Consider the following 42,132-nt stretch of genomic DNA (forward strand, 5'->3'; position numbering starts at 1 on the left):
CTCGTAGGCCCGGTAAGCGCAGCGCCACCGGGCGATGACAGCAGGCACAGAGCCGATTTTGTGCCGGGTGGCGGCTGCGCCTTACCCGGCCTACGGGGTCCTCTCACAGGCTCATACCTCGTCGCCCCGGTAAGCGCAGCGCCGCCGGGGAGATCTGATTTACTGCTCAGTGATAACCTGCAGCGCGGTTTTACGCACCCGCGCGTACCACACCACCGTCAGCAGCCCGAGCCAGACCAGGCCGGCGATCAGCGCCATCCGCGTCTCGGCAAACATCCCCAGCACAGCGATGACCAGCCCCATAAACAGCAGCGTTAACAGCGGTGCCACCGGCCAGAACGGAACGGGGAAAGCAATCTGGCTGCGCTCTTCGGCAGACAAACTACGGCGCATGGCGAAATGGGACAGCAGGATCATCAGCCATACCCACACCGTGGCGAATGCCGCCAGCGAAGCAATCAGCACAAATACCTGCTCGGGGATCAGATAGTTCAGCACCACCGCCGCCAGCAGCGCGCCGCCCATGACCACCACCGTCATCCAGGGTACGCCGTTGCTGGCGATGCGCTGGAAGCTTTTCGGCGCCAGCCCCTCCTTCGACATGCCATACATCATGCGTCCGGCGCCGAAGATATCGCTGTTAATCGCCGAGATGCTGGCACTGATCACGATGATGTTAAGGATTGTCGCCGCCGCCGGGATCCCCAGACCGTCGAAAATCAGCACAAACGGACTCCCCTGCTCGCCAAAGCTGTTCCACGGGAAAATCGCCATCAGCACCGCCAGGGTGCAGACGTAGAACAGGATAATGCGCAGCGGAATGGTATTGATGGCCTGCGGGATGACCTTCTTCGGATCCTTAGCTTCCGCGGCGGTGACGCCGATAATCTCCACCCCGCCGAAGGCGAACATCACGATGCCAAGCGAAGCGATAACGCCCTGCCAGCCGTTAGGGGCAAAGCCGCCGTGGCTCCAGAGATTTTCCAGCCCGGTGGCCGGGAAGCTATGGCCGAAGCCAAAGAAGATGATCCCCGCCCCCGCCAGCATCATGGCGATAATCGCCACCACCTTCACCAGCGACAGCCAGAACTCCATCTCGCCGAACACCCGCACGTTGCACAGGTTCATGGCGCCGATAAAGAAGATGATGCTGAGGATCCAGATCCAGCGCGGGACATCGGGATACCACAATCCCATATAGATGCCGAAGGCGGTCACGTCGGCCAGGGCGACGATTACCATTTCAAAAGTGTAGGTCCAGCCGGTAATAAACCCGGCCAGCGGGCCGAGATACTGGCGGGCATAGCTGCCGAAGGAGCCGGAAACCGGGTTGCGCACCGCCATCTCGCCCAGCGCGCGCATGACGATAAACACCGCCGCGCCGCCAATCAAATAGGCCAGCAGCACCGCCGGGCCCGCCGCCTTGATGGCGGAAGCCGAGCCATAGAACAGCCCGGTGCCGATCGCGGAGCCGAGCGCAATAAATCGAATGTGTCGGGCATTGAGCCCGCGCAGCAGATGTGGCTTGTGTTGTTGTTGCATATACAGGTGTCCTGGTTTTTTTATTTGACGACAAATATGCGATGTAGGGCGGTCGGGGGAATGATTTCCCCCGACGCGGGTACAGAGAACAACGGTGATTAGTGCAGGCCTGGCAGTACCGCAGGCAGCAGACGCGTCAGGTGACGGGCCGCCAGAAGCGCAATGGCATTATCGATATCCGGGGCGAAGTAGCGATCCTGCGTATAGTGAGGGACGCGTTCGCGCAGCAGATGGCGCGCCTCTTCCAGCAGCGGGCTGGTGGTCAGCCCTTCGCGCATATCCAGCCCCTGCGCCGCCGCCAGCCACTCGACGGCCAGTACGCCGCGGGTGTTCTCGGCCATCGCCCACAGGCGGCGACCGGCCGCCGGCGCCATCGAGACGTGGTCTTCCTGGTTGGCGGAGGTCGGCAGACTGTCGACGCTGTGCGGGTGCGACAGCGCTTTGTTTTCACTGGCCAGCGCCGCCGCCGTGACCTGGGCAATCATAAACCCGGAGTTCACCCCGCCGTTTTTGACGAGGAACGGCGGCAGCTGCGACATATGGCTGTCCATCATCAACGCGATGCGACGCTCGGAGAGCGAGCCGATTTCGGCAATCGCCAGCGCGATATTATCCGCCGCCATCGCCACCGGCTCGGCGTGGAAGTTACCGCCGGAGATCACGTCATTCTCGGCGGCGAAGACCAGCGGGTTATCGGACACCGCGTTGGCTTCGGCCAGCAGCACCTCAGCCGCCTGGCGGATCTGGGTCAGGCAGGCGCCCATCACCTGCGGCTGACAGCGCAGGGAGTACGGGTCCTGCACCTTGCTGCAGTTATGGTGCGACAGCGAGATCGCGCTGTCGTCGGTCAGCAGATGGCGATACAGCGCCGCCGCGTCAATCTGCCCGCGCTGGCCGCGCACTTCATGGATGCGCGCATCAAACGGACGACGGGAGCCCAGCGCCGCTTCGGTGGTTAACGCCCCGCAGACGACCGCGGAGGCGAACAAATCTTCGGCTTCGAACAGACCGCGCAGGGCAAAAGCGGTCGACGCCTGGGTGCCGTTGAGCAGCGCCAGCCCCTCTTTCGCCGCCAGGGTAATCGGCTCCAGTCCCGCCTGACGCAGCGCTTCGGTGGCCGGCAGCCAGTCGCCGCCGCGTACCCGCGCTTTACCTTCGCCAAGCAGGGTCAGCGACATATGGGCCAGCGGCGCGAGGTCGCCGGAGGCGCCGACGGAGCCTTTCGCCGGGATCCACGGCGTCACGCCGGCATTCACCAGGCCAATCAGCGCCTGGATCACGCTCAGGCGGATCCCGGAGAATCCGCGGGACAGACTGTTAATCTTCAGCACCATAATCAGGCGCGCCAGGTCATCGTCCAGCGGCTCGCCAACGCCCGCCGCATGGGACAGCACCAGCGAACGCTGCAGGTTCTCCAGATCTTCCGTCGAGATACGGGTCTGCGCCAGCAGGCCAAAACCGGTGTTGATGCCGTAGGCGGTCCGCCCTTCGGCAAGGATAGCGTTGACGCAGGCCACGCTCTCGTCAATGGCGGCAAACGCGCCGCTGTCGAGGGTAATATTCACCGGGTGGCTGTAGATGTCGCGGAGCTGCGACAGGCTGAGTTGACCCGGGATCAGAGTTAAAGATTTCATTTCGCGTTCCCCTGCGTTGCCGCCACCATCGGAAGATTCAGACCCTGTTCTGCCGCGCATTCAATGGCAATCTCGTACCCCGCGTCAGCATGACGCATCACACCGGTGGCCGGGTCGTTGTGCAGGACGCGGGCGATACGCGCTGCCGCTTCATCGGTGCCATCGCAGACGATAACCATCCCGGAGTGTTGCGAGAAGCCCATGCCTACCCCGCCGCCGTGGTGCAGCGACACCCAGGTCGCGCCGCTGGCGGTGTTGAGCAGCGCATTCAGCAGCGGCCAGTCAGAGACCGCGTCAGAGCCGTCGCGCATCGCTTCGGTTTCGCGGTTCGGGCTGGCGACGGAGCCGGAGTCAAGATGATCGCGGCCAATCACGATCGGCGCGGAGACTTCGCCGCTGCGCACCATTTCGTTAAACGCCAGGCCCAGCTTCTGCCGCCATTCCAGACCGACCCAGCAGATACGCGCCGGCAGTCCCTGGAAGCTGATGCGCTCGCGCGCCATATCCAGCCAATGGTGCAGATGCTTATCATCCTTGATGATCTCTTTCACTTTCGCGTCAGTCTTGTAGATATCCTGCGGATCGCCGGAGAGCGCCACCCAGCGGAACGGACCGATACCGCGGCAGAACAGCGGGCGGATATAGGCCGGCACGAAGCCCGGGAAATCGAAGGCGTTGCTGACGCCCACTTCCTGAGCCATCTGGCGAATGTTGTTACCGTAGTCGAAAGTCGGCACCCCCATCTCATGGAAGGCCAGCATCGCCTGCACGTGGTCGGCCATCGAGCGTTTCGCCGCCAGAATGGTGCCCTGCGGATCGGATTCAGCTTTCTGCTGATACGCTTCCCAGCTCCAGCCTTTCGGCAGATAGCCGTGCAGCGGGTCGTGGGCGCTGGTCTGGTCGGTGACCATATCCGGGCGCACGCCGCGTTTCACCAGCTCCGGCACGATCTCCGCGGCGTTGCCGCACAGCGCGATGGAGATAGCCCGGCCTTCGGCGGTGTATTTCTTGATACGCGCCAGGGCGTCATCCAGAGAAGTGGCCTGTTCGTCCACGTAGCGGGTGCGCAGACGGAAATCGATGCGGCTCTGCTGGCATTCAATATTCAGCGAGCAGGCGCCGGCCAGCGTCGCGGCCAGCGGCTGCGCGCCGCCCATGCCGCCCAGCCCGGCGGTTAGCACCCAGCGGCCTTTCAGGCTGCCCTGATAGTGCTGGCGACCGGCTTCGACGAAGGTTTCGTAGGTGCCCTGGACGATGCCCTGGCTGCCAATGTAGATCCAGCTGCCGGCGGTCATCTGGCCGTACATCGCCAGCCCTTTGGCATCCAGCTCGTTAAAGTGTTCCCAGGTCGCCCAGTGCGGAACCAGGTTGGAGTTAGCGATCAGCACGCGCGGCGAGTGTTCATGGGTTTTGAAAACGCCCACTGGCTTGCCGGACTGGACCAGCAGGGTCTCGTCGCTTTCCAGGTTCTTCAGCGCCTTCACGATAGCGTCATAGCATTCCCAGTTGCGCGCTGCGCGACCAATACCGCCATAGACCACCAGTTCGTGCGGGTTTTCGGCGACATCGGGATCGAGGTTATTCATTAACATACGCAGCGGGGCTTCGGTCAACCAGCTCTTCGCGGTCAGCGTCGTGCCTCTTGGCGCACGGACGTCCTGCTGGCGATATTTGCTTTGCGACATCGGGGTTTCTCCTGACAATGAACGTTGTTTACGTAGATACATATACTTGTCTATACAAGCATGCGCAAGCCAGGATTTAACAGAAATGATACAATTTTGTTATATTGCGTCAGCAATCACGTTTTGCTGACGCCAGCGTGGATCAGGAGCCAAAGCGGCCCTGCAGACGATAGCGGCTACCGGGGAACAGCAGGCGCGCGTGGGAGACGATGTGGGTTGTCGACCAGGTGCGGCGGCGGATCAGCAGGCAGGGATCGTGGGCGTGAATATGCAGCAGCGCGCACTCTTCCGCCGTGGCCTGCATCGCTTCAACAATATGTTCACCTTCTGTTAACGGGGCGATCAGCGACAGATAATCATGGGGCGTGGTGGCGGTATAATCCTGCTGGAGATAGTCCGGCACCACCGCGGCATTGACGCAGCGATCTTCGATTTGCACCGGCACCTCGTTTTCGTAATGCACCATCAGCGAGTGAAAGATGCGGGTGCCTTCCGCTACGCTGAGCGCCGCCGCCTGAATATGATCCGCCCGGGTCTCCTCCAGCAGCAGCACCTCGCAGCGGTGCTGATGGCGACGGGCAATAATTTCTTCGGCAATGCTGCGCACCTCAAACAGCGCCGACTGCCCTTTCGGCTCGGCGACAAAGGTCCCCACCCCTTGCAACCTGACCAGCAGGCCTTCATCCGTCAGCTCGCGCAGCGCGCGGTTGATGGTCATCCGGCTGAAGCCGAACTGGGCCACCAGCTCCGCTTCGGAAGGGATACGGTCATGCGGTCGCCAGACGCCGCTGTGAATTTTTTCACCGATAGCCTGCTTCACCTTCTCATAAAAAGGCGCGGGCGCGGAACGGGGTTGCTGTGAAAACATAGCCTGGCTTTCCTTTTGCAAAATGGGCGGCGAAACACCCAGAATATACCGGAATGGCTACTGCCACCAATGGACGATTTGCCATGCCAGACGGGCGGCCGCGCGGGCGCCCTGACCGTCAATGTCAAACTGCGGGTTGAACTCCACCAGATCCACCGCCTGCAGCTTACCGCTGCGGCACAGCGGCTCAACAATGCGCAGCAGGGTCGCCAGCGGCACGCCCAGCGCCGCCGGGGCCGACACCGCCGGCATTTCCCGCGCCGGGAGCACGTCGAGATCGATGGTCAGATACAGACGATCGTACTGCGCGATGTTGCGCTCAAGCTCCGCCAGCACCTGGGTTTCGAAGGCCTCCAGCACCTGGAGATCCTCCACGATAACCACCTCGCGCCGCGCCGCTTCCTCCCAGAGCGCCTGGGTGTTGGCCGCCCGACTGACGCCGATGCAGGTATAGTGAAAAGCGCGCTGCTGCGCGTCACACTCCAGCGCCAGCTGGCGGAACGGCGTCCCGGAGCTGGCGCGCTCGGCAACGCGCAGATCAAGATGCGCATCGAGATTAATAATACCCACTTTTTCGCCCGGGAAGGCATCCAGTACCCCCGCGCCATGACCGAAGGCGGTCTCGTGGCCGCCGCCCAGAACCAGCGTGCGTTTCCCGGCGCGCTGGCAGGCGGTCACCGCCTCGCGCAGCGCCTGATGCGCGGCTTCCAGCTGTTCGCCATCGACGCTAATCGTGCCCATATCCACGCAGCGGTCGTGGCCCTGATGGCTGGCCATATTGGCCAGCGCCCGGCGTAGGGTCGCCGGGCCGTCAGCCGCTCCGGTACGCCCTTTGTTGCGCCGGACGCCTTCGTCACAGGCGAAGCCAAGCAGCGCGATATCGCCGGGCAGCGCCTGCGGCGCGAAGCGTTCCGCGCGGGGGATGGTCTGAAACAGGCGCAGCGCATTCGGCGCTTCCGCACTATCATCGCGCCCCTGCCAAAGGTTGGCGGGCGTAGCTTGCCACAGCATCATTGCCATTCTCCTTGTACCACGCGTCCCCAGAGCGGACTGCGCCCCGGCTCATACACCATCTCGACCGGATGCTCGGCATCCCAGATGGCAAAGTTCGCCACAAAGCCCGCCGCCAGCTGACCGTGGCTGTTCTGCCGCCCCAGCGCCCGCGCGGCATGGCGCGTCACGCCGGCCCACGCCTCTTCCGGCGTTAAACCAAACTTGACGCAGGCCATATTCATCGCCAGATGCAGGCTGGCGAAGGGGCTGGTGCCGGGGTTGAAATCGGTCGCCACCGCCATCGGCACCTGGTACTTGCGCAGCAGTTCCACCGGCGGTTTGCGGGTTTCATTGAGGAAGTAAAACGCGCCGGGCAGCAGGGCCGCCACGGTGCCGCTTTCGCGCATCGCCGCCACTCCCTCTTCCGTCAGATATTCAATATGGTCGGCGGACAGTCCGTGATAACGGCTCACCAGCTGGGCGCCGCCCAGCGAGGAGAGCTGTTCAACGTGACCTTTAACCGGAATGCCCAGCGCCTGCGCCGCCTGAAACACCCGCTCGGTTTGCTGCGGGCTGAAGCCGACGTTTTCGCAGAAGACGTCAACGCTTTCAAACAGTCCCTCCCGCCACAGCGTCGGCAGGATAGTGTCGCAGACCAGCGTAATATAGCCGTCGGCGTCGCCTTGATATTCCGGCGGCGTGGCGTGGGCGGAGAGCAGCGTCGCCGAGAGTTCCACCGCGTTATCGCGCGCCAGCTGGCGGGCGACCCGCAGCATTTTGCGTTCGTTTTGCAGATCGAGACCGTAGCCGGATTTGATCTCCAGGGTGGTCACCCCTTCACGCAGCAGACGGGCCAGACGCGGCTGCGCCAGCGCCAGTAATTCGGCTTCGCTGCTGTCGCGGGTGGCGCGCACGGTGGCATTAATCCCCCCGCCGCTGGCGCTGATGGTCTGATAGGAGACGCCGTTCAGCCGCTGCTCCCACTCCTGCGCCCGGCTGCCGCCGAAGATCAGGTGGGTATGGCAGTCGATTAATCCCGGCGTGACCAGCCGGCCTTCGAGATCGATCCTGCGCCCGCTGGGGAGGTCATCTTCGGGGACGATCGCCGCAATGCGACCGTCGCGAACCAGCAGCGCGTGGCGCTCCAGCAGACCGTACGGTTGTGAAGCATCAGGGTTCTGGGTGGCGAGACGGGCGTTTCGCCAGATAACGCGTTCGGAGGTGGCTTCAGTCATAGCGTTCAACTTGTCATGGGTTGTATAGACATTTATTTTCATAACGCCGGGAATGTCAACAAAAGCGCGAGTAAATGTTATTTATTTGTGACTGGAGACCGTCCGGCGACGCGGCGTATTGCGTAAAGAAGGTAAGTTTTTCAGCCCACGTCTTCCCGTTTCGTTCAAGTTAGTATAAAACAGCAGGTTTTAAAGGACTTATACCCTGGCGTCTCAGCCGGGGTATTTCACTACGCTTAATTTTGCCCGGAGCAACATGAACACATATTCCGTTTCCCGTCTGGCGCTGGCGCTGGCCTTCGGCGTGACGCTGTCCGCCTGTAGCTCGACGCCTGCCGATCAACAGCCCTCAACGCAGACTGCACCGGGCACCACCGCGCGTCCCATTCTGAACGCCGATGAAGCGAAAAACTTTACCCCGGCGGCCTATTTCCAGTCGCTGACCCCCAATGCCGCGGCCTGGACGCCGTCCGCCATCAGCCTGCCGGCGCAGCCTGACTTTATCGTCGGCCCGGCGGGAACCCAGGGCGTGACGCATACCACCGTCCAGGCGGCGGTGGATGCGGCGATTGCCCGCCACTCTAACCGTCGTCTGTTTATCGCCATCATGCCGGGCGAATACCCGGGCACCGTCTACGTTCCGGCGGCGCCGGGCGCCCTGACCCTGTATGGTACCGGCGATAAACCGATCGACGTGAAAATCAGCGAAGCCATTGATTCCGAAATGGATCGCAACACCTGGCGTCGTCTGGTCAATCCGGGTGGCAAATACATGCCGGGCAAACCAGCGTGGTATATGTTCGACAGCTGCCAGAACAAATCCACCGCCACCGTCGGCGTGATGTGCTCCGCGGTCTTCTGGTCGCAGAATAACGGCCTGCAGCTGCAGAACCTGACCATCGCCAACAACCTGGGCGACAGCGTCGATGCCGGTACCCACCAGGCCGTTGCTCTGCGCAGCGATGGTGACCAGGTGCAGATTGATAAAGTGAACATTCTTGGCCGCCAGAACACCTTCTTCGTGACCAACAGCGGCGTGCAGAACCGTCTGCAGGACAACCGTCAGACCCGCACCCTGGTGACGAACAGCTATATTGAAGGCGACGTGGATATCGTTTCTGGCCGCGGCGCCGTGGTGTTTGATAACACCGACTTCCGCGTGGTGAACTCTCGTACTCAGAAAGAAGCCTACGTCTTCGCGCCGGCCACCCTGAAGAGCGTGACCTACGGCTTCCTGGCGACCAACAGCCGCTTCACCGCCTCCGGGGATAACGTCGCGCAGCTCGGCCGCGCGCTGGACGTTGACGGCAACAGCAACGGCCAGGTCGTGATCCGCGACAGCGCCATCAATGAAGGCTTTAACATCGCCCAGCCGTGGGCGGCGGCGGTAGGCTCCGGTCGTCCGTTCAGCGGCAACACCGGCAGCGCGGATGACAAAGGCAATCTGCAGCGCAACCTCAACGACAACGGCTTCAACCGTATGTGGGAATATAACAACCGCGGCGTGGGAAGCAGCGTGGTCGCCGAGCCGAAACAGTAACGCGCAACAAGCGTGAACCATAATAAAAGAGAGGGCGATGCCCTCTCTCAGACTGCTGACAACGTGCAATCTTCAGGAATTGCCCGGCGGCGCTGCGCTTGCGCGGGCCTACAGCTAACTGCATAACGGTTTGATATTGAAGTCTTTCGTAGGCCGGGTAAGGCGAATGCCGCCACCCGGCAGAAATGCGAGCACAATGACGAAACAGGTTTGTCGTCAGCCAGAGAGGGGGCGATGCCCCCTCTTCTCTTTTGCGTACTGCACGTCACGCCGTCAGGCGGTCCGCCATTTGCGGGTCAGCGGTTTTTCCAGCTCCACAATCAGGAACATGGCGAAGCCGATGATAAAGGTGATCACCCAGTAGCGGAACGGCAGCCCGGTGGTGCCGAACAGCATCTGCATAAACGGCGCATAGATAATCAGCAGCTGCAGCACCAGCAGCACGCCGCTGACGATCCAGATCCCTTTGTTAGCCAGCAGACCTTTGGTCAACGAGAAACCATCCGACACGCGGCAGTTCAGCATATAGAACCACTGGGCGGTGACCAGAGTCTGCAACAGCACGGTACGGATAAACTCCGGCGAATAGCCGCGCGGCTGCAGCCAGGCTTCGAGAATAAAAGCGCTGACCGCAATCATCGACCCCACAAACGCCACGCGCCAGATGGCAAAGCCGTCCATCACGTGCAGTTTCGGGTCGCGCGGCGGCCGCCGCATAATATTTTTCTCACCGGCTTCAAACGCCAGACCAAACGACAGCGTGGCGGAGGTGGCCATGTTCATCCACAGGATCAGCACCGGCGTCAGCGGCAGTACGTTGCCCGCCAGCAGCGCGATCACGATCAGTAACCCCTGCGCAAGGTTGGTCGGCATGACAAAAAGAATGGTTTTTTTCAGGTTGTCATACACCCGGCGCCCCTCGCGGACCGCGCTGGCGATGGTGGCGAAGTTGTCATCGGTCAGCACCATATCGGCGGCTTCCTTGGTCACCTCGGTCCCCTTGATCCCCATCGCCACGCCGACGTCAGCCTGCTTCAGCGCCGGGGCATCGTTCACCCCGTCTCCGGTCATGCCGACAATCTCTTTCTTGCTCTGCAGAGCCTGCACCAGACGGAACTTATCTTCCGGGCTGGTGCGGGCGAAGATATCGTACTGCTGCGCGGCCACGCTCAGCTGCGCGTCGTCCATCACCTCCAGCTCGCGCCCGGTAATGGCGTTCCCCGCATTGCCAATCCCCAGCATTTTGCCGATGCTCATCGCCGTTTGCGGGTGGTCGCCGGTGATCATCTTCACGCGGATCCCGGCCTGCAGGCAGTCGGCAATCGCCGTGATCGCTTCCGGACGCGGCGGATCCATCATCCCGGCAACCCCTAATAAAATGACCCCCTGCTGCAGATCCTGATGGGTCAGCTCGGTCTGGCCTGCGGCAGCCGGCTTCCAGGCCGCGGCCACCATTCGCAGCCCCTCCCGGGCGTACTCTTCAATTTTGCTTTCCCAGTACGGGAGATCCAGCGGCTGCAACCCGCTGTCGCTCTGCTGATACTGGCACAGGCGGAACAGAACATCCGGCGCGCCGGTGACCAGCACCACCTCCTCTTCGCCCAGCCGGTAAAGCGTCGACATGTATTTATATTGCGAATCAAAAGGAATTTTACTGCGCAGCTCGCTGGGCTGCGGCGACAGGGTTATCTTCGCCGCCAGCACCTTCAATGCCCCCTCGGTGGGGCCGCCGGTGATTTTCCACAGCCCGCTTTCCTCTTTGATAAGCTGGCTGTCGTTACACAGATCGATGGTGCGCAGATAGCGCTCAAGAAGCGATCCTGGCGCCACCGCAACCGGCGTCGGGTCGTCGATAGCATGGATTTTACCGACCGGCTCATAGCTGTCCCCTTCCACCCGATAGACGCTGTCCGCGGTGATCACCGCCTTCACCGTCATTTCGTTCATGGTCAGGGTCCCGGTTTTATCCGAACAGATAACGGTCATCGCGCCGAGGGTTTCTACCGTCGGCAGCTTGCGGATAATCGCTTTCTGGCGGGCCATCGCCTGCACGCCGAGCGACAGAATAATCGAGATAATCGCCGGCAACCCTTCCGGGACCGACGCCACCGCAAGGCTAATCAACGACAGCATCAGTTCGGAGACCGGCATATCACGGAACAGCAGGCTAAAGACGAACAGCGCCGCCATCATCACCAGAATCAGGATGAAGATGGCTTTGCCCAGCTTGTCCATCTGCACCAGCAGCGGCGTGCGGTGCTTCTCAATGCCCGCCATCATTTGGTTGATGTGGCCCAGCTCGGTATCGCCGCCGGTGGCCACCACGATCCCTTTCCCCGCCCCTGAGCTGACGGTGGTCCCGGAAAACAACAGGTTGCTGCGATCGCCGAGCGGTAAATCGCCGCTTAGCGGCTCGGTGGTTTTTTCCACCACCGTCGACTCGCCGGTGAGGATCGCCTCTTCCACCCGCAGGTTGTGCGCCTCAATCACCCGTAAATCGGCGGGGATACGGTCGCCGGCGCGGATCACCACGATATCGCCGGGTACCAGCGAGGTGGTGGGGATGGTTTCATGGTTGCCCTGTCGGATCACCACCGCCTCGCTGGACAGCATATTGCGGATACTCTGCAGGGATTTTTCCGCATTACTCTCCTGAATGAAGCCGATCAGCGCATTGACCACCGCCACCGCGAGGATCACTGACATGTCGATCCAGTGGCCCATTACCGCCTTCAGCAGCGCCGCCGCCAGCAGGACGTAGATCAGCACATCGTTAAAATGCACAATAAAACGCAGCAAGGCGGGTCTACCCGGCTTCTGCGGCAGGGCGTTTTCGCCATACTGCTGCAGACGCGTGGCCGCCTCTGTTCCGCTAATCCCGTCCGGCGAACTCTGTACGCTGGCGAGCGTCTCCTCGACGGAGCGCTGATAATAGGGCGCCCCCGGTTTATCTGTATTCATACTCTCTCCCTCGATTTCTGAAGCGGAAGTCAGGACGACATCCCGCCGTCATCAGCGCACAACGAAAACCGGTACATGGGCATAGCGCACGATATTGGCCGCTTCCGAGCCCAGCAGGTGAGTCTGAATCCCCGGATTGCGCGAACCGACAATCACCACGTCCGCTTGTAGCTCATCGGCCAGAGCAATCACTTGATCGCGAACATTGCCACTGCGCACATAAAGATGGCTGGCGTCTTCCGCAAGGCCATTTTTTTTGACCAGCTCAGTCAGTTTTTCCTTAGCGGTATTAATCAAATGGTCTTCCATCTTTCGCGCATCAGAGATAAATCCGCGCGTTAATACCGGAGAGAATGCCGGAATGACATGGATAAGATGAATTTGCCCGGAAGAATGCTGGGCGAGGAATTTCGCATGAGAGAGGGCTTTGTCGGCCAGGCCTGCATCAAACACGTCAACGGGAACAACGATATTTTTATACATGAGATAATCCTTTTATTACCAATACAATGCGTAGTGATGAATAACCCCATACTTGGGGAGGAACGAAATCTCAACAACAGAAGCGGCGAGCGGAATAGATGTTATTAAACGTAGCACAGGAAAATTAACATTAGAAAATGACGGATTAATAGACTGAAAAATATTATAAAAACCACATATTCCCTGCAGATCTCCTGCGTTTTCCCCAACAGTGCCGCTGCCGCTTGCGGTATGCTCTTTTTTAACACTTCACCTTTTCTCCGACTATGCTGATTACAAGCAGGAGTGCCGCTCCGAATGTCCGGTGGTCACCGTGGGGGGCCGAATTAAATGACATTCGCGGTTCGGGTGGGAGTAAAGGGAGAAAATCATGTTTGGTTATAGCCTGTTACGTCTGGGATTATTTGTCGCGCTGGCCATTGTCGCCTGCACGCTGGTGGGACTATTCACCTATCTGGTTGTCGCCGCCCTCGCCGAATAAGCGTGCGCCGCGTAATAAAAATGTAAAATAAATCCTGAATCTGAGGGGAATACTGTGAACCGTTATTTTTCTCTCATCCCGGTTGTTATTTTATTTACAACCGCTTGCGATCAGAAATCGCCGTCCGTCGAGTCCGCCCCGCGCATGGTCAAGGTGGCGCAGGTGACCGCCGTGGGCAATACCCAGCAGCGAACGTTTCCGGCACGTATCGAGTCTGGCGACTCCACCGAGCTGTCGTTTAAGCGGGGGGGCCAGGTGGAATCGCTGGATATTCGCCAGGGGGCGACCATCGCCCAGGGGCAAACGCTGGCGCGCCTGAATGCCCGCGAGGCCCAACAGCGGGTCAATGAGCGACAGACGGCGGCTACCCTCGCCCAGCGTCAGTTTGATCGCTTCCAGACCCTGGCGGGACGTCAGGCGATTTCCCAAGCGGAGATGGACGTGCAGCGCGCCAATCGCGATGCCGCCAACGCGGCCTTAAAAATCGCCCGTGAAGAGCTGGCGCAAATGAGCCTCACCGCGCCCTTCGGCGGGATTGCCGCCGGCGTGCATATCCGCAACCATCAGGTGGTCGCCGCCGGCCAGCCGGTGATCACCCTGACGCGTACCGACCTGCTGGATGTGGTCTTCAGCATTCCCGAAAATCTGTTCACCTCCCTGGATATCCGCAATACCGCCTACCGCCCCGTCGTCAGGATCAATACCCTGCCGGGCCGCGAATTTACGGCGGAATACAAAGAGCATACCGGCAGCAGCGACAACAGCACCCTTACCTGGCAGATCATTTTAACCATGCCGCGGCCGGATGATTTTCCCACCGTCGGCGGGGTCAGCGGCACCGTGACGGTCAATCTCGGCAATTTACCGGCCAGCGCTGGAAGGGAAACGCTCATGGTGCCGGTAGAGGCGGTGTTTAACCCGGATAACCGGCCGAAGAATGAACCGGTCGTCTGGGTGGTGAAAGGCGACAACGCGCATCGGTTTCTTGAGGAGCGCAAGGTCACGGTCGGCGAGGTGACCTCGCAGGGAGTGGCCATCACCGACGGTCTCCGCGCGGGTGAAGAGGTGGTCGCGGCGGGCGTGAGCGAGCTGCATGCCGGGCAGCCGGTGCGGATCTGGACGCGTGAACGAGGATTATAAATGGACATTTCCCGTCAGTTTATTAATAACCCGACCCGCGTCTGGTTAGCCATTCTGCTGCTGGGGGGGGGTGGTCTGTTCGCCCTGCTCAATATCGGCCGTCTGGAAGATCCTGCCTTCACCATCAAAACGGCGGTGATCGTGACCCACTACCCGGGCGCGTCCGCTCAACAGGTGGAGGAGGAGGTGACCCTGCCGCTGGAAAACGCGATTCAGCAGCTTCCCTCACTGGATAACGTCAGCTCCATCTCCTCAAATGGCCTATCGCAAATTACGGTGAATATCGCTTCGCAGTACCATTCCAGCGAGCTGCCGCAAATCTGGGATGAGCTACGTCGCCGCGTCGGTGACGCCAGCCGACTTTTCCCCCCTGGCGTAGTGACCCCCTTCGTCAACGATGACTTTGGCGATGTGTTTGGCTTTTTCTTCGCTATCTCGGGCGACAGTTTTACCAACCCCGAGCTGGTGCGCTATGCCGAACAGCTGCGTCGGGAGCTGGTGCTGGTTCCTGGGGTCGGTAAAGTCGCTATCGGCGGCGTCATTCCGCAACAGATCAATGTTGATATCTCGCTGGCGAAAATGGCGGCGCGCGGGATCACGCTCAACCAGCTCGCCGCTATCCTGACCCGGCTCAACGTGGTGTCCAGCGCCGGAGAGATCCGCGTTGGCAGCGAATCGATCCGCCTACACCCCACCGGGGAGTTTCAAAGCATCGAGGAACTGGGGGATCTGCTGGTCAGCCCTCACGGCGCCAGCGCCACCACTCGACTGCGGGATATTGCCACGCTGTCGCGCGGGCTGACTGACTCGCCGTCCAGTATTTATCATGCCAACGGCCGCCAGGCGGTGACCATGGGGGTCTCTTTTATTCCTGGCGTCAACGTCATTGACGTCGGGCACGCCCTTGAAGCCCGCCTCCAGCAGATGGCCGCCGACAAACCGGCGGGTATCGACATCGCCATTTTTTACGATCAGGCGGCTGAGGTCGCCCACTCGGTCAATGGCTTTATTACCAACTTCCTGATGGCCCTGGCGATCGTGGTCGGCGTGCTGCTGGTGTTCATGGGAGTACGCAGCGGGATCATTATCGCCCTGTCGCTGGCGCTCAACGTCCTCGGCACCCTGCTTATCATGTTTGTCTGGGGGATCGAGTTACAGCGGATCTCCCTCGGGGCGCTGATCATCGCCCTGAGTATGCTGGTGGATAATGCCATTGTCATTGTCGAAGGGGTGCTGATCGCCCGCCAGCAAGGATCGCCGCTGCTGGGCGCCATTAACTATGTGATCCGCCGCTCCGCCCTGCCGCTGCTCGGCGCCACGGTCATCGCCATCCTCGCCTTCGCGCCGATTGGCCTCTCGCAGGACTCCACCGGAGAGTATTGCAAATCCCTGTTCCAGGTGCTGCTGATCTCCCTGATGCTCAGCTGGTTCTCCGCCCTGACCATCACTCCGGTGCTCATTAAGTGGTGGTTGTTTAAACACGCCCCGCCGGCCGCCGCGCCGGAGGAAAAAGCCGATCCCTACCGCGGCCGCTTTTACCGTGGCTATCAGCAGACGCTGCGAATACTGCTGCAGCAAAAGACCCTGACTCTGGTGCTGATGGGCGCCCTGCTGGCCGCGGCGATCTGGGGCTTCACCTTCGTGCGGCAGAATTTCTTTCCGTCATCGAATACGCCCATTTTCTTTGTCGACCTGTGGCTGCCCTACGGTACCGATATTAACGCCACCGAGCAGATGACCCGCGATATTGAGCGGTCGATCGCCGGCCAACCCGGGGTGATCACCACCGTCGCCACCATTGGCCAGGGCAGTATGCGTTTTATTCTTACCTACAGCGGTCAGCGGCAGTACAGCAACTACGCGCAGATTATGGTGCGGATGGACGACCAGCGCGGCATCGCCCCCGTCACCCGCCACGTCGAAACCTGGATCGCCAGAAACTACCCGCAGGTAAACGCCAGCACCAAACGCATTATGTTCGGCCCCTCCGGCGATAGCGCGATTGAAGTGCGCATTAAGGGCCCTGACCCGGATACGCTGCGCGCGCTGGCCAGTCAGGTGAGCGATATTCTCGCTGAGGATCCGGCGACCGACAGCGTGCGTAACGACTGGCAGAACCGCAGCAAGGTGATCCGCCCGCAGTACTCCCTAGCGCTGGGGCGCGAGCTGGGGGTGGATAAACAGGACATTGATAACGCGCTGGAGATGAATTTCTCCGGCAGTCGCGCCGGGTTATATCGCGAGGGCGCCGATCTGCTGCCGGTGATCGTCCGGCCGCCGGCAGCGGAGCGACAGGATGCCAACCATCTGCATAACGTGCTGGTCTGGAGCCAGAGCCGCCAGCAGTATATCCCGTTGAGTAACGTCATCCATGGCTTCTCCCTGGAGTGGGAAGATCCCTTGATTCTCCGCCGGGATCGCACCCGGGTGCTGACGGTCCAGACCGATCCCAGCCCGCAAAGCGGCCAAACCTCGGGTGATATTCTCGCCCGGGTGAAACCGCGCATTGACGCATTGACGCTGCCGCATGGCTATCGCATCGAATGGGGCGGCGATGCCGAGAACTCCAGTGAAGCACAGCAAGGGCTGTTCACGACCCTGCCGCTTGGCTATCTGGTGATGTTTATCATTACGGTGCTGATGTTCAGTTCGCTGAGAAACGCTGTCGCCATCTGGCTGACCGTCCCGCTGGCGCTGATCGGCGTCACGCCCGGCTTTTTGCTGACCGGCATCCCCTTCGGCTTTATGGCCTTAATCGGCCTTCTCAGCCTCAGCGGCATGCTGATCCGCAACGGCATTGTGCTGGTGGAAGAGATAGAGCAACAAAAACAGGAGAAAGATCAACGACAAGCGATCATTGATGCGGCAACATCTCGTCTGCGGCCGATCCTGCTGACCGCCTTCACCACCGTGCTTGGCCTTGCCCCGCTGCTGCGCGATGTTTTTTTCCAGAGTATGGCAGTGGTGATTATGTTCGGTCTGGCCTTCGCCACCGTGCTGACGTTGCTGGTTCTGCCGGTGATTTACGCCTGCTTTCACCATAAGGATATGACGCCTCAACGATGAACAGTACCGGTCTGAGCATTATTAAGACACTCGGCTGTATGACAGCGGTGACATTTTTCACCATCTATAACACCTGGGATCGCTTTGATTATGACTATCACTGGATCCTCGGGCTGCTGACCTTTGTCTCGACCATCGCCACGCCGCTGTTTTTTGTGGTGGCCGGCTATCTTGATGCGCAAACGCGACACGACGCCAACTGGCAAATTGGTAAAATTAAAAGCGTGGTGATCGTCTTTCTGTTTTGGGTGACGGTCTATTATGTCTGGGAGCCTTACCAGCGCGGCTACCTGATCCAGCCCTGGTTTATTTTCGCCCTGATTGTCATCTATACCTTCCATCCCCTGATTGCCTGGCTCAGCCAGCGGCGCGGTCTGTTTTTCACCGTGGTCCTGACGCTACTGTGCTGCTCTTATGGTTACGACCTGCTCTCGGTGCTCTACCCGGAAAGACATCTTTTCAGCCTGGCGCCGCAGTATCGTCTGTGGACGTGGCTACTTTTTTATTTAACCGGGCAGTTGTTTAACGATCCGCGGGTCACGGAGTGGATACGCGACCCGCGGGTGATTAAAGCCGCCATTATCGCCCTGCCCTTTGTCTATTTATTTACCTGGTTTTATGAACGCCACTTTTTCTTCGCGCTGTTTAAAGCCGATCGCAATGCGTTCATTCTCACGGGGTCGCAGATTTATATTCTGATCGTCCTGCTGGTGATCGCCGCTAACGCCGTGCAGTTTAAAAAGAACCGCGAACTGAAGGAGGCCGTGCTGGCGACGGTTAGCAAAGCGATGACCGGGGTCTATATTTTGCACTACTCCGTTTTTCACCTGCTGGTGATGCTGATCCCTATTCACTCGTTAGCCACCAAGCTGGGAGTGATTGCCCTAACGTTTGTCCTGTCGGTGCTCATTTCCCTCGCCGCGCTCTCCAGTACGCTGCTCAGGAAGGTGATAACCCTGTAACAAACGACGCGGCAACTTAGCGGAAGCTCCACTGGATGCTGATCACAAACACGCTGGGAATAATAATGCCGCTCTCAAGGGCGAAATAGTCGGTAAAGTTGTACTGGATAGCATGGTAGATATAGGGTGAAAAGCCGATCCCGGTGGCGTCCTTGAAATCTTTATAGGAGCCATGATCGCCGCAATGCTCGAAGGCGTCGAAGAAGAATTCGCCGGTATAGCCGTAAACGCCTTTGAAGGTCCACCCGCTGCCGTTGTGGTACCAGTCTCTTCTCACCCCCAGCGCCAGACAGCGATCGTCGAAACTGTTATTCAAGGTGCCAATAAGCAGGCTGTATTTCGAGTCGTCAGAGAATTTCCGCTCCACCGAGAAAAAGTGGTTCTCGAAATTCTCAGTATATTGACCGTGATTATTGGTCAGATGGTAAACATAGGAACCGGTATTCACCGAATAGAGGTTAATCTCTTTCGCCTGCACGAAAGTCGCTAACCCGGCCAGGAGCATCACGCTTTTACCGCGCATTTCCCCTCCTCACACCTCTACGCCTGTCCATAGACAGACTGCCTTTGCCGTATTTACCGGTCGTGACAGGGGTAAAAGACCCGACAGGGAAATGGGAGAAAGATAACGATGCCGAACCATCGCATCGCTAGTAAAAAGCGTAGCACACGCCTTATCCGCCAACAAACCGACCGAAACGTTAACGAAATGGCCGATGTGTTGCTCTTTACCTGATTGTGCAAAAAACAGACAAAACCTCACCTGATATCCGCTATGATCAGCGTCCGACGCGGAAGAAAGCCACCTGTCGACGACAGAGTTGCTGTGTACCTCTTCCTGCGTCGGCGCGATTTCATCCAACACGCCAGCCTGCACAATACCTTCCCATTGAGCTCACGCCTGTCGTCAGCCTCTTCCCGCTAGTTTTACAAGTGGATCCTGCACAAACCGGCTTTTATGTACAAGTTATACAGGAAATAGAATCCTTTAAAATCAACAACTAAAAACAAACATTAAAAATAAGCCGTTGCGTTGTACATATAGTTCTAAAAAAAGTTGTACATAGTGGGATCACCGTCTATAGTTTGGAGTGTTAACTGCTTGTTGCGCAACGAAGCGGGGATGTTTAACGGTGGCGCGGCAAGTCAGGCGGTGGTTCCTGGTTTTGCATTTCCTGTTCGTGACTTGGCGCGTACCAATGGTACGTAGCGACTTTTATTGTCAGTTTGCGTTATACGTGGGAGAGTTCGAGCTATGCATATTAAAAATACCATTCCAGCAGAGTTTGTCTTCAATTCGGCCCTGATGAAGAATATTGAAAATACGCTCATTAAGCAGCACAGAACGATAAATAATGAGCGGATGATTACGGAAATTCAGCATCGCCTGAAAACGGAAAGTAATGAAATACTCTCCGACCTCTATTTGCAGGCGCTGGATATGCTGTACAGCAAACCTCATCATTAATTAAACTCGCGGAGCTGGCAGCAGACTTAAGCCTGCGGTGCCGGCACGCCTGGGTCTCTATCGGCTAACTGAGGCAAATAAAATGTCACACCATAATACCTGCTATCGTACTGAACATTACGATCTGTGGTTTGATAATCGTTTTCTTCTCTATGGGATGTCGCTGATCCTGAATAGTCTGCCGGCATCTTACTTTCGCAAAAAACATGTTTTCTTTACCAGCGACAATTATTTCGCGGTACTGCAGCACAACTATAATCGTCGGGATACGTTATTTATTTTGTTAACCGAAGGCAATGATCTTAATTTTCTTAGTGAACTGCCTATGCTGCGCTTACCGGCCAATTCAACGCCGGAAGAGTTAAAGATATTTCTGCACCAGCCAACCCGCTACTATAAAACCCACCCGGCGCCGGGCGCCTCGGTGCAGTTTACCGAGCGGGAAAAGAAAGTTATTCAACTTATCAGCAATGGCGAAGCGGTCGCCAGCATTGGCCGGTCGCTGAATCTGCATATTAAAACCATTTATCAGATCCGGCTGAATCTGATTAAAAAGCTCGGCTGTAGCGGTAGGACCGATTTTTTTAATATCAGCCGCAGCGAAACCTTTAAATCCTGGAGCCAGATCCACCTGTAACCCGGCGCGTTAGCCCCGGTCTGCTTTGCGGATCGGGGCGATTAATTATTACCGTGAAAATGGATGCTGAAGCCCTGCTCCTGCCAGTGGCTGAGCAGCTCTTCCTGGAGAGGGGTGGCGGCGCGTCCGGTCCAGACGAAGATATGCTGCCCGGGGAACAGCTCGGGCCGCGGCGACTCCAGCGGTTCGGCGAGGACGTTGACGTGCCAGCCGCGCTGGGAAAGACGCCATGCCTCCAGCCACAGACGCGTCCTGTCCTCATTGCTCCAGCCCACCAGCAGCGTCTCCCTGCCGTTCTTTTTACGCGCTTCGGCGAGAAATAGCGCCACGCAGTCAATCAGCAGACCATCCAGCAAACTACTAATCACCAGAGAGGTATTCTGATCGAGCTTCAGACGCTGACGTACCGGCACTAACAGGCTGTCGATGAGCGTGTCGACGGGGTGTTGATGACTTAGCGCCAGTAATTTGGCACGGATTCTGGCGGGCTGCATATAACGCAGAATGGACATCATCTCTTCCTGAAGATGCGCGGATTCGTCGCGCGCCGCCGGCAGGTTACCCTCCAGCAGCGCTTTGACTTTCCCGACGGATACGCCGCGCTCTATCCAGCGCTTGATCTCTTCAATGCGCAGGATATCTTCTTCATCAAATTGCCGATGCCCGCCTTCGCTACGCTGCGGTTTCAGTAGACCGTAACGACGCTGCCAGGCGCGCAGTGTGACCGGATTGATTCCGCAACGTTCGGCGACTTCACCGATACTGTAAAACGCCATAGCAGCCTCACATCAACCTGATACTTTAATACCTAAACTAACGAATTCAGGCATCCTGTACAACTCTATTTTCTTGTACAGATAAAGATAACAGGTTGTGGCTCACAGCGCTTGGGAAAAAGATGAAAAAATAGTTGGCTGATTTCGCGGTGGATTATTTTTTTTCCGGCCAGGCGACGGCGGGTAAGCCCCCCAGGCGCGCGCTGGCGAACAAATTCCCCTGAAACTGCGAAATACCGGCTGATTCCAGCCACATCCACTCTTCAGCACGCTCAACGCCGACGGCAGAGACCGCAATCTCCAGCGAAAAACAGCATTTGATAATCGCCTGTACAATTGACTGGCGCGGTCCATCCTGGTGGATATTGCGGATCAGCTCATGGTCGATTTTAATTCTGTCGGGCTGGTATTGCGCCAGCAGCGACAGCCCGGCAAACCCGGCGCCGAAGTGATCGATGGCAAGATTGATACCCGCCCCTTTTAGCTTTCGCACCGCATCGGTAAAATCATCCATCCGCGAAATCACTTCCCGTTCGGTAAACTCGACAATAATCTGTTCAGGAATAAGATCATTACGCTGAATTTGATCGAGCAGGAAACCCACCGCGTTCGGCGCTTTAACCAGCGTCATCGGCAGTAAATTAATACTTAACGCCTTATTACGTAAGCCTAATTGCCCGGCCAGCGACAGCGCGACGCGTTTACTGTGCAGATCGGCGAGATAAATATCGTCCCCGGAAAGCCCGGCAAAATAGGCGCCAGGCGACTGGCCGTCCGGTGTGCGTAACAGCGCTTCCCACGAAATAATTTCGCAAGCGAAAGGGTCGACAATCGGTTGGAAGGCAAAGGACCAGCTTTCCTTATTATCAATTATCGGCGTATCAGGATAGAAAGTATTCTGATCGGGGATAAATACCCAGCTGTCAGCGGAAGGAATCTCAAAATAGTTCGCTTTTTCCGTTGATTCGACAAAGGTGCGGAAAAATTGCAGTGCCCGGTCGTCATAGGTGAGCTGATATTTTGTGGTCCCGCGGTCCATCACCGTCTGCAGCACCTCCTCGCGATCATGTTCCCGTAAATCAAACAGTTCCATACCGACCTTACCGAAACGGCGGGACGGCGCATAATCGCACAGAAGCTCTACCAGGTTATAATGGCGGGGATCGCGGCAAATATGCTGATAAATATCCTGAACCTTTTCTTCAGGCCCCTCAATGAGTTGAAAAAAATGCGTCCCGTTAAAAAGTAAAATACCGGTGACATCCGCCTGCCCATTTCTTTCGTTTGCCCTGGCAACCATGGCCTCGATCGATTTGAATGAGACATTGTCGCAAATATGGCTGCGATAAATGATGGTGGTTAGCATAGTGATTCCAGATGGGAGGGTAAGCATTCACAGTAGCAGTTATCAGGCTAATCGTCTTGTAAAACTACGTTTTGTCTTAACAAAAAAGATACACTAAAAATCCCTTTTTTGTGCAAGGCTTTTTCATTTTTCTTTTCTTGTACAACGTGCACCGTTAAATCCTACCTTTACAAGCCAGAATCGCACAAAACACATAAAAATAAATTATTAAAAATCAATGATTTAACCATTCCTGAATCATTATTGTTCAACTTTGTGTGTACAGGTTAACAATTATTGTATAAGTTTAATGGCAGTTAACAGATGAGTGAAATGTAAGGAGCAGATATGCAGCAGAATGGTTACATTCCAGATACAGCGAACGCAATTGCCCAGTATTTCAACAAAGCATCGTTACCTTCCCAGCAGGAAACGCTGGGTCAGATTGTGATGGATATTCTCAACGAAGGGCGTCATCTCAACCGCAAGGCGCTGTGCACTAAACTGTTGAGCCGCCTCGATCGGGCCCGTGCCCCCGAGGAAGAGAGTCACTATCAGACCTTAATTGGTCTGCTGTTTGCCGATCAGGAATAACGTCATCGATCGTCGCCTGTTGCAACCGCAGTAGCAGATGAGGGGCGATCGCTTCCATAAACCTGCTGCTGACCTGAATGCCCGTTCGCAGATTCAGGGAGAGAGTGGCATGCAGTGAGACGGTTATGAATAGCAGTGAAACTGAGGAAATCACCGATGAGATCATCGGCGAGGCGGTACTCGCGCTTCTGAAAACGAATCGCCCTATTACCACCCCGACCCTGCTGGTTCGACTTCGGTTGATGCAGGCGACAGAGTCAGACCGACAGCGAAGAAAGGTCATCGCTGCCGTGATTGAAGAAATTTGCGCGAAGCTTGCCCGTCAGCGGAAGCAAGCGCCTTTGCAGGTAAAGAAAATCAATGGCCGTTGGGAAACCCGAGGATCGCCGGCGCAAAGCGCCATGGCGCCGGAAGGTAAAAAGATCCACTGAGTATCCTAACCGTGGTGAATAACACAGAGTGAGAATGTGATGAGACAGACTATGCATCAGCAACCCGATATTTACGCAGGACTGCAGGACACCGCGCTCTCCGACTATTTCCGTAACGCCGGTGATAAGCTGGTTGATGAGTCCGCCGTGATGTCGCTGGCCATCAACAGTATTCTCCAGTCCGAGGGTCACCTGAACAATAAGGCCATTATTTTATGGCTGATTCAGGCGCTGGAAAGCACCGATGACGTGGTGACCGCAGACGTGATCCGTAAAACGCTGGAGATCGTCGTCGGCTACACCATGGACGATATCTAAGGCCGTCACGCTTCAGGCCCGCCAGGGCACCCCCTTTCCGACAGAGCCTGTCCGCTCTGTTAAAAAAACCTCGCTGACGCGAGGTTTTTTCTTTTACGCCTGACGGATCAGTGGGCGTTGACTACCACCCACATCGGCCCCTGCCCGACCGCATAGCGACCTTTCTCCTGCAGCAGCCCCTGCTCGCCGGTAATTTCGTACACCGCGATATGGTGCGACTTCTGCCCGGCGGCAATCAGATACTTACCGCTGTGATCGAGATTAAAGCCGCGCGGCTGGGTTTCGGTCGGTTGATAGCCTTCCACCGCCAGCACGCTGCCATCTTCCGACACGCTGAACACCGTGATGATGCTGGCGGTACGATCGCAGGCGTACAGGTGACGACCGTCCGGAGTGATATGAATATCCGCCGCCCAGCGCACGCCGGTGAAATCAGACGGCATCATATCCAGCGTTTGTACACATTCGATATTGCCATTCGGGTCTTTCAGCTCCCAGACGTCAATTGAGCTGTTTAGCTCATTGACGCAGTAACCATACTGCTGGTTCGGATGGAACACCATGTGGCGCGGACCCGCCCCTTCGACGGTGGTGACTTCCGCTGGCTCCTGGGCGGAGAGGAAACCATCCTCGCTGAGGGTAAACAGGCAGATGCGATCCTGCTTCAGCGCCGGCACCCACAGGGTACGATTGTCCGGGGAGATATTGGCCGAGTGGCAGCCTTCCAGCCCGTCCACCACGGTGATGGTTTCGCCCGGCAGGCCATCCTGCAGCGGGGTCACGCTGACGCAGCCCTGATTGTAGGAGGCGCTGAAGACAAAGCGACCATAATGATCGGTAGAGATGTGGGTCGGGCTGCCCGGCAGCGCCGCTTCCCCTGCGAAGGTCAACGCCCCGTTATCCGGCGTGATGCGATAAGCTAACACGCGAAACTCCGGACGAACGCCAACGTACAGATACTCCTTATTGGGGCTGACCACCATCGGCTGGACCTGCCCCGGGGCATCAACCACCTGCACCAGCGTCAGTTTGCCGTCCGCTTCAAGACTCCAGACGTGGATTTGTTGGCTTTCCGGGCTGGCGGTATAAACGGTTTGTTTCATGACTACTCCTTCCCTCACTGCACGTGGATTTTTCATTTTCAGGATAACTGCACCCTGAAAATTATAAGACATCCGCCCATGATACTCGCATCGCGCGCCGAATTACCGACGTACGGCGGCACAAAGGGCATACAGACATTCACGGCAGATGTGGAAAAATTGGTCCTGACGCCACGGCGGTGTACCATCATGGCCAGGTCACTTTTCAACATCAACCGGAAATAACACATGACAACACGCGTGATTGCCCTGGATTTAGACGGCACCCTGCTCACCAGCAAAAAAACCATCCTGCCCGCTTCGCTGGAAGCGCTGGCCCGCGCCAGAGAGGCGGGCTACCAGGTGATCGTCGTTACCGGACGTCATCACGTCGCTATTCATCCTTTTTATCAGGCACTGGCTCTCGATACACCTGCAATTTGTTGTAATGGCACTTATTTGTATGATTATCACGCAAAAAAGGTTTTGGCGGCCGATCCTATGTCGGTGGAACACGCGGTAAGCCTCACCGCCATGCTCGCCGAACAGCAGATCCACGGCCTGGCCTATGTGGATGACGCGATGCTTTACGAACAGCCCACCGGGCATGTGATCCGCACCCGCAACTGGGCGCAGGCGTTACCGGAGGATCAGCGCCCGGTCTTCAGCCAGGTCGACTCGCTGGCGCAGGCGGTCCGCGAGGTCAAGGCGGTATGGAAATTCGCCCTCACCGACGACGACATTCCCCGTCTGCAGCGCTTTGCGCAGGAGGTCGGCGAGAGGCTGGGCCTCGAATGCGAATGGTCGTGGCACGACCAGGTGGATATCGCTCGCGCCGGCAACAGCAAAGGCAAACGCCTGGCGCAGTGGGTCGCTGACCAGGGGCTGTCGATGCAGAACGTGGTGGCCTTCGGCGATAACTACAACGATCTGAGTATGCTGGAAGCGGCAGGCACCGGGGTGGCGATGGGTAATGCGGTCGACGACGTCAAAGCCCGCGCCAACGTGGTCATCGGCGACAATGAGTCCGCCAGCATCGCCGAGTTTATCTACCGTCAGCTGCTGTGATCAGGCGGCAATCGACACGCTTTTGATCTGGGCAAATACCTGCTGGCCTGGCGCTATCGCCAGGTCATCCCGCGCCCACGGGCTGATTCGAGCCCACAGCGGATGGCCGCTCACCCTGAGCTGAACCTCAATCTGCCCGTTGACCTCCAGACACTGAACCACCTCGGCGCGTAAGATATTGCGGATGCTGGTTGCGGACGGCTGGGCCAGCACCAGCGAGACGTCCGACGCCTGGATGCGGATCCGCGCGCTCTCCCCGGCGGGACGATCGAGCCGGTTAACCCACAGCATTTGATCCCCCAGCGTCAGCGCGGTCATCGCGTACTGCGGATGCTGCGCAGCGACGGTGGCGCTGAGGATCGTACTCTGCTGTTCCGCTGGCAGCCAGGGGTGCATCACGCTGCTGCTCCAGACCTCCTCCAGCGGACCGAAAGCCTTCACCTTACCGGCCTCCAGCACCAGCACGCGATCGGCCAGATGCTGGATCTCGTCCAGCGAGTGGCTAACGTAGAGCATCGGAATATGGATCTCCTGCGCCAGCCGCTGCAGATAGGGCAACAGTTCGCGTTTGCGCGGAATATCCAGCGAGGCCAACGGCTCGTCCAGCAGCAGCAGCTCCGGCGCGGTCAGCAGGGCGCGGCCGATGGCCACGCGCTGCTTTTCGCCGCCGGATAACCGGCCCGGCAGCCGATCCAGCAAGGGCGCAATTCCCAGCAGTTCCACCAGCTTATCGAACTGGCTGACCATGGATTTCGCCATTCCGTACTGCAGATTGCCGCGCACTTTATAGTGGGGAAACAGGCGCGCATCCTGAAATACATAGCCGATCCGCCGCTGCTCCGGCGCCAGGCAGATACGCTGCGCGGTGTCGTTCAGCACCCTGCCGTTGAGGACGATCCGCCCCGCCTGCGGCCGGGTCAGGCCGCTGATAGCGTTGATCAACGACGTTTTCCCGGCGCCTGAGACGCCAAAGATGGCGGTGATCCCGCTGCTGGGCAGCGTTTCACGGATCTGCAGACAGTGGCTGCCGAGGGTCTGGGTAAAGTCCAGCTCGAGCATCATGATCCTCCCATTCGCTGGCGGCTCACGCGGGCCAGCCATTCTGAAATCAAGAGCGAGACCAGCGCCAGACCGATAGCGATGAGGCAGAGGCGGGCCGCCGCCCCCTCCCCGCCCGGGGTCTGGATCAAGGTGTACATCGCCGAAGGCAGGGTGCGCGTTTCACCGGGAATATTGGAGACGAACGTGATGGTCGCGCCAAACTCCCCTAACGAGCGGGCGAAGGCCAGCACCGTGCCGACAATAATTCCCGGCAGAGTCAGCGGCAGCGTAATGGTGAAAAATACCCGCCAGCGGCTGGCCCCGAGGGTTCTCGCCGCCTGCTCCAGTTTGATGTCCACCCCCTCCAGCGCCAGGCGGATGGCGCGCACCATCAGCGGGAAAGACATCACCGCCGCCGCCAGCACCGCCCCGCGCCAGCTGAAGGCAAAGCTGATGCCGAACCAGTCATACAGCCAGCTGCCAATAAACCCGCGCCGCCCCATGGCCACCAGCAGCAGATACCCCACCACCACCGGCGGCAGCACCAGCGGCAGATGGAGAAGGCTGTCGAGCAGCGCCTTGCCGGGGAAGGTGCGCCGGACCAGCAGCCAGGAAAAAAAGATGCCAAAGGGCAGGCTCAGGACCACCGCCAGGGAGGAGACTTTCAGGCTCAGCAGCACCGCCTGCCATTCGGGTTCGCTCAGAAACATCAGCGGGTGGTAAATCCGTAACGTTGAAAAATCGCCGACGCTTCCGGCCCTTTCAGGTAGTCATAGAAAGCGCTCACGGCCGCGTTGCGGTGGCCATCGACAATCGCCAGCGGGTACTCGACTTTCTGATGCGACGCCTCAGGGAAAGTGCCAACCACTTTCACCCCTTTGCTGGCCACGGCATCCGATCCGTAGACGATGCCCAGCGGCGCTTCGCTACGCTCCACCAGCGCCAGCGCGCCGCGCACGTCTTCCGCCGGGGCGAGCTTCGGCGACAGGGTCTCCCAGGCGCCCAGTTTCTGCAGCGCTTCTTTGGCGTAGATACCTGCCGGAACGTGCTGCGGATCGCCCACCGCCAGACGGCCCCCTTTCAGCAGGCTGGTCCAGTCGGTTTTCTCATCAATGGTTATCGCCCCCTGCGCGCTGGCTTTCGGCGCCACCACGACCAGGCTGTTGCCAAGCAGGGTGGCGCGGGTCGCCGGATCGATGGCCTTTTTGTCTGCCGCGTAATCCATCCACTTTTGATCGGCGGAGATAAACAGGTCCGCCGGGGCGCCTGCTTCAATCTGCCGCGCCAGCGTCGACGACGAGGCAAACGACGAGACGACCTCGACGTTTTTCGCTTTCTTATACGCCTGGTCGATATCCTGCATCGCGTTGGTTAACGACGCGGCCGCGAAAACGGTCACTTTCCCCTCTGCCGCCAGCGCCTGACCCGCGATGCACAGCGTGAGCGATACCCCGACCACCCCGCGTAACCAAGAACCTGTCATCTGAATCTCCTGCCAATGCGTTATGTACTCGACAATATAACGATATGCGAAGCGTTTTTATAGTGACGCAGGACAATAAAATGAAGGGAAATGATACAGGAGGGAAATAGCACAGCGCCCGGTTAAACCGGGCGCCGGGAAATCAATGATTTTGCTGGCTGCGATCTTTGTGGCCGACGCCGGAGAAGAGGTTGAACACTTCGCCAAGACCGTAAATCAATCCCAGGATGACCGCCATCACCACCGGTACCATGATGACCGCAAAAACCAGACTTTTCAAAAGCTCTAACATGGTTCACTCCAGATAGTATGATTCCCTGATTGTAACGGTTTCAGCCGAAAAAACACGCCCCATTTGTGCGGTGGTTAATGACAAACCGCGCAGAGAGGTTTTGCAACGGGGTGACTATCGGTCACAATACGCTTTTTTGTCAGGAAACGATTATGCAGGCCGAAATTCTTCTCACCCTTAAGCTTCAGCAGCGCCTGTTTGCCGACCCCCGGCGGATCGCCCTGCTCAAACAGATTGACCTGACCGGTTCGATAAGCCAGGGGGCGAAGCACGCGGGTATCAGCTATAAAAGCGCGTGGGATGCCATCAACGAGATGAACCAGCTCAGCGAACAGCCGCTGGTGGATCGCGCCACCGGCGGCAAAGGCGGCGGCGGCGCGGTGCTGACCCGCTACGGGCAGCGTCTGATCCAACTGTACGATCTGCTGGCGCAGATCCAGCAGAAAGCGTTTGATGTGCTCAGCGATGACGACGCCCTGCCGCTGGACAGCCTGCTGGCGGCCATCTCGCGCTTTTCCCTGCAAACCAGCGCCCGCAACCAGTGGTTCGGCACTATCACCGGCCGCGATCGTCAGCAGGTGCAGCAGCACGTCGAGGTGCTGCTGGCCGACGGGCAGACCCGCCTGAACGTCGCCATTACCGCCCAAAGCGCTGAAAAGCTGGGGCTCGATGAGGGCCAGGAGGTGCTGGTCCTGTTGAAAGCGCCCTGGGTTGGCATCACCCTCGACCCGGCGGTGGCCCGCCAGGCCGAGAACCAGCTGTCGGGTCGCATCAGCCATATCGAATGCGGCTCCGGGCAGTGCGAAGTGCTGATGACCCTTGCGGACGGCCAGACCCTGTGCGCCACCCTGCCGCAGGCCCAGACCTCTGGCCTGACCGAAGGGACGGAGGCGATCGCTTACTTCAACGCCGATCGCATCATTCTCGCTACGTTATGCTGACCCCATTGACATTGCGCGCCTGAAGTCGTATCCCTGATGCACATCGCTGCAAAAAATGGGATACATCATGTCATCATTGCAAATTTCGCAAGGCACGTTTCGCCTGAGCGATACAAAAACCTTAAAAATAGACCACCTGAGCGTGGCGGCGGGTGAAAGCTGGGCGTTCGTCGGCAGCAACGGCAGCGGCAAATCCGCCCTCGCACGGGCCCTGGCCGGCGACCTGACCCTGCTCAGCGGCCAGCGCGAAAGCCTCTTCTCCCGCGTAACCCGCCTCTCCTTCGAACAGCTGCAGAAGCTGGTCAGCGACGAGTGGCAGCGCAATAACACCGACCTGCTCAGCCCCGGAGAAGAAGATACCGGACGCACTACCGCGGAGATTATTCAGGATGAGGTGAAAGATCCGGCCCGCTGCGCGCAGCTTGCCGAACAGTTTGCCATCAGCGCCCTGTTGGACCGCCGCTTTAAGTATCTGTCCACTGGCGAAACGCGTAAGACCCTGCTGTGCCAGGCCCTGATGAGCGATCCGCAACTGCTGATCCTCGACGAGCCGTTCGACGGCCTCGACGTCAACTCCCGCCAGCAGCTGGCCGCCCTGCTGGCCGACCTGCATCGCGCCGGCATCACCCTGGTGCTGGTGCTCAACCGTTTCGATGAGATCCCGGAGTTTGTACAATTCGCCGGCGTGCTGGCTGACTGCCTCCTCAGCGAGACCGGCGAGAAGCACGCTCTGCTGCAGCAGGCGCTGGTCGCCCAGCTGGCGCACAGTGAAAAACTGGACGGTATCACCCTCCCGGAGCCGGATGCCCCACCGGCCCGCCATACGCTGACGGAGACGGCGCCGCGTATCGTCCTCAATGACGGGGTGGTCTCCTACAACGATCGCCCGGTCATCAACCACCTCTCCTGGACCGTAAACCCCGGCGAACACTGGCAGATCGTCGGCCCCAACGGCGCGGGTAAATCCACCCTCTTAAGCCTTATCACCGGCGATCACCCCCAGGGCTACAGCAACGATCTCACCCTCTTTGGCCGTCGGCGCGGCAGCGGCGAGACCATCTGGGATATTAAAAAGCATATCGGCTACGTCAGCAGCAGCCTGCATCTGGACTACCGGGTCAGCACCAACGTCCGCAACGTCATCCTGTCGGGCTATTTTGACTCGATCGGCATTTATCAGGCGGTGTCGGATAAACAGCATAAGCTGGTGCAGCAATGGCTGGACATTCTCGGCATCGATAAGCGCACCGCCGACGCGCCGTTTCACAGCCTGTCGTGGGGCCAGCAGCGGCTGGCGCTTATCGTCCGCGCGCTGGTGAAGCATCCAACCCTGCTGATCCTTGATGAACCGCTGCAGGGGCTGGATCCCCTCAATCGCCAGCTGGTGCGCCGCTTCGTCGACGTCCTGATTGGCGAAGGCGCCACGCAGCTGCTGTTTGTCTCGCACCATGCGGAAGATGCCCCGGACTGTATTACCCATCGCCTGGCGTTCGTTCCCAGTGGAGACGGTTACACTTATCAGCTCGGCCCCGTGGCCTGACGCCCCCTGCCGGGGATCGCAAGATCCCTGGTATTTTTCAGAAAAATAGCGCCTAACTCACCTAACAAGATGTATTTTAAACAAAATATATTAAACGATGCCGTTTCACTCTTGAGTGTAAACGATTCCACTAACTTGTTCTGTGTCACACTTTTCACTTCTTTGATATGCTATCTTCCTCATACACGATAAGCCGAATGGAGCGAATCATGAAAGTTCTGGTTACAGGTGGTAGCGGTTACATTGGAAGTCATACCTGCGTTCAACTGCTGCTGCAGGGGCATGAGGTGGTGATCCTCGACAATCTCTGCAACAGCAAGCGCAGCGTACTGCCGGTGATTGAGCGTCTCGGCGGCAAAGAAGCCACCTTTATTGAAGGCGATATTCGTAACGAAGCGCTGATGACCGAGATCCTCCACGATCACGCCATTGAAGCGGTGATCCACTTCGCCGGGCTGAAAGCCGTCGGGGAGTCCGTCGCCAAGCCGCTGGAATATTACGACAATAACGTCACCGGCACACTGAAATTAGTCTCCGCCATGCGCGCCGCGGGCGTGAAGAACTTCATCTTTAGCTCCTCCGCCACCGTCTACGGCGACCAGCCGAAAATCCCGTATGTCGAAAGCTTCCCGACCGGCACCCCGCAAAGCCCCTACGGTAAAAGCAAACTGATGGTGGAGCAGATCCTGACCGACCTGCAAAAAGCGCAGCCGGAGTGGAGCATTGCGCTGCTGCGCTACTTCAACCCGGTCGGCGCCCACCCGTCGGGCGACATGGGCGAAGACCCGCAGGGGATCCCGAATAACCTGATGCCGTATATCGCCCAGGTCGCCGTTGGCCGTCGCGAATCGCTGGCCGTGTTTGGTAACGACTACCCGACCGAAGATGGCACCGGCGTGCGCGATTATATCCACGTCATGGACCTTGCCGACGGCCACGTCGCGGCCATGGAAAAACTGGCTGACAAAGCCGGGGTCCATATCTACAACCTTGGCGCCGGCGTCGGCAGCAGCGTGCTCGACGTGGTCAATGCTTTCAGCAAGGCCTGCGGCAAACCGATTAACTACCATTTCGCGCCGCGCCGCGATGGCGACCTCCCGGCCTACTGGGCGGATGCCGCCAAGGCCGACCGCGAGCTGAACTGGCGCGTGACGCGCAACCTGGACGAAATGGCGCAGGACACCTGGAACTGGCAGTCCCGCCATCCGCAGGGTTATCCAGACTAAGGAACCTTCATGAGCGTATTTAACCCCGTTGACCATCCGCATCGTCGTTATAACCCGTTAACCGGGCAGTGGATACTGGTTTCTCCGCATCGCGCCAAGCGCCCCTGGCAGGGAGCGCAGGAGACGCCGGCAAAACAGACCTTGCCGGCCCACGATCCGGACTGTTTCCTGTGCCCGGGCAACCCCCGGGTCACCGGCGACACGAATCCGAATTACACCGGCACCTACGTGTTTACCAACGACTTTGCGGCCCTGATGACCGACACCCCGGATGCCCCGGAGAGTGACGATCCGCTGATGCGCTGCCAGAGCGCGCGCGGCACCAGTCGGGTGATCTGCTTCTCGCCAGACCACAGCAAAACGCTGCCGGAACTGAGCCTTGAAGCGCTGGAAGGCGTGGTTAAAGCGTGGCAGGAACAGACCGCGGACCTCGGGAAAAGCTACCCGTGGGTGCAGGTCTTTGAAAACAAAGGCGCAGCGATGGGCTGCTCCAACCCGCACCCGCACGGTCAGGTATGGGCCAACAGCTTCCTGCCTAATGAAGCGGAACGGGAAGATCGTCTGCAGAAAGCGTATTACGCCAGCCAGGGCCAGCCGATGCTGCTGGACTATGCCCGGCGCGAACTGGCCGACGGCAGCCGCACGGTGGTCGACACCGATCACTGGCTGGCGGTCGTGCCCTACTGGGCCGCGTGGCCGTTCGAAACGCTGCTGCTGCCGAAAGCGCCCGTGCAGCGTATTACCGATTTAACCGACGCCCAGCGCAGCGATCTGGCGCTGGCGTTGAAAAAGCTGACCAGCCGTTACGACAACCTGTTCCAGTGCTCATTCCCCTACTCCATGGGCTGGCACGGCGCGCCGTTTAACGACGAAGACCATAACCACTGGCAGCTTCACGCCCACTTTTATCCGCCGCTGCTGCGCTCCGCGACGGTCCGCAAGTTTATGGTTGGCTACGAAATGCTGGCCGAAACGCAGCGCGATCTCACCGCCGAGCAAGCTGCCGAACGACTGCGCGCCGTCAGCGACGTCCATTTTCGTGAATCCGGAGTGTAATGATGAGTCTGAAAGAGAAAACCCAAACCCTGTTTGCTGAGGCCTTCGGCTACCCGGCCAGCCATGTCATTCAGGCGCCTGGCCGCGTCAACCTGATCGGCGAGCATACCGATTACAACGACGGCTTTGTGCTGCCCTGCGCCATCGACTACCAGACGGTGATCAGCTGTGCGCCACGCAACGATCGTACCGTGCGGGTGATTGCCGCCGATTACGACAATCAGACCGACGAATTCTCTCTCGACGCGCCGATTCTCAGCCACGACACCCAGCAGTGGTCGAACTATGTCCGCGGCGTGGTGAAGCATCTGCAACAGCGGAACAGCCACTTCGGCGGCGCGGATCTGGTGATCAGCGGCAATGTGCCGCAGGGCGCGGGCTTAAGCTCCTCAGCCTCGCTGGAGGTCGCCGTCGGCACCGTGTTTCAGCAACTCTACCATCTGCCGCTGGACGGCGCGCAAATCGCCCTCAACGGCCAGGAGGCGGAAAATCAGTTCGTCGGCTGCAACTGCGGGATCATGGATCAGCTGATTTCGGCGCTGGGCAAAAAAGACCATGCGCTGCTGATCGACTGCCGCTCGCTGGGCACCAAAGCCGTCTCGATGCCGAAAGGCGTCGCGGTGGTGATCATCAACAGCAACTTTAAGCGCACCCTCGTCGGCAGCGAGTACAACACCCGTCGTGAACAGTGCGAGACCGGCGCGCGCTTCTTCCAGCAGCCCGCTCTGCGCGATGTCACCCTTGAGCAATTCAACGCTGTCGCCCATGAGCTGGATCCGGTGGTGGCGAAGCGGGTACGTCATGTGCTGACGGAGAATGCCCGCACCGTGGAAGCCGCCAGCGCCCTTGAAAAAGGCGACCTGAAGCGGATGGGCGAGCTGATGGCCGAATCCCACGCCTCGATGCGCGATGATTTCGAGATCACCGTCCCGCAGATCGACACCCTGGTGGAGATCGTCAAGGCGACAATCGGCGATAAGGGCGGCGTGCGCATGACCGGCGGCGGTTTTGGCGGCTGTGTGGTAGCGCTGGTCCCGGAAGATCTGGTCGATACCGTTCAGCAGGCCGTTGCCAACGAGTATGAAGCGAAAACCGGAATTAAAGAGACGTTTTATGTCTGCAAACCGTCACAGGGGGCTGGTCAATGGTAACGCAAACTACCGCGCTGGCGCCGGACGGCCAGCCATGGCAGCAGGTAACCCTGCGCAATAAGGCGGGGATGACCGTCACCGTGGCGGACTGGGGCGCGACGTTGCTCAGCGCCGAGGTGCCGCTGGCCGATGGCAGCGTGCGCCATCCGCTGCTGGGCTGCGCAAAGCTGGAAGACTATGCCCGCCAGGCCGCGTTTCTTGGCGCCTCGGTAGGCCGCTACGCCAACCGTATCGGCAATAGCCGCTTCCCGCTTGACGGCCAGCTCGTCACCGTCACGCCGTCAAACGACGCGGGCCACCAGCTTCACGGCGGCCCGGAAGGGTTTGATAAGCGCCGCTGGCGCATCGTCCGCGCTGACGAGCAGGAAGCGCTGTTCGCCCTGACCTCGCCCGATGGCGATCAAGGCTTTCCGGGCACTCTGCAGGCCACCGCGCACTATCGTCTGACCGACGATAACCGCATCGCGATTACCTATCGCGCCACCGTGGACCAACCCTGCCCGGTGAACATGACCAATCACGTCTATTTCAACCTCGACGGTGACCAGGGCGACGTGCGCCAGCACCAGCTGCAGATCCTCGCCCATCGCTATTTGCCGGTGGAAAGCGATGGTATCCCTGGCGGCGGACTCAAAGACGTCGCCGGCACCAGCTTTGATTTCCGCCAGCCGAAAACCATCGCCGCCGACTTCCTCGCGGATGCCGATCAGCAAAAGGTGAAGGGTTATGACCATGCCTTCCTGCTGGACGCCAGAGGCGACGCCACTCAACCTGCGGCGCAGGTCTGGTCGCAGGACGGTAAGCTGCAGATGACGGTCTATACCTCCGCTCCGGCGCTACAGTTTTATTCCGGCAACTATCTCGGCGGCACCCCGTCGCAGACGACGGAACCCTACGCCGACTGGCAGGGGCTGGCGCTGGAGAGCGAATTCCTGCCGGATTCGCCGAATCATCCGGAATGGCCGCAGCCGGACTGTGTGTTACGTCCGGGCCAGGAGTACGTCAGCCTGACGGAATATCAGTTTATTGCCCGCTAATCGCCAGCGCCCTCCGCCGGGGGGCGCTGAGTTTCGTCCCCGCCCTCCTCTCCGCCGCCTCTTTTTTCAGCAACCTGCTCTAATTTCCGTCACTAAAGGACAAAAAAATAACCTGTGTTTTACAAGCACCTTACACTGAGCCACTATTTTCGCTATGGTTAGGGATAAGCATTGCCGTGAGCCAAATCACGGCAATATAATGAGAATAGTTATCAATCAATAACACATACACCAACATATTCAGCGCACCGTTCGCGGCGCGAGGGATGGCGTGTAGAGAGGAGTAAGAGAATGGCTGTAACTAAGCTGGTACTGGTTCGTCATGGCGAAAGCCAGTGGAACAACGAAAACCGCTTCACCGGTTGGTACGACGTTGATCTGTCCGAGAAAGGCGTTAGCGAAGCGAAAGCGGCAGGTAAACTGCTGAAGGCTGAAGGCTTCAGCTTTGATTTTGCTTATACCTCCGTGCTGAAACGTGCCATCCACACCCTGTGGAACGTGCTGGACGAACTGGATCAGGCCTGGCTGCCGGTTGAGAAATCCTGGAAGCTGAACGAGCGTCATTACGGCGCGCTGCAGGGCCTGAACAAAGCGGAAACTGCTGAGAAATACGGCGACGAGCAGGTTAAACAGTGGCGTCGCGGCTTCGCCGTTACTCCGCCGGAGCTGACCAAAGACGACGAGCGCTACCCGGGCCACGATCCGCGCTATGCAAAACTGACCGACGCGGAACTGCCGACCACTGAAAGCCTGGCGCTGACCATCGACCGCGTCGTGCCTTACTGGAACGAAACCATTCTGCCGCGCCTGAAAAGCGGTGAGCGCGTGATCATCGCCGCTCACGGTAACTCCCTGCGCGCGCTGGTTAAATACCTCGACAACATGGGCGAAGACGAGATCCTCGAACTGAACATCCCGACCGGCGTACCGCTGGTGTATGAGTTCGATGAAAACTTCAAGCCGATCAAACATTACTATCTGGGCAACGCGGAAGAGATCGCGGCGAAAGCGGCTGCCGTCGCCAACCAGGGTAAAGCGAAGTAATTTCCCCCGGTGAAAATAAAAAAGCGTGGAAATCTCCACGCTTTTTTTATGACCTGCGCGAGCGCAACGTAGCTTAGCCGCGGCGGGTTTTCACCGCTTCCGCCAGCTGACGCAGGATCGCTTCAGTATCCTCCCAGCCGATGCAGGCGTCGGTGACGCTCTTGCCGTAGGTCAGCGGTTCACCGCTCTCAAGGCTCTGGTTGCCTTCCACCAGATGGCTTTCAATCATCACGCCCATAATGGCGCGCTCGCCGCCGGCAATCTGCTGGCATACGTCGGCGCCTACTTCCATCTGCTTCTTGAACTGCTTGCTGGAGTTGGCGTGGCTGAAGTCGATCATCACCTGGGCCGGCAGGCCCGCTTTCGCCAGACCGATTTTCACCTCCGCTACGTGCTTCGCGCTGTAGTTCGGCTCTTTGCCGCCGCGCAGAATAATATGGCAGTCGCCGTTGCCGCTGGTATTGACGATAGCGGAGTGGCCCCACTTGGTGACCGACAGGAAACAGTGCGGCGCGCCGGCGGCGTTAATCGCGTCGATAGCCACCTTGATGGTGCCATCGGTACCGTTTTTAAAGCCCACCGGGCAGGAGAGCCCCGAGGCGAGCTCGCGGTGCACCTGGGATTCGGTGGTGCGCGCCCCGATGGCGCCCCAGCTCATCAGATCGGCGACATACTGCGGGGTGATCATATCGAGGAATTCCCCCGCCGCCGGCAGGCCGCTGTCGTTAATGTCCAGCAGCAGCTTGCGCGCGATGCGCAACCCGTCGTTGATGCGGAAGCTGTTATCCATATGGGGATCGTTGATAAGCCCTTTCCAGCCGACGGTGGTGCGCGGTTTCTCAAAATAGACGCGCATGACGATCTCGAGCTCGCCCTTCAGCGCCTCGCGCAGGGTCAGCAGACGGGAAGCGTACTCTTTCGCCGCCGCCGGGTCGTGAATAGAACAGGGCCCAATCACCACCAGCAGGCGGTCATCATCACCTTTGAGGATCTGGTGGATCGCTTTGCGAGCATGTGCAACGGTGTTTGCAGCATTTTCGGTAGCAGGGAATTTTTCCAGGAGCGCAACGGGAGGTAATAATTCGTTGATCTCTTTAATGCGTAAATCGTCGTTCTGATAATTCATCTTCTTTCCAGCGTTGCCATACTTATTCAATGAAATGCAATCCCTCCAATCTATCTCTTCGCTGAAATAGTGTAAACGTGATTTTACAGTAGTGATGGAATAATCCTGGAAATAGGCAAAAATACGCCATAAAGTAGCGAAACCAGACTCATGAACTACAATATTTAACTGTTAAAGCTAATTAAGTCTTACGTTTCAGGATTATATAGTGACACTGCGATCGTCTGCGGAGTCTTTAACCATAGCGAGTCAGATCCCTGGCACACTTACCGCTGGAGGCGTAGTTACCGCATCCCGACCCAACAGGAGTATCCGATGAACATGAAAAAACTGACGACCCTTTTGCTCACCGCCACCTTAGGTCTTGCCAGCGGCGCGGCCCTGGCGGCAGACGCCGGCGCCCAGTCCAACAATGGCCAAGCCAACTCTTCCGCTGATGCCGGTCAGGTGGCGCCGGACGCCCGTGAAAACGTGGCGCCGAATAACGTCGATAATAGCCAAATCAATTCTGGCTCTGGCACTGGCACTGGCGGCACCATGCTTCATCCTGACGGCTCGACGATGAGCCAGGACAATATGTCGAGCGATGAGGTCCATAAAAACTCAATGTGTAAAGACGGCCGCTGTCCGGACACCGGTAAGAAGCTGGACAACGGCGACAGCATGAACCATGACAACAGCAAAACCGACGGCACCACCCAATAATTGATGCGGTGAGTGCAAACAGAGAAAAGGCGAGCCGGGCTCGCCTTTTCTCTGTTTGTTATCGTTCTCTGTTTATGATGTCATAGCGTGATAATGATAACTATCAAGGGACGACACTATGGCGCACTCGCATTCGCACTCCTCCGCCCAGGCTCCGGATAACGGCAACGCCCGCCGGCTGCTCTGGGCGTTCATCGTCACCGCTGGTTTTATGCTGGTAGAAGCCATCGGCGGCGCGATCTCCGGCTCGTTGGCCCTGCTGGCGGATGCCGGCCATATGCTCACCGACTCCGCCGCCCTGCTGTTTGCGCTGCTGGCGGTTCGCTTCGCCAGCCGTCCCCCGAATGCCCGCCATACCTTTGGCTGGCTCCGTTTGACCACCCTGGCGGCGTTTCTCAATGCCATTGCTCTGGTGGTGATCACCATGCTGATTGTCTGGGAGGCCATTCAGCGCTTCCAGCACCCGCAGCCGGTTGCCGGCGTGACGATGATGGTGATTGCGGTCGCTGGCCTGCTGGCCAACGTGCTGGCTTTCTGGATCCTGCATCGTGGCAGCGAAGAGCGGAACCTCAACGTGCGCGCCGCGGCGCTACACGTGCTCGGCGATCTGCTGGGCTCGGTTGGCGCGATTGTGGCCGCCGTGGTGATCCTCACCACCGGCTGGACACCTGTCGACCCGATCCTTTCCGTGCTGGTTTCCTGCCTGGTGTTACGTAGCGCCTGGCGTCTGCTGAAGGAGAGTCTGAATGAGCTGCTGGAAGGCGCGCCGCGTTCGCTGGATGTGACGGCCCTGCAGCGGGATATCCGCCGCTCTATCCCGGAGGTGCGCGATGTTCACCACGTCCACGTCTGGCTGGTGGGGGAAAAACCGGTGATGACGCTGCATGTGCAGGTTGTACCGCCGCACGATCATGATGCGTTACTCAACCGTATCCTGCATTTCCTGGAACATAAATATGAAATTGAGCATGCCACGGTGCAGATGGAGTACCAGCCCTGCAGCGGCCCGGAGTGCCATCTCAACACGATGCACGCCGGGCACGATCATCACCACCACCATTAGCCAGAAAACGCGTGAGAACCTCGCTCACGCGCGCTGTTTATCCACATCCGGCTGCCGTTCAGCGCAATGAACGTCAGCAAGAGATATTCCAGCGACATCGCATAGACGCCCTGACGGGCAAAAATCACCACACTGATGACGTTGACGATGACCCACAGCAGCCAGTTCTCAACGTATTTGCGGGTCATTAAGATCATCGCCACTACCGACAGCACCGTCATACAGGAGTCCCAGAACGGGAAGGCGTCCGGCTGCAGTTCCGGCATAGTGACCTGCAAACCGAGCGCTTGCATCAGGCTGACCGCGATCCGCGTCAGGAAAGCAAAAAACGGATTGATAAACAGGGTCAGCAAGCCGATCGCCACCACGCAGGCCGCCAGCCAGCCCAGAGCTTTACTGCGCGGTAGCCAGCGGATCTGCAACTCAGCCTCATGGTTGCTGCTTTGCCGCGACCAGGCATACCAGCCGTAAACGTTAGCGGCAAAGAAGAACAGCTGCAGCAACAGGCTGGCATACAGCTGGATCTGAAAGAAGATGATGGCGAACAGCGTGACGTTGACCAGACCGAAGGCATAGTTACTGATCTTCTCCAGGCTCGCCAGCCAGATGCACAACAGCCCGGCGATGGTCCCTACGGCCTCTATCCAGGAGAGATCGTACCCCCCGGCGCCGATGGGTATATGTACTAAAATATTCTGCGTGCTAAAAAAATCCATTTTATCCTCTCAGCGCCAGATGACGCGGCAATAGGTTATCCCCGTAGTGTAGCCGCAAAATCCAGCATCCGGTTAAGGGGAATTAATGCGCCAGTCCGCAGCGCTTCGTCGACGTGGATTTCATGTTCAGCGCCGCCCTGCTCGAGACCCTCGGCAATGGCTTTCAGGCCGTTCATCGCCATCCACGGACAATGCGCGCAGCTGCGGCAGGTCGCCCCTTCACCGGCGGTGGGCGCTTCCAGCAGCGTTTTCTCCGGCACCGCCTGCTGCATTTTATAAAAGATACCGCGATCGGTCGCCACGATCAGCTGGCGCTGGGGCAGGCTTTTCGCCGCCGCGATCAGCTGGCTGGTGGAGCCTACGGCATCGGCCATCTCGACGATCGCCTGCGGCGACTCAGGATGGACCAGCACAGCCGCTTCGGGATGCAGAGCCTTCATCCGCATCAACGCCTGGGTTTTAAACTCGTCGTGCACGATGCACGCCCCCTGCCAGCAGAGCACATCTGCGCCGGTCTGACGCTGAACGTAACGACCAAGATGGCGGTCCGGCGCCCAGAGGATTTTTTGACCAAGGCTATCCAGATGGTCAATGAGTTCCACGGCGATGCTGGAGGTCACCACCCAATCAGCGCGAGCCTTCACTGCGGCAGACGTATTGGCATAGACCACCACGGTGCGGTCAGGATGAGCGTCGCAAAAGGCGTTGAACTCCTCAATCGGACAGCCCAGATCCAGGGAACACTCGGCGTTCAGGGTCGGCATCAGAATGGTCTTTTCCGGGCTGAGGATTTTGGCGGTTTCCCCCATAAAACGCACCCCGGCGACCAGCAGCGTAGAGGCCGAATGGCGGGCGCCAAAGCGCGCCATCTCCAGCGAGTCGGCAATACAGCCGCCGGTCTCTTCCGCCAGCTGCTGAATTTCAGGATCGGTGTAGTAATGCGCCACCATCACGGCATCGCGCTCGCGCAGCAGACGCTTGATTTTTTCGCGGTAAAACTGCTTTTCATCGACGGTCAGCGGCTGCGGTTTCGGTGGGAAGGGATAAATCGCCGTTTCAGGATCAAACATTACGCTCATCATGCAATCTCGTTTTACTGGCTTAACTCAAAGACCGTCAGTATGGCCTGCCCGCGCCATGATACGGTCATGGTGTTTTATATGCTAAACAAGATAGCCGATTACGCGCCAAAAGTCGTGATGAATTTTGTACATCAGCGCCTGTTCCAGGGGACGATGCTGCGTCGCTGTCCGGGCTACCGGTTCGCGCCCTGTGCAGGCGTGGTAAGCGCAGCGCGACCATGGGAAAGTGCTGAATACAATATTGTGGAAATTGATGGGCGGGCAGATAGCAAAAAGGCGCCTTTAGGGCGCCTTTTTACATTGGTGGGTCGTGCAGGATG

General features: G+C 58.5%; 38 protein-coding genes and 1 pseudogene. 20 read left to right on the forward strand and 19 right to left on the reverse strand.

Features of this window, described 5'->3' with window-relative positions; translation table 11 throughout:
• Positions 1-159: 159 nt before the first annotated feature.
• The 6 genes from ABLX76_RS12345 to hutI all read right to left on the reverse strand — a co-directional run bounded on the left by ABLX76_RS12345 (position 160) and on the right by hutI (position 7,999).
• The gene (locus tag ABLX76_RS12345; protein ID WP_348874586.1) at positions 160-1,542 is read right to left on the reverse strand and encodes an amino acid permease; all 1,383 of its coding nucleotides are present in this window, start codon (positions 1,540-1,542) and stop codon (positions 160-162) included.
• Between the two features lie 98 nt (positions 1,543-1,640).
• On the reverse strand, positions 1,641-3,176 hold the full coding sequence (gene hutH, locus ABLX76_RS12350; RefSeq protein ID WP_023288909.1) for a histidine ammonia-lyase: 1,536 nt from the start codon (positions 3,174-3,176) through the stop codon (positions 1,641-1,643).
• Positions 3,173-4,861: a urocanate hydratase gene (hutU, locus tag ABLX76_RS12355; RefSeq protein ID WP_065804719.1), complete on the reverse strand. Its 1,689-nt coding sequence runs from the start codon at positions 4,859-4,861 to the stop codon at positions 3,173-3,175. Before hutU ends, hutH begins: the two co-directional genes overlap by 4 nt.
• A 142-nt stretch (positions 4,862-5,003) precedes the next feature.
• A complete protein-coding gene (locus ABLX76_RS12360) occupies positions 5,004-5,729 on the reverse strand; it encodes a histidine utilization repressor (protein WP_348874587.1) in 726 nt (241 codons plus the stop codon).
• Between the two features lie 57 nt (positions 5,730-5,786).
• The gene (hutG, locus tag ABLX76_RS12365) at positions 5,787-6,743 is read right to left on the reverse strand and encodes a formimidoylglutamase (protein WP_348874588.1); all 957 of its coding nucleotides are present in this window, start codon (positions 6,741-6,743) and stop codon (positions 5,787-5,789) included.
• The gene (hutI, locus tag ABLX76_RS12370) at positions 6,740-7,999 is read right to left on the reverse strand and encodes an imidazolonepropionase (protein ID WP_348874590.1); all 1,260 of its coding nucleotides are present in this window, start codon (positions 7,997-7,999) and stop codon (positions 6,740-6,742) included. The genes hutG and hutI overlap by 4 nt, the downstream gene beginning before the upstream one ends.
• A gap of 214 nt (positions 8,000-8,213) precedes the next feature.
• On the opposite strand from hutI, the gene ABLX76_RS12375 reads away from it, so the two are divergent.
• Positions 8,214-9,497 carry a putative acyl-CoA thioester hydrolase gene (locus tag ABLX76_RS12375; RefSeq protein WP_101977960.1) on the forward strand — a complete coding sequence of 428 codons (1,284 nt, stop codon included), beginning with the start codon at positions 8,214-8,216 and terminating at the stop codon, positions 9,495-9,497.
• Between the two features lie 273 nt (positions 9,498-9,770).
• On the opposite strand, the gene ABLX76_RS12380 is transcribed toward ABLX76_RS12375, so the two are convergent.
• Both ABLX76_RS12380 and ABLX76_RS12385 read right to left on the reverse strand, forming a co-directional pair.
• Positions 9,771-12,458: a cation-transporting P-type ATPase gene (locus ABLX76_RS12380; RefSeq protein WP_348874593.1), complete on the reverse strand. Its 2,688-nt coding sequence runs from the start codon at positions 12,456-12,458 to the stop codon at positions 9,771-9,773.
• Positions 12,459-12,509: 51 nt separating this feature from the next.
• Positions 12,510-12,941 carry a universal stress protein gene (locus ABLX76_RS12385; RefSeq protein WP_086076255.1) on the reverse strand — a complete coding sequence of 144 codons (432 nt, stop codon included), beginning with the start codon at positions 12,939-12,941 and terminating at the stop codon, positions 12,510-12,512.
• Positions 12,942-13,476: 535 nt separating this feature from the next.
• Here ABLX76_RS12385 and ABLX76_RS12390 point away from each other — a divergent pair.
• The 3 genes from ABLX76_RS12390 to ABLX76_RS12400 are packed head-to-tail and all read left to right on the forward strand — an operon-like array spanning position 13,477 to position 18,590.
• On the forward strand, positions 13,477-14,562 hold the full coding sequence (locus tag ABLX76_RS12390; RefSeq protein ID WP_023288901.1) for an efflux RND transporter periplasmic adaptor subunit: 1,086 nt from the start codon (positions 13,477-13,479) through the stop codon (positions 14,560-14,562).
• Positions 14,563-17,628: an efflux RND transporter permease subunit gene (locus ABLX76_RS12395; RefSeq protein ID WP_348874595.1), complete on the forward strand. Its 3,066-nt coding sequence runs from the start codon at positions 14,563-14,565 to the stop codon at positions 17,626-17,628. It abuts the gene before it with no gap.
• A 38-nt stretch (positions 17,629-17,666) separates the two neighbouring features.
• Positions 17,667-18,590: an acyltransferase family protein gene (locus ABLX76_RS12400; RefSeq protein WP_072096501.1), complete on the forward strand. Its 924-nt coding sequence runs from the start codon at positions 17,667-17,669 to the stop codon at positions 18,588-18,590.
• A gap of 16 nt (positions 18,591-18,606) precedes the next feature.
• Here ABLX76_RS12400 and ABLX76_RS12405 read toward each other — a convergent pair whose 3' ends face one another.
• Positions 18,607-19,113 (reverse strand): hypothetical protein, encoded by a 507-nt coding sequence (locus ABLX76_RS12405; protein WP_289551466.1) that lies wholly within the window; start codon positions 19,111-19,113, stop codon positions 18,607-18,609.
• Between the two features lie 732 nt (positions 19,114-19,845).
• Here ABLX76_RS12405 and ABLX76_RS12410 point away from each other — a divergent pair.
• Positions 19,846-20,058, forward strand: a complete 213-nt coding sequence (locus tag ABLX76_RS12410; RefSeq protein WP_044521698.1) for a biofilm development regulator YmgB/AriR family protein — start codon at positions 19,846-19,848, stop codon at positions 20,056-20,058.
• Positions 20,059-20,140: 82 nt separating this feature from the next.
• Positions 20,141-20,695, forward strand: a complete 555-nt coding sequence (locus tag ABLX76_RS12415) for a helix-turn-helix transcriptional regulator (RefSeq protein ID WP_017899620.1) — start codon at positions 20,141-20,143, stop codon at positions 20,693-20,695.
• A 41-nt stretch (positions 20,696-20,736) separates the two neighbouring features.
• Here the strand turns inward: ABLX76_RS12415 and ABLX76_RS12420 are convergent, their stop codons facing one another.
• Together ABLX76_RS12420 and ABLX76_RS12425 are read right to left on the reverse strand one after the other, a co-directional pair.
• On the reverse strand, positions 20,737-21,471 hold the full coding sequence (locus tag ABLX76_RS12420; protein WP_023288896.1) for a MerR family transcriptional regulator: 735 nt from the start codon (positions 21,469-21,471) through the stop codon (positions 20,737-20,739).
• Between the two features lie 154 nt (positions 21,472-21,625).
• Positions 21,626-22,837 (reverse strand): diguanylate phosphodiesterase, encoded by a 1,212-nt coding sequence (locus ABLX76_RS12425; RefSeq protein WP_048334451.1) that lies wholly within the window; start codon positions 22,835-22,837, stop codon positions 21,626-21,628.
• Between the two features lie 327 nt (positions 22,838-23,164).
• Here ABLX76_RS12425 and ycgZ point away from each other — a divergent pair, with 327 nt between their 5' ends.
• From ycgZ to ABLX76_RS12440, 3 genes are all read left to right on the forward strand, one after another.
• On the forward strand, positions 23,165-23,410 hold the full coding sequence (gene ycgZ / locus ABLX76_RS12430; protein ID WP_023288894.1) for a regulatory protein YcgZ: 246 nt from the start codon (positions 23,165-23,167) through the stop codon (positions 23,408-23,410).
• A 125-nt stretch (positions 23,411-23,535) separates the two neighbouring features.
• Positions 23,536-23,841, forward strand: a complete 306-nt coding sequence (locus tag ABLX76_RS12435; protein ID WP_023288893.1) for a hypothetical protein — start codon at positions 23,536-23,538, stop codon at positions 23,839-23,841.
• Between the two features lie 51 nt (positions 23,842-23,892).
• Positions 23,893-24,159 (forward strand): biofilm development regulator YmgB/AriR family protein, encoded by a 267-nt coding sequence (locus tag ABLX76_RS12440; protein ID WP_004886050.1) that lies wholly within the window; start codon positions 23,893-23,895, stop codon positions 24,157-24,159.
• 107 nt (positions 24,160-24,266) lie between these two features.
• Here the strand turns inward: ABLX76_RS12440 and pgl are convergent, their stop codons facing one another.
• Positions 24,267-25,262 carry a 6-phosphogluconolactonase gene (pgl, locus tag ABLX76_RS12445; RefSeq protein WP_262962731.1) on the reverse strand — a complete coding sequence of 332 codons (996 nt, stop codon included), beginning with the start codon at positions 25,260-25,262 and terminating at the stop codon, positions 24,267-24,269.
• Positions 25,263-25,490: 228 nt separating this feature from the next.
• On the opposite strand from pgl, the gene ABLX76_RS12450 reads away from it, so the two are divergent.
• A complete protein-coding gene (locus ABLX76_RS12450; protein ID WP_277476189.1) occupies positions 25,491-26,309 on the forward strand; it encodes a pyridoxal phosphatase in 819 nt (272 codons plus the stop codon).
• Here ABLX76_RS12450 and modC read toward each other — a convergent pair whose 3' ends face one another.
• The 4 genes from modC to ABLX76_RS12470 all read right to left on the reverse strand — a co-directional run bounded on the left by modC (position 26,310) and on the right by ABLX76_RS12470 (position 29,125).
• Complete coding sequence (gene modC / locus ABLX76_RS12455; RefSeq protein ID WP_044521712.1) at positions 26,310-27,368, reverse strand: molybdenum ABC transporter ATP-binding protein ModC; 1,059 nt, start codon at positions 27,366-27,368, stop codon at positions 26,310-26,312.
• Entirely contained in the window at positions 27,368-28,060 is a 693-nt protein-coding gene (gene modB, locus ABLX76_RS12460) for a molybdate ABC transporter permease subunit (protein ID WP_065882475.1), read from the reverse strand. The genes modC and modB overlap by 1 nt, the downstream gene beginning before the upstream one ends.
• On the reverse strand, positions 28,060-28,833 hold the full coding sequence (gene modA, locus ABLX76_RS12465; protein WP_348874600.1) for a molybdate ABC transporter substrate-binding protein: 774 nt from the start codon (positions 28,831-28,833) through the stop codon (positions 28,060-28,062). Before modA ends, modB begins: the two co-directional genes overlap by 1 nt.
• A 142-nt stretch (positions 28,834-28,975) precedes the next feature.
• Positions 28,976-29,125, reverse strand: coding sequence for an AcrZ family multidrug efflux pump-associated protein (locus ABLX76_RS12470; protein ID WP_002895156.1), 150 nt, complete (start codon positions 29,123-29,125; stop codon positions 28,976-28,978).
• Positions 29,126-29,277: 152 nt separating this feature from the next.
• On the opposite strand from ABLX76_RS12470, the gene modE reads away from it, so the two are divergent.
• The 7 genes from modE (at position 29,278) to gpmA (ending at position 37,120) form a co-directional block, all read left to right on the forward strand.
• Positions 29,278-30,066 carry a molybdenum-dependent transcriptional regulator gene (modE, locus tag ABLX76_RS12475; RefSeq protein ID WP_065882478.1) on the forward strand — a complete coding sequence of 263 codons (789 nt, stop codon included), beginning with the start codon at positions 29,278-29,280 and terminating at the stop codon, positions 30,064-30,066.
• A 67-nt stretch (positions 30,067-30,133) separates the two neighbouring features.
• A complete protein-coding gene (gene modF / locus ABLX76_RS12480; RefSeq protein ID WP_348874601.1) occupies positions 30,134-31,606 on the forward strand; it encodes a molybdate ABC transporter ATP-binding protein ModF in 1,473 nt (490 codons plus the stop codon).
• A 209-nt stretch (positions 31,607-31,815) separates the two neighbouring features.
• Positions 31,816-32,832, forward strand: coding sequence for a UDP-glucose 4-epimerase GalE (gene galE, locus ABLX76_RS12485; RefSeq protein ID WP_023288886.1), 1,017 nt, complete (start codon positions 31,816-31,818; stop codon positions 32,830-32,832).
• Positions 32,833-32,841: 9 nt separating this feature from the next.
• Positions 32,842-33,888, forward strand: coding sequence for a galactose-1-phosphate uridylyltransferase (gene galT, locus ABLX76_RS12490; protein WP_348874603.1), 1,047 nt, complete (start codon positions 32,842-32,844; stop codon positions 33,886-33,888).
• A 2-nt stretch (positions 33,889-33,890) separates the two neighbouring features.
• Positions 33,891-35,039, forward strand: coding sequence for a galactokinase (gene galK, locus ABLX76_RS12495; protein ID WP_101977966.1), 1,149 nt, complete (start codon positions 33,891-33,893; stop codon positions 35,037-35,039).
• Positions 35,033-36,076 (forward strand): galactose-1-epimerase, encoded by a 1,044-nt coding sequence (galM, locus tag ABLX76_RS12500; RefSeq protein WP_065882482.1) that lies wholly within the window; start codon positions 35,033-35,035, stop codon positions 36,074-36,076. Before galK ends, galM begins: the two co-directional genes overlap by 7 nt.
• A 291-nt stretch (positions 36,077-36,367) precedes the next feature.
• Positions 36,368-37,120 (forward strand): 2,3-diphosphoglycerate-dependent phosphoglycerate mutase, encoded by a 753-nt coding sequence (gpmA, locus tag ABLX76_RS12505; RefSeq protein WP_002895089.1) that lies wholly within the window; start codon positions 36,368-36,370, stop codon positions 37,118-37,120.
• A 73-nt stretch (positions 37,121-37,193) separates the two neighbouring features.
• Here the strand turns inward: gpmA and aroG are convergent, their stop codons facing one another.
• Positions 37,194-38,246 (reverse strand): 3-deoxy-7-phosphoheptulonate synthase AroG, encoded by a 1,053-nt coding sequence (gene aroG / locus ABLX76_RS12510; RefSeq protein WP_023288882.1) that lies wholly within the window; start codon positions 38,244-38,246, stop codon positions 37,194-37,196.
• 315 nt (positions 38,247-38,561) lie between these two features.
• Between aroG and ABLX76_RS12515 the strand changes: the two genes are divergently transcribed.
• Positions 38,562-38,951 carry a YbgS-like family protein gene (locus tag ABLX76_RS12515; protein WP_023288881.1) on the forward strand — a complete coding sequence of 130 codons (390 nt, stop codon included), beginning with the start codon at positions 38,562-38,564 and terminating at the stop codon, positions 38,949-38,951.
• A gap of 118 nt (positions 38,952-39,069) precedes the next feature.
• Positions 39,070-40,014: a CDF family zinc transporter ZitB gene (zitB, locus tag ABLX76_RS12520; RefSeq protein ID WP_087849155.1), complete on the forward strand. Its 945-nt coding sequence runs from the start codon at positions 39,070-39,072 to the stop codon at positions 40,012-40,014.
• Here the strand turns inward: zitB and pnuC are convergent.
• Positions 40,011-40,730 (reverse strand): nicotinamide riboside transporter PnuC, encoded by a 720-nt coding sequence (gene pnuC, locus ABLX76_RS12525; protein ID WP_004151689.1) that lies wholly within the window; start codon positions 40,728-40,730, stop codon positions 40,011-40,013. The two genes, zitB and pnuC, sit on opposite strands and share 4 nt — an antisense overlap.
• Positions 40,731-40,765: 35 nt before the next feature.
• On the reverse strand, positions 40,766-41,809 hold the full coding sequence (gene nadA, locus ABLX76_RS12530) for a quinolinate synthase NadA (RefSeq protein WP_023288879.1): 1,044 nt from the start codon (positions 41,807-41,809) through the stop codon (positions 40,766-40,768).
• A 69-nt stretch (positions 41,810-41,878) separates the two neighbouring features.
• On the opposite strand from nadA, the pseudogene ABLX76_RS12535 reads away from it, so the two are divergent.
• Positions 41,879-42,025, forward strand: a pseudogene (locus ABLX76_RS12535) (hypothetical protein); the annotation flags it as partial.
• Positions 42,026-42,132 lie beyond the last annotated feature (107 nt).

The sequence above is a fragment of the Klebsiella sp. JB_Kp004 genome (genome assembly GCF_040065795.1).
Lineage (GTDB): Bacteria > Pseudomonadota > Gammaproteobacteria > Enterobacterales > Enterobacteriaceae > Klebsiella > Klebsiella quasipneumoniae.

Bases quoted from the DNA above. Each gene is read 5' to 3' on its own strand.
- modE (WP_065882478.1), top strand. From the start codon at position 29,278: ATGCAGGCCGAAATTCTTCTCACCCTTAAGCTTCAGCAGCGCCTGTTT.
- ycgZ (WP_023288894.1), top strand. From the start codon at position 23,165: ATGCAGCAGAATGGTTACATTCCAGATACAGCGAACGCAATTGCCCAG.
- ABLX76_RS12380 (WP_348874593.1), bottom strand. From the start codon at position 12,458: ATGAATACAGATAAACCGGGGGCGCCCTATTATCAGCGCTCCGTCGAG.
- ABLX76_RS12385 (WP_086076255.1), bottom strand. From the start codon at position 12,941: ATGTATAAAAATATCGTTGTTCCCGTTGACGTGTTTGATGCAGGCCTG.
- modA (WP_348874600.1), bottom strand. From the start codon at position 28,833: ATGACAGGTTCTTGGTTACGCGGGGTGGTCGGGGTATCGCTCACGCTG.
- ABLX76_RS12415 (WP_017899620.1), top strand. From the start codon at position 20,141: ATGTCACACCATAATACCTGCTATCGTACTGAACATTACGATCTGTGG.
- aroG (WP_023288882.1), bottom strand. From the start codon at position 38,246: ATGAATTATCAGAACGACGATTTACGCATTAAAGAGATCAACGAATTA.
- ABLX76_RS12440 (WP_004886050.1), top strand. From the start codon at position 23,893: ATGCATCAGCAACCCGATATTTACGCAGGACTGCAGGACACCGCGCTC.
- galT (WP_348874603.1), top strand. From the start codon at position 32,842: ATGAGCGTATTTAACCCCGTTGACCATCCGCATCGTCGTTATAACCCG.
- pgl (WP_262962731.1), bottom strand. From the start codon at position 25,262: ATGAAACAAACCGTTTATACCGCCAGCCCGGAAAGCCAACAAATCCAC.
- ABLX76_RS12420 (WP_023288896.1), bottom strand. From the start codon at position 21,471: ATGGCGTTTTACAGTATCGGTGAAGTCGCCGAACGTTGCGGAATCAAT.
- ABLX76_RS12405 (WP_289551466.1), bottom strand. From the start codon at position 19,113: ATGCGCGGTAAAAGCGTGATGCTCCTGGCCGGGTTAGCGACTTTCGTG.
- modF (WP_348874601.1), top strand. From the start codon at position 30,134: ATGTCATCATTGCAAATTTCGCAAGGCACGTTTCGCCTGAGCGATACA.
- hutI (WP_348874590.1), bottom strand. From the start codon at position 7,999: ATGAAAATAAATGTCTATACAACCCATGACAAGTTGAACGCTATGACT.
- nadA (WP_023288879.1), bottom strand. From the start codon at position 41,809: ATGAGCGTAATGTTTGATCCTGAAACGGCGATTTATCCCTTCCCACCG.
- hutH (WP_023288909.1), bottom strand. From the start codon at position 3,176: ATGAAATCTTTAACTCTGATCCCGGGTCAACTCAGCCTGTCGCAGCTC.
- hutG (WP_348874588.1), bottom strand. From the start codon at position 6,743: ATGATGCTGTGGCAAGCTACGCCCGCCAACCTTTGGCAGGGGCGCGAT.
- galE (WP_023288886.1), top strand. From the start codon at position 31,816: ATGAAAGTTCTGGTTACAGGTGGTAGCGGTTACATTGGAAGTCATACC.
- ABLX76_RS12395 (WP_348874595.1), top strand. From the start codon at position 14,563: ATGGACATTTCCCGTCAGTTTATTAATAACCCGACCCGCGTCTGGTTA.
- hutU (WP_065804719.1), bottom strand. From the start codon at position 4,861: ATGTCGCAAAGCAAATATCGCCAGCAGGACGTCCGTGCGCCAAGAGGC.
- modC (WP_044521712.1), bottom strand. From the start codon at position 27,368: ATGCTCGAGCTGGACTTTACCCAGACCCTCGGCAGCCACTGTCTGCAG.
- ABLX76_RS12450 (WP_277476189.1), top strand. From the start codon at position 25,491: ATGACAACACGCGTGATTGCCCTGGATTTAGACGGCACCCTGCTCACC.
- galK (WP_101977966.1), top strand. From the start codon at position 33,891: ATGAGTCTGAAAGAGAAAACCCAAACCCTGTTTGCTGAGGCCTTCGGC.
- zitB (WP_087849155.1), top strand. From the start codon at position 39,070: ATGGCGCACTCGCATTCGCACTCCTCCGCCCAGGCTCCGGATAACGGC.
- pnuC (WP_004151689.1), bottom strand. From the start codon at position 40,730: ATGGATTTTTTTAGCACGCAGAATATTTTAGTACATATACCCATCGGC.
- ABLX76_RS12345 (WP_348874586.1), bottom strand. From the start codon at position 1,542: ATGCAACAACAACACAAGCCACATCTGCTGCGCGGGCTCAATGCCCGA.
- ABLX76_RS12400 (WP_072096501.1), top strand. From the start codon at position 17,667: ATGACAGCGGTGACATTTTTCACCATCTATAACACCTGGGATCGCTTT.
- ABLX76_RS12425 (WP_048334451.1), bottom strand. From the start codon at position 22,837: ATGCTAACCACCATCATTTATCGCAGCCATATTTGCGACAATGTCTCA.
- ABLX76_RS12515 (WP_023288881.1), top strand. From the start codon at position 38,562: ATGAACATGAAAAAACTGACGACCCTTTTGCTCACCGCCACCTTAGGT.
- ABLX76_RS12470 (WP_002895156.1), bottom strand. From the start codon at position 29,125: ATGTTAGAGCTTTTGAAAAGTCTGGTTTTTGCGGTCATCATGGTACCG.
- ABLX76_RS12435 (WP_023288893.1), top strand. From the start codon at position 23,536: ATGAATAGCAGTGAAACTGAGGAAATCACCGATGAGATCATCGGCGAG.
- modB (WP_065882475.1), bottom strand. From the start codon at position 28,060: ATGTTTCTGAGCGAACCCGAATGGCAGGCGGTGCTGCTGAGCCTGAAA.
- gpmA (WP_002895089.1), top strand. From the start codon at position 36,368: ATGGCTGTAACTAAGCTGGTACTGGTTCGTCATGGCGAAAGCCAGTGG.
- galM (WP_065882482.1), top strand. From the start codon at position 35,033: ATGGTAACGCAAACTACCGCGCTGGCGCCGGACGGCCAGCCATGGCAG.
- ABLX76_RS12375 (WP_101977960.1), top strand. From the start codon at position 8,214: ATGAACACATATTCCGTTTCCCGTCTGGCGCTGGCGCTGGCCTTCGGC.
- ABLX76_RS12360 (WP_348874587.1), bottom strand. From the start codon at position 5,729: ATGTTTTCACAGCAACCCCGTTCCGCGCCCGCGCCTTTTTATGAGAAG.
- ABLX76_RS12410 (WP_044521698.1), top strand. From the start codon at position 19,846: ATGCATATTAAAAATACCATTCCAGCAGAGTTTGTCTTCAATTCGGCC.